Raw genomic sequence first — 47,856 nt, forward strand, 5'->3', positions numbered from 1 at the left:
GAAAATTCAACAATCTATTCATTCTAAACATAATCAGATCGCTGAACAGATCATACAATTTATTGAGAATCATTATAATGATATAACTCTGAACTTAAATACAATCAGTAACCATATTAATATGAGCCCATCCTATGTTGGATCTATTTTTAAGAAAGTTAAAAATACCAGTATATCTAAATATATTACATTTCTAAGAATAAATAAGGCAAAAGAATTCTTATCTTTTACAAGCATACCAATTATGGAGATCAGTGAAAAAGTAGGTTATTCCAATCAATATTATTTTAGTGCATCCTTTAAAAAAGTAACCGGACTAACACCAACTGAATATCGTACTCATTCCACTATTGTTTAAATATTTTTATTCTACTATCAATTTTCTCGATGACACCTATCTGAATATTCATCTTTATTATTCATCCCATCCAATATAAGATTAATATAAATGAATAGGAAAGGGTGTAAATCCATGAAAAAAATTGCTGTTATTGATGGAGGAACTCGTTCAAATGGGAATACAGCACTCCTGACAGAAAAAGTAATCGACGGTGTGCCGGTAGATAATATTCTGCTTAGAGAGTATACTATCCTTCCTATAATGGACATGCGCCACACTTTAGAAGGATTTCAAAAAAGAGAGGATGACTACAATTCAATAGTGGATCGCATACTTCCTCATGATATATTAATCTTCTCTACTCCTATATATTGGTACAGCATGTCTGGTTTAATGAAGAATTTTATTGATCGGTGGTCTCACTCACTTAGAGATTTAAGCTATCCTGATTTCAAAGCGAAGATGGCGACAAAAAAAGCTTATGTCCTGGCTGTTGGTGGAGATAATCCCACTATAAAAGGCATACCTATGATCCAGCAATTTCAACATATTTTTGATTTTATGGGGATTGAGTTTGGAGGATATATTTTAGGTAATGGTAATAAACCTGGGGATATTTTGGAGGATAAAAATGCCATTTTTGCGGCTACTCAGTTAAATAAGGAATTTTTAAAAGGGTTTGGGAAATAAATATCTCAATCAAATATAACCCCAAACAATTATACGTAAAAACATTCATATAATTGTTTGGGTAACCACCAATAAATGTGATGCTGCTCTACTTTTTTGCTTTTATCTTCGCTACCCCTAAAGCATAATGGCTGAATAAAACATTCTCTATCATCTCTCCTTGCGACTCTTCGCAATCAACAATAACAATTATTTCCGATTGGAATCCCTTCAGTAATCTTCTCTTCTTTTTTACTATAAGTTCTGTAAAAAGACGAATTACAAATCCAAGTAAAAAGCCAGCTGCCGCACCAATTAGGCCCCAGTATATCGGTCCCCATGCAAGCTTAAATCCTATACTTGCAAAAACAACTGATAATGCCGTTGCTAATGCAATACCTATATCAATAAGAGAAGTTCCGTCTGACCGATGCAAGTCATCAAAAATCTTTCGTTGCTCCGTTCTATTATCAAGTGGAACAACAAATATATTTTCTTTTTTTATTCCCTTTTTTTCTAACGTGCTGAGAGCCATTTCTATAAAAATGGAGTGTTCAAATGTCGAAAATAATTGCATATTAATTCACCTTTTGTCCTTTTAATACTTGAAAAGACGAAGATTGATATTTTTCCCTAAAATAGGAACGTTGTTCTTTATCATATAACTTATTGTTTTCTACTGTATTTATATAAGAATCAAATATTGCAAACCCATAAATAGATGGAAAAAACAAAAGCCACTCTGGATTAATTACATCTGTCGCTTGTTTGATTTCTCCCAAAAATAAAAGAGACAAAGCTTCCAGACCATGCGATAAATAAAAAAACACAACTCCCCAAATGATAACAAAAAATGCAGTTATTACTCTATGAATGTATAATTGACCCAAACCAGGCATAAATAGGGACCAAATAATGGCCATAATAGGATTTCTTTTATCAAGATAATTGATTTCCATTATACCAATACTAAAAGAATTAAAGCGATGCTCCTCTCTTTCTACCAGCACAAAGATTTTGTTTAAATCTACCGTCGTTCGATAGCTATCCCAAATAGCGAAAATATAAACTGGGATATAAATGAGTAACCACCTTGTATCCAAGATTTCTTTAGCCTTTTCAATCTCTCCCTGAAAGGAATAAATCATCGACAAATTTAAATTGCAGTTAACATTTACTACTACTTCCCAAATAAATAAAACGAATCCCCTCAGGTATTTAGATAAGAGAAGATGACCAAATCCAGGGAAAGCAGCACTCCACCATGCAATGATATAAGGATTTCGCAGGTGAATTTGTGTTGTCCCAAGAGTACTTACATGCGCTCTATATCTTCTTGCTGTATTGTCATTGGTAAAGTTATCCATAACTACATTCACCTTTTCCATATATATAACTGAGGATAAATAATCACTCCAAGTTATTTTTAACAAAATCATGTAATTCTATCCATCTGCCGATTTTTAAGTACAATAAAACTAGGAGGAAATAAAAAAGATAAGAATCTTTGGGCTATTACGTTTATGTTAAAATGTACATAAATACAAAAATTTTTCAAAAGGGGGAAATGGATTGTCTCAAGCACTAATATTTGATATGGATGGTACACTCTTTCAAACAGACAAAATTTTAGAACTATCTTTAAATGATACTTTTCATTACTTGCGCTCGATTCATCAATGGGATGGAGACACGCCAATAGATAAATACCGCGAAATTATGGGTGTTCCATTGCCGATTGTGTGGGAAACATTATTGCCTCATCATTCCCTTCGTTTAAGAGAAGAAATAGATGCTATTTTTCTCGAACGATTAGTGACAAATATAAAAAAAGGCAAAGGGGCCTTATATCCAAATGTAAAAGAAGTTTTCTCCTATTTAAAAGAAAATGATTTCTCTATTTATATCGCTAGTAATGGTTTAACAGCATACTTACAAGCGATTGCTGAATATTATCAATTGGATAAATGGGTGACAGAGACATGCAGTATTCAGGATATTGAATCACTGAATAAGTCTGACCTTGTTTGTAGGATTATTAAGAAACATGGAATTACTCGAGCAGCTGTTGTGGGAGACCGCCTATCTGATATAAAAGCTGCAAAGGAAAATAACCTTCTATCTATCGGTTGTAATTTTGATTTTGCTAAAGATGACGAATTGAAGCAAGCAGATATAATTATTGATGACCTTATCGAATTAACTTCTATTCTAGCAGCATCATCTTCATTTCAAATAAAAAATAGTACGATTAAATAATAACTTTCCTATACGGAAGGGAAAAAGTGAATATGCAGGGATAATTTCAGCGCTTCTTGCCATATATTTTCATGGTCATTAACATTAATGCGAACCAAGTTTTGTTTGCTATTTTTAGATTGCCGAAAACTGAAAATGTTGTGATGTAAAACTTAAATCAGCTAAAATGGTTGAAATGTATAAGTCCTTTAGAAATAGACGAGCTCACTTTCTGTCTATTTCTTGGACTGCTTATTTTTATCAACTTCATCCTCATTATTAATATGACCTGTTATAACGTCTATTGAATTATCAAAAAATTTGCTGACTTTCCCTAGTTTCCCATTATCCGTATCTGTATTTTTTGAATTTGGTTTATAATACTTAATAACTACTCCAAATATTGCACTTACAAACACAATCCAACTCCAATATGGCATTAATTCTAACCCTTTTGGCAGCAAATAAAACCAATTTATTCCCAGTACTATATAACTTATAAGTATAAATGCTGATCCAATTATATTTCTGATCATGCTTTAATATCTACCTCCATTTTTTAATCCTTATGCCTACCCGAATAAGAGTTCACTAAGTGCCTAAAGGTCTAAGACCCCTCATTTAAGGGGTCAGTCTAAAAATATCTCTTCTAAAGTCGGTTCCTCAACATTGACTCGGTAAACGTTAGTATTACATGCCGTTAGGGCCCTTGTTATTTCAGAAATTCTATTTTCTTCATCAACTGTAATAGTCAGCGAATCCTCTTTACAGTGAATTTCCGTACCTTTATCTTTAATCCATTGTTGAAACTTTGATAATTCTGAAACAGGGATTGGACTATGTTTAATGTTCACGATAATATTGGAACGGTAAAATGCTCTGAGTTCATCCATTGTTCCGATTTTTACAATCTTGCCTTCTTTCATGATAGCAATTCTTGTACATAATTTCTCGACCTCATCCAAATTATGAGAAGTTAAAAAAATAGTCTTGCCTTCTCCATGCAGTCTTTTAATCAGCTTTTGAATTTGGATTGCTGATTCTGGATCCATTCCCGATGTTGGTTCATCCAAAAATAACAGGTCAGGATCATGGATTATAGCCTGAGCGACACCAAGTTTCTTTTTCATTCCAAAAGAGAACTTTCCTAATTTTTTATTAGCATGATCAGCTAATCCGACTGCATCCAATACCTCTAGACACACACTTTTTTGCGCAGGATTACCAGATAGTGCAGAGAAGAACCGCAAATGCTCCAGTGCTGTAGTGGATTCGTAGAAACTTGAATAATCAGGCAGGACACCAACTTTTCTTTTAAGCACTATGTCATCTATCTTTCCTCCCAACAAAGAAAATGAACCTGAAGTAGGTTTCGCAATCCCTGTCAGCATATTGATAAAGGTTGATTTCCCGGCGCCATTTCTACCAAGAAATCCAAATAATTCCCCTTTCTCAATTGTTAAATCAATTCCGTTAACTACCGTTATTCCGTTATACTTCTTTGATACCTTTACTGCTTTAATAGCTGACATCAGCATTCCCTCCTCTTGAAAAATAAATTAGTAAGATAAATTAAGATGCCTGCAAATACAAGAAGAACTAAGAAACTATAATCATTTAAGTCTAGATAATAAAAAGGTGATATATATTTTAGCCAGCTAATAGCTGGATTAGCACTGAGCGCAAACCAACCTCCTAGTATTGGTAACAATATCCCTCCAAGAATCCCAAGGAACATAGTTACTCCTGGCTTAATGATGAGTACAGACATTAAGAGAACAAATGATATCTGCAATGTAAGTAAGCTCATCGTCTGAGCAAAAACTAAAAGATCTATTTTTTCTGTTGTTAAAGCAATTATTAAGAATGATAAAAACAGGCAGACAAACCAAAACATCCAAATACCCAAAAACTTACCAATTATAATGGAAAACCTAGTTGTTTTAGTAACTAAAAATCGCATGGTTCTCTCATGGATTTCTCTATTTATACTGTCATGAGATAAACTCGCCACAAATAAATGTCCAAAAAACATCACTAAAAACAATAATCCAACTAAATGAACTTCACTAGCCTCTTTCGGTGTCAGTTCCATTGCTGTAGCTAAAATATCAGCAAACTTAGCCGTATAATAGGATGTGACTAAAAATACCAAGATTAACAGAATAGATTTAACCCCTTTGAATAATTGGAGAAATTCTCTTTTCCCTATAGTAAGCATAATATTAAACTCTCTCTTTCCTCAAAATTTATATACAAATTCTCTTAACTACCGCTTAATCTCTAACTCTTTGCTCCCGAAAATGGAGGAGAATTTGACCAATTATTCCAATCATCAGGATGATCGCTAAGCTAGAGTAATTCTGAGCTGCAAATTCATTTCCAATATGTCTTGAAAGCATAATTACGGCAGCTACGGTTGCTATAGCACTAAATACTTTTTTCATTTTACACCTCATTTCTTTAATCTATAAGGATTATATCTATCGTACCTTAACCCTTTAAAATCGGAACCTTAATTCTTCCTTAATTTCTAATAATGAGGAAAAAAAATGATATGATATCTTTATATTTGGACATTAGGGAGACAAGTTATATGGAAAAGATAAGATTATTAATAGTGGATGATGAAAAGGCTATCCATCAGATGTTGAAGATTATTTTACAGAAGGAAGGATTTGAGCGAATTGATACTGCAGAAACAGCAGAGGAAGCATTACAACTATGCGCAGTTAATGATTACGGCTTAATTTTTCTAGATGTCATGCTTCCAGATCGAAGTGGTTTTGATATTTGCCCTTTCATTCGAGAAAAGACAAATGCCACCATCTTTTTCTTAACAGCGCGGTCCACTGACCTTGATAAACTTTCGGGGTTTGCATTAGGTGCTGATGATTATATCACCAAACCATTTAATCCATTGGAAGTAGTAGCGAGAGTGAAAGCTCATCTAAGAAGATATACAGCCAATACAGTAAAGGAATCAACTACATATCAATATGGTGACTTATTTGTAAATAGTTCATCTGGAGAAGTCGTGGTAAGAGGAGTTAAAGTTTCCTTGCCTGCACAGGTATATCAGTTACTACTATATTTCTGCAAGCATCCTAATCAACTTTTCAGTAAAGCTCAACTTTATGAAAATGTGTGGGGGGAGAATTTTCTTGGAGAAGATAACACGATTATGGTTCATATACGCAAACTTAGAGAAAAAATTGAAGTAAATCCCAGCCAGCCGCAGTATATCGTGACAGTGAGAGGGCTCGGCTATAAATTATCCGTAGAAGGTTTCAAATAAAATGAATATGACCAAACGATTCATCCTGCAATTCTTTTTTCAGCTTTTGTTTGTTTTCTTTCTCTTATCCATTATTTTTTTATTATTTTGGGCAATAATTGGATTCACTGCCATGAAAAACGAACTAAATACTGACTTGACTCAAGCTGACTCATCTAATATAGAAGATTGGATAACAGTTAAAGATGAGAAGATTTCTATATCTAATGATTTAAAGGATTTAGTCAGGAAACAGAATGGTTGGCTTGCCATCTTATCGGAGAACGGTAATCCCTTAGAAACATATAATCTGCCAGAGGGTAACTCATTCTCCAAAGCCGACTTTTCCCTGCTACTTTCAGAAAGTGAAGATTATCCATACCAATACTCTATGTGGCCAATTCAACAGGATACCGCAATGCCCCTCATAGTCCTTTATGGAAAAGAAGTTGGCAGCAAGTCCATTCTAAATACTATTAAAGTCGGAGTAAACTGGCAGAAAAATCAACTAAATATTCCAGATACTATTAGAAAAACTATTACAGATAAACACGGTTGGGTTCAGCTTGTTAGCAAAGATGGTGTAGTTCAGGACAATTATAAAGCTGTCAATCAAAAGGATAGGTACTCTTTTCAAGAACTATTTCAGCTTACTAATAACGAACAAAAGGATGTATCTGCCTACTTTAATAGAGAGACAGGACAGGTTCTTCTAACAGGTACAGACCAAACAAACAGCTTGCACTCCGATACAGAAATAATGCAAGATACTGGGAACAAAATTCTTTTCCTGTTTTTGCTTGCACTTTTATTGTTAATTACACTTAATATTTGGTTTGGCTATAAATTCGGTGCTCCACTTGTTACCATCATGAAATGGATTGGAGATTTGGGTAAAGAAAATTATGAAGAAGGGCATAATAAGCACTCTATGATGCTTACTAAAAAAGGAAAGCTACAACGGAAATATAAAATATACAAGGAATTGATTACCACTCTTACCCAATTGACAACATCGCTGGAGCAAAATAAACAATTAAGAATAAAGGCCAACAAAGCTCGCGATGAATGGATTAGCGGACTATCCCATGATTTAAAAACTCCGCTTGCCTCTATAGGAGGGTATGCTGAGATGCTACAGTCAGATCAATATTCATGGACCGAAGAAGAAGTTCGGACTTTTTCTAGCACAATCAAGGAAAAGGCGCACTACATGAAACAGCTCCTGGAAGATTTGACTTTAACGTATCAGCTTAGAAGTGAGGGCTTCCCTATCGCCAAGGAAAGAGTAGAAATAAATGAACAAATCAGACGAACTGTCATCCACTATGTGAATGGACCTGCAGGACAGCAATATGAATTTGTATTTCACCCTTACCCCAAGGAGCTGATTGCAGCAGTAGATCCGAAATGGTTCCAACGCATTATGGAAAATTTAATTGAAAATGCAATAAAGTATAATCCACCAAAAACGACTGTCACAATAACGATCGGAAAGCTCGACCATCATTTGCTGATAATTACGATAAGCGATAATGGTGTGGGCATGGATAATGAAACACTAAATAGATTATTCGAACGCTATTACAGAGGAACAAACACAAGCAGCTCAAAGAACGGAACAGGACTCGGTATGACGATAACCAAAAAGCTAATTGAACTCCATGGCGGTTCCATTAAAGTAAGAACAGAGCTCGAGAATGGAACAACGATCAGAATACTCCTCCCGTTACTTGATGACTAAATTTATCTTTATTGAAAAAACGAGAAAGTCCCTTTTTATAAAAAAAATTTTCAAACAAGTATACTGCGTTATCCACTGGTGAGTCTAATCGATTCTGTCCCAAAATCTGATTGGTTTTGGGAGTAGAACTTGAAGTTTAACCAAGCTATAAAACAGTAATAGCAAAAAGGTAGCTACTATAACATTGGCAATTCTCTTATATTTTTTTTACGGTATTTGATGGATAAAAAAATTGCGCCCGATTTGTTGAATATGATTATGTTTTTACTAGCTAGTTTTATTTATTAAAAACAAAGGCTCTGTTAAATTTTAATGTAGAAATATGGATAGTAAGTAGGGGGAACCTTTTTTGGCTCCCCTCTCATTTTCATTCAGGGCTTAATAATTGAATGTTTCTGTACTTTTAACATAACCATAAATACAAATTATGCTATCTTCTTTAACAAACGGAATATTTAGCTTTTGTAATAATTCTATGAATTCATCAGTAATATCAAATCTTTCAGGTTCAATAAGTCTACCTCTACTTTTTACATACCTTGGTCTGATTCGCAACCATTCTATGGAATAGAACGGACGTAGCCCCTGTTCCCAATCCCCCCAATACCATACATCTTCTATAAAAGTTTCTGGGTAAGGAGCATCTTCTAATACATACTTAACTTGATAAGGTGGGGTGAACGGCAATGTATCAATTACACATTTCTGCAACTGCTCCCATTTCGTGTTGTTCATAACCGAAGCTAATTGTTTTTTATTTACAACTGTAACAACCTTTTGCTTTTCGTCCATATTCCCCTCCTAAAATCTAAACACTAAACTTTGATAGGCGTAAACTATCATAAGTGTCGGTCATCTCAAATACAAATGATATTAACAGAATTTCTTTAATTTTGTGTTTTGTGCTTTCGTTACTATGGTTATCTACAAACAAAAACCACGCAAGGTAGTGGTCGAGATACTTTGTAGCTACACCTTTAAAACGGTCTATCCATCGTTTGATTTAATTCGATAATGTTCTAATCCTTTTTCTTTTACATAGGTTTTCTAGGTTTTCCAAGCATCAGTAACGAGTACATTATCAGTTGTCAGTTTAGAGCCAATCATAATCTCCACTATGATTTTAACGACATGTCCCATACAAGCTACTTTTGAGACAGTTACTTTGGTACGGTCTCTTGCAACAAGAACACAAACTTGTTCGTGGCTAATGCCTCTAAGTTTGGATTTCCAACACGTTTACGAGGTTTGCGTGCCGAAATCCTCCGTTGACCTTTTTGAGAGTATAGGAAATGGTTCTCGTCAACTTCAACAATCCCCTCAATGTTAAACTCCAACTCCTCCGCTTATTTTTCAACATAATTATCTAAAGTGAAATTTAAAGCTTTATCCAAGAATACAGCATGTTTGCGAATAAGAAATATCTTAACTATCTACACAGGAATTTAATCAAACTTTTTTTATAAATGATCGTACCTGATTAAAAGACGACATTTATGTATCTTATCCAGCTATTTGCTTCAGTTTTTTACTATCTCAGCAATATTCATATATTTACTTGTATGAAATCCCCATAAATCAACATTTCCAATAAATTTGTAGTTCTGCTCTATTAATAAGGTTTCCAAGCTCTCTTTTCGCTCATTAAAAGGAAGTTTATATTCATCTATCAATTGTGCTTCTTCTCCTACTATTTCATAATAACTAAATAAAATGGTGTAACCCATTAAAACGATCTCCTCTCTACTACCTATACAAATGTCTACTTAATGATTTTCCGGTTTCTTCTTTATGTTTCTTAGTATACCGTGGTAAAGTAAACTGAATATAAACTTCTCTAAATTAATTTTCAGTTTACATTTTCATAATAAAATAGGGATAACTTAAATTAATGGAGGTATTAGATGTTTAAAATACTCGTGGTAGAAGATGATACAAATACTAGGAAATTAATGTGTGCTGTTTTAAAGCAGCATGGATTTCAGACTTATGCTGCTAAAGATGGGATCGAAGCCCTTCAGATAATGGAAAAAGAGCATGTTGATTTAGCTGTACTCGATTTAATGATGCCCAAAATGAACGGTTATGAATTAACACAGCATTTAAGACAGACATGGGAGAATCTCCCTATTTTAATGGTTACCGCCAAGCAGGAGGCAGCAGATAAACGAAAAGGATTTCTTGTTGGTACGGATGATTATATGACCAAACCTGTAGATGAAGAAGAAATGATTTTACGTATTAAGGCTCTGCTGCGGAGAGCGAAGATTGTAAACGAGCATCGCTTAACGATCGGTAAGACTGTACTAGACTATGATGCCCTTACCGTTTCTCGTGAGAATCATGTTATTACCTTACCACCTAAAGAGTTTTTCTTATTGTTTAAACTATTATCATATCCAAATATGATTTTCACTCGAATTCAGCTTATGGATGAAATCTGGGGAATGGAATCTGAAACGGATGATCGTACACTCAATGTCCACATTAACCGATTAAGAGACAAGCTTCGTGATTTTCCAGAGTTTGAAATTTTGACAGTCAGAGGACTTGGTTATAAGGCAGTGAAAAAAGGATGAGGGAATTTTTCACAAAACGTTTAAGCCTTGCCATTACACTAGTCATGTTTGTTTTTGGCGTCATGATGGCAACAGTCCTAGTTGTTGCTGTTATAACTTTTGCTTTACAGCATTTAGGGATTATTTCAGACAATAGTCAGCTTCCCGTATTCCCGCTCATTGCCTTTTTAGGTTTTTGCATTTTACTTGGGACTTCCCTAACAGCCTTTCTCAGTAAGAAAGCATTAAATCCTATTCGGACGGTAATTGATGCAACCCATAAAGTAGCCAGCGGGGATTTCTCTGTACAAGTTAACATAAAGGGAATAGGCGAATTAGAAGAATTATCTCATAGCTTTAATAAAATGACCCAAGAGCTTTCTGGAATTGAAACATTACGAAGTGATTTTGTTAATAATTTTTCTCATGAATTCAAAACACCTATTGTTTCATTACGCGGTTTCGCAAAATTACTAAAAGAAAATAACTTAACGGAAGAGGAAAGACAAGAATACCTTGATATAATCATTACCGAGTCTGAGCGCTTAGCTGCACTCTCTACAAATGTACTTATCCTATCAAAGTATGAAAATCTCGAGATTATTACCGAAAAAACTCCATTTCGATTAGATGAGCAAATTCGAAAAACGATTGTATTGATGGAACCAAAATGGTCCGCAAAAGATATAGTCATAGATGTCGAGCTTGATGAAGTTACTTTTCACGGAAATGAAGATTTAACTCAGCAAATTTGGCTAAATCTTTTAGATAACGCTATTAAGTTTTCCGAAATAGGCGGAAACATAACAATACATCTCACTAAGTTCAAAGAAGAAATTTGTTTTTCGATTCAAGATAATGGTCCTGGAATGGATGACCATACAAAAAAACGTCTTTTTGATAAATTTTATCAAGGCGATACCTCTCATTCCCAATCGGGAAATGGTTTAGGATTAGCACTGGTAAAGAGAATCGTCGAACTATGTAACGGGAAAATTTATGTGGAGAGTGAAAAAGGAAAAGGGAGTATTTTTATGGTGAGGCTCTAAGCTTGTTTGAAGATGGCAAAAAGATAACCAATTAGACAGTAGCTAATCCGTTATCTTTTTGCCATTTTTTCTACCTGACATCGTATTTGATAAAATTTACTAATTAATGGATGATTCAGTGTCTTTCTATCTATATTACTTAATCTCCTTTTTCCAATCCTCCTATCAAACATAGCAAAAGCTCTAATAAATTCATTCTCAGAATGTAAAGCATGATCTATAGAAAGAGCGCAATAATCAAGAAAGGATTGATAGACATATCCACTATCCATTATATTTGCAGTAAAGAGGCTTTGTTCCACCTCTTCAGACCATTCTGGCTTTTAACTTACTCCATTGCATCTGCTATTCCTCTCTTTTAAAAACTATCTTCATAACCTTATTATAGTTGCAGCTAAAAATAAAAGAGGCACATTTAATATGAGTATGTGCCTCTTATATCCGACTATAAAACTATTTTATCCCCAAATCTCTTTCGCTACATCTACAATATATTTTAATTTATTCCATTGTTCTTCTTCTGTTAAGATGTTTCCATGATGGGTTGAAGCAAATCCACATTGCGGGCTGATACAAAGCTGTTCAAGAGCAACGTATTTAGAAGCCTCTTCTACACGTGCTTTGATTGCTGCTTTATCTTCTAATTCACCCGTTTTGGAAGTGAATACACCTAAAACTACTTGTGGTCCTCCATTTGGCACAAATTCAAGTGGGTTGAAACCACCAGAACGCTCATCATCGTACTCCAAGAAGAAGCCATCTACTTTTTCCTTCGCAAAGAAGCTAGGGGCGATTTTATCATATGGACCTTCAAACGCCCAAGTAGATTGATAGTTTCCACGGCAAAGATGTGTTGTTACGATTAAATCTTCTGGCTTTCCTTCTAGAACACCATTCACAACGTGTAATGCTAAGTCGATTAATTCTTGTCTTTCTAACTCACTTTTTGCAAATGGCAGCTTTGGAGCACAAAGTCCTGCAATATATACATCGTCAAATTGTAGATAACGGCAGCCTGCCTCATAGAATGCTTGAACAGCATCACGATAAGCTTGGATAATATCATTGGCATAATCTTCAATATCCGGATAGATTTCTTCATTACGGATACCGGCATTGAAAAATTGGTTTGGACTTGGAATGGTCATTTTTGCAACGGCACGATCGCCCACAATCTCATAGAATTCCTTAAAATCTTTTAAATGAGGATGATCAGGATTAAATGATACTTTTCCTGTTACTCGCACATCGTAAGCTTCCGTTTCAACCCCATTAAATTTATAACCATGGTCAGGTACATAGCCTTCTACTCCTGTTAAATGCTCCATGAAATCAGTATGCCAGAATCTGCGGCGGAACTCTCCATCCGTAACTGCTTGAAGACCCACCTCAATCTGCTTGTCCACAATACGTTTAATTTCTTCTGTTTCTACTGCACGTAGCTCTTCTGCTGAAATAACTCCATCTGCAAAATTCTTTCTAGCATCATGAATAGATTGAGGACGCAGTAAACTTCCTACGTGATCTGCTCTAAATGGTGCTTTAATAATTGTTTTTGTCATGTGAATCCCTACCTCCGTAAATTTCTTCTCTCTTTTTAATATTAGACTTTTCAGAAAAATATATATATTATTATGTATAGAAAAATCTCGGTTGCGACTTTCGTCATGCTAGAATCTATAACTTGTTTAAATGTAACATGAAAACAAGTTGATGGAAATACGAAAAATTTAAACTCTTGTGATTATTTAAACTTTTTTAAGTTATTCTACACTATTTCCCACAAGATTACTAGCCAATAAAAAGGAAAAAAATAGACACAAACTATTATCGGACTTAATAATTTGTGTCTATTTACTTTATATTTTTACTATTTAATATTCAAATCATGATGCAATGACTCAGATGGAATTGGATTAAGAGGAACCTGCCCCTTTGGTACTGGCTCTTTTACATACACAAAGTCTCCTGTTCCATCTTGAGCGCTGCCTGTTGCCCATAGACCTTCTGAAGAAGCATCTCCTTCTGATAGATTCCAGAATTCATACGCTTCTGGCTGAGATTCTTTTTCTGCTTCCGGAGGGAAGCTAGCTGGAACAACTACACCATTTTTAGCTTCTAATTCCTCGATTGCTGCTAGCCATTGATATTGATGGTAACGGTCACGCGCTAACATTTTTCTAAATGTGGCTCTAACTCCTTCATCAGTTGTCATATGATACAATCTTGCTACCTGTAAGCGTCCTTGGCTTTCTGCATGTAAATTTGAACGCATATCGGCTAAAAGATTTCCACTTGCGACAATATACGATCCATTCCATGGTACCCCATTAGAATTAGTTGGCATGCCGCCCAATCCACTTACAAGCAGATGTTGTGGATTAATTCCCCCCATAATGGCTGCAACTGCTGGATCTTTCGCTGCTTCAGCCTGATCCTCAGGTGATGCACCATCTAGTAGCTGACTGATTAAAGAGCAAAGCATTTCAACGTGACCAATCTCTTCTGTTCCTATATCCATGAGCATATCCTTATATTTTTCTTCTCCGCGACAATTAAAACCTTGGAAAAGATATTGCATCATTACGGTCATTTCACCGAATTGTCCTCCAAGCACCTCTTGAATTTGACGTGCTAACATTGGATCTGGTCTGTCCACTTTCACTTCAAACTGTAATTCTTTTTGATGACGAAACATGACGCTATCTCCTCCTTGACTTTTCATATTGCTGTTCGCTTAAGATGTACCCCGTCTCAAAACTTAATAAACAAAAGAAAAAATTTTAATATAGTAAATACTCCTTTACAACACTATCAAATAATTCCATTTTCTATTATTCTTCTATTCGCATAAAGTTTAGTTATTTTCAACAAAAATAAGCCATTTCGCTCAAATAAAACGCTTACATTTAAGAAAAAAGAACCATTGCGATTCTTCTTTGAAGTTTTTACACTATTGTTATATTGGAAAATATTATTTACAAGGGGGAAAGTGAATGAGTAATTTGGCCAAAGATGCAAAAAAGCAATCTCCGCCTTACGATTTCGTACAAATTGCCAATAGTTCTAAGTTCAAGCAATTAATGTCCCAAAAGAAAAAATTTCTAATTCCTCTCACCGTCTTCTTTTTACTCTTTTATTTTATGTTACCAATTTTGACTTCTTACACAACTATTTTAAACAAGCCTGCTATCGGATCGATTACATGGACGTGGGTGTATGCATTTGCACAGTTTATCATGACTTGGGTGTTATCCATGATTTATGTTCGAAAAGCAATGAAATTTGATGAATTAGCTGCTGACATTGTGGAAGAAAACCAGATGGAAGGGGCTAAAAATAAATGAGTCCAATCGCATTAATGTTGTTTGTCATTATCGTCCTCATCACTCTTATCATTACATATTGGGCAGCTAAAAGAACCAATACAACAAGTGAATTTTATACAGCTGGCGGGGGATTAACAGGCTGGCAAAATGGCTTAGCCATTGCAGGGGACTATTTATCAGCCGCCTCCTTCCTCGGAATAGCAGGTGCTATCGCGTTAACTGGGTTTGATGGATTTTTCTATTCGATTGGATACTTAGTTGCTTATTTAGTCGTTCTTTATATTGTTGCAGAACCACTAAGAAATTTAGGAAAGTATACGATTGCTGATATGATAAATGCCCGCTTTGATCAGAAAAAAGTGCGAGGTGCAGCCGCATTAAGTACGATTACCATTGTAATTTTTTATATGATTGCTCAATTAGTTGGAGCTGGCGCCCTTATCCAGCTATTATTGGGAATCGATTATTGGCTTGCAGTTTTAATTGTTGGCATCATGATGACTATTTATGTATTATTTGGCGGTATGACTGCTACAAGCTGGGTTCAAATTATTAAAGCTGTCCTTTTAATGCTTGGAACAGTTGTTATCTCCTTTCTTGTTCTTGCAAAATTCAACTTTAATATCCTTACAATGTTCGACGAAATCAAAACACTTACACCATTAGGAGAAAGTTATATTAATCCTGGCGTGAAGTATACCAACTCTCTCGATACTATTTCTATGATGGCAGCACTCGTTCTAGGAACGGCAGGTCTGCCGCATATACTAATGCGCTTCTTCACAGTAAAAGATGCGAAAACAGCTAGAAGCTCTGTTGTAACAGCAACTTGGGTTATAGGCATTTTCTATATCTTAACCATCTTTTTAGGCTTTGGAGCTGCTGCTTTTGTAGGGGCTGCCGACATTGTGGAAGCAAATGCCGCGGGCAATATGGCAGCACCATTGCTTGCTCACGCTCTTGGCGGTGACTTTTTAATGAGTTTTGTTTCTGCGGTAGCATTTGCGACCATTCTAGCAGTTGTAGCAGGACTTGTATTATCAGGTGCCTCAGCCTTTGCCCATGATATATATGGTCAAATAATAAAAAAAGGAAAGGTTACCGAAAAACAGCAAATGAATGCAGCTCGTTATGCCTCGGTTGCAGTAGCCTTTCTATCCATTATCCTTGCCCTATTTGCTCAAAAAATGAATGTAGCCTTTCTCGTATCCCTTGCATTCTGTGTAGCAGCCAGTGCTAATTTACCAGTTATCATTTTTACAATCTACTGGAAAAGATTTAATACAGCCGGCGCTATATCCGGCGTAGTAACAGGACTACTTACGGCGTTAGTGTTGGTTGCCATCAGCCCGAGTGTACTTAACCCTGAACCTGGTGCTGCTATTTTAACTGGAACTGCTATATTCCCACTAACAAATCCTGCTATCATTTCAATTCCTGCAGGTTTTCTCGGTGCATTTATTGGGACCATCCTCTCCAATAAACGAGATGAAAAGAAATACGCCGAGGTTATTGTGAAAGCAAATACGGGTATGAAGTGATGAAAAAGACACTGACTTTCTGTAACTTAAAAGTTAGAGTAGAGTCAGTTCTTTTCATTTTCCGGGAAATAAAATGACAAAAAGCGCCAAAAGTCGATTACTTCTCCAAGCAATCAACCTTCAGCACTCTCGACTATATCGGCAAACTCCTCTAATGTGGTAGAGTACTTAATATATTTACGCGGTAACAGATAGAGTTCATCCTTTATTCCCTTTTCACTATAGAATTCTGGTGTTGTGGTTAGCCCGAAAGAATAATACTTCTTGACTTCCTCCATTGCCTTAGAATCAATATTTCCATAAGGATAAGACAGTGCAATAACTTCCTTTCCTGTAATTGCTTCGATTTTGTTTTTCGATTCTTTTAGCTCATGTTTATAGTCTGTTGTTTTCACCAAATCAGGATGTGTTGCTGTATGGGATTGAATTGATATAAAACCAGAACTAGCTAATTCTTTCAACTCTTGATTAGATAACCTATTGGCATTTCCGATAAAATCTGCTATAACAAACATCGTTGCTGTTGGGGTAAAATCATCGGTTTTTATCTTTTGAAAAATTTCAAACACTCTTAAATTATTTTTATAACCATCGTCTAACGTAATAAAAATTGGCTTTTTAACTTTATTTATATCCTGCCATCTTTCAAAAGTTAACGGAGTAAAACCATGATCTAGTAAATAAATCATTTGCTTTTCAAAATTTGCTGGAGTCACATATAATTCTTTTGAACCTTGTCCATGAAACTCTTCAATGGAATGGTACACCAAAATCGGAATCTTTGTTTGCGCAATGCCCATAGAAGGTAAAAAAGGAAATAAAAAAAATAACAGCATTACAGTTTTTTTCATCATTCATTCCTCATTTTGACAAAGATTTATAGGGAGGTTACCTCAAAGATAGAGATAACTCCCCTATAAATTAATGCATATTATTATTTATATTCATTTGCTGCTGCATCATTGGAGCTCCTTGTGCAGGTGCAAATCCGTTTAAGATATTTTGCATATCTTGAGCAGCCAGCTGAGGAACTTGATAATAATGATGCTTGTTTTGGTATAAAGATACTTCATAAGCCATTTCCAAACAGTTCGGAATAGAAGCTGCAATAACTCGACGTACAACCGGATTAGTTGTTTCAGCTGCTGCCACTGTTTTCATAGAAGCAGAAGCTTTTAATGCACTAAGCATTGCAACTGCAGCTTGCTGATCACTCATTTCCGTCACATTTTGAATTGGCTTTGCAGGAGGCATCTGGGTCATTCCAAAGATGAAATCATTATTTTCTTTCATCATATATGGTTCAGTTCTCTTTGCAGGAGGTTGTCCAGTTTGAAAACACTCTAATGTTAAATTGTACTCTTCTTGAATAAATTGATATTGTCTGTTTTGAATATCTCGTAATTCTGGATCCTGAATATGGTTTCCTAACAATTTATACAAATTCATGGTATTTATTGCTCCAACTAGTACTTCATGAACATCAAACATTTCATGTCCGCCATGATTCATCGCTTGTGGAACTTGACCTGTTTGTAGATTTTGGTGTACTTGCTGTCCGTTTTGCAACAATATAATCTCCTCCTGTAAATGGATTTTAAACAACAGGATTAGTATGGTGAACGTTCTGGAAACTATACGCTTAAAAATTGTTAATAATCGACAATGATAGAACTATTGTTTTGTTAATTTTTACTAGAGACTAAAGGTTTTAAAAACACTAAACCATGGATTTTTTTCTTTCTTTTTATCCATCCTATCACTAGGAGGTGTCAAGATGCCTAGAAATCAAGTTCAAGTAAATGTTGATCCAAATATGGATGGTCCACGTGAAGGGGTAATTGCGGACGCTGATGGAGATCAGTTAGGAATAAGTAGAGATACAGAAGTTGAAACCACTGCATTTCATGTCAAGCAATAAAAAAAAGATCCTGAATTAACAAAATTTAATCAGACTTTTAAAGATAAATGAAAGTAGCACGAAAATTAGCAATTGTATGGAGGAAAAAATGAATAATTATTTGGATACGATGGTCACTAAAGTGAAAGATTCCATTATTCAGGCAGCTGATTCGGTTCGAAAAGGTCTTTTCACCTTAACGGGTGAAACTTCTCTGTCCGTAAATGAACTGGCAAAATATATAAAAGAAAATAAGGAAACAAAAACAGAAAGCAAATATTTATTAGGCAATTATTATTACTTCAGTCATTTACAAGAGAATGGCATTCGTTATTATTTAGAAACAAATGGAGATTTCATCCTACAGTTGGATGCGAGTTCAAAAGACCAAGTATTGATCGCCTATCGTTCATACAAGGACAAGCTTTCTATAAATACTCCCGTGAAATTTCCAAAGATTTGATAAAAAAGGGTAAAAACAGGAAGGAGTTAACTTTCCTGTTTTTACCAATCTTTTCATTCGACTTTTCCTTCCCAGTTTTGCATACCACCAATGACATTTACTACCCTATATCCATATTTATTTAATATTTGAGCAGCCTGATTACTTCTTCCTCCCGATTGACATATAATAAAATATTCTTTTTGTTTATCTAATTCATGCAATCTAAATTCAATAAGACGCAAAGAAATATTTATTGCTTCAGGAATTTTCCCTGTCGCTACTTCCGCTGGTTCCCGAACATCAATAATCGAGACTTTCTCTCCACTCCGTAATTTGCTATTTAATTCCGTTGTTGTTATTTCTTTCATTTCATTTACCCCTTCCCTCGAAAAACTAATTTTAGATAAATAAATTCACATGGCCATCCTCTGCTTCAGCCAAATAGGCAGCAACACTAGCATAATCAATCCCTTTTAACAGCTCTTCTTCTTTTAATCCAAGTAAATCCATTGTCATCGTACATGCGACAAGATTTACCTTCTGTTCCTGCGCCATTGCTATTAATTGGGGAAGTGTCATTGCCTGATGCTGTTTGATAACATGTTTAATCATCTTAGGACCAAATCCTAAAAAGTTCATTTTGGATAAACCCATTCTATCTGCTCCCTTCGGCATCATTTTTCCAAAGAGCTTTTCTAACAATCCCTTATTTACTTTTATATTCTCTTTTTTTCTTAAAGCATTTAATCCCCAAAAAGTATGAAAGATAGTGACTTCATGATCATAAGCAGCTGCACCATTAGCAATTATATAGGCAGCCATCGCTTTATCATATTCACCACTGAATAACACAATCGTCGTTTTCGTTGTCATTTTATCTCCCTCTCCTAATTACCTTTACCCCTATAGGTATATAATCATCTAAAATTATAAGCTCTATAGGTTCTAGAGCTTTTTATCTTTGTTCATTATCTGCTTTTGACTAACAGATTTACTGCTTCCTTAATTACATCATCCATTCTTTCTCCGTTTTCCTGGGCTTCTACCACACAGTCAACTAAGTTAGTGCTCACAATAACACCCATTGTTCGGTCTACTGCTGAACGAACAGCTGATAACTGTGTAATCACTTCCTTACAATCTTTATTCTCCTCCATCATTTTCAGAATTCCTCTTAATTGTCCTTCCATCCGCTTAACTCTATTTTTTAATTGATCATTATATTCCAAAGAAAATACCCCTTCCATTTGCCATATTTTCAGTTAGTCACTATTATCCTACATTATACATGATTTATTGATCATTATTATAGCCTGTCAAACTAGCTGAAGCGAATATATAGCATGCCTAACTAAAGAGCATTCTTTTTTTCTTTTATTTTTTCTTAATCCAAAATTTAATGGTAGAGCCTACTTGTTCCGTTTTTAAAATTTGATGTCCTACTTTTTTTGTCCATGCTGGCAAATCACTTAATACCCCTCTATCTGTCGCTTGCAACTCTAACACTTGCTTGCTCTCTAATTGATCCATCCCTTGTTTTAATTTCACAATTGGCATTGGACAAGTTAATCCGGAAACATCCAGTACTGTATCAATTTGAAAGCTTTCGTCTTCTCTTATTTCTTCATTTGTTTGGCTGCTTCCTTCCGTTCTTTCTGCCATTTCTGTATCCGCAAAAGCTGAAGAATAGGTTTTCCATCCACCATCAACGTTTTTTACATTAAAACCGTTATTTTTTAATATTCTACTAGCTAAATATCCTCTTAAACCAACTTGACAGCTCACATAAATCGGTTGATTTTTTGGTAATTCAGCCATTCTCTCTCTTATTTCACCTAACGACATATTAAGTGACCCTTCTATATATCCAAACTCTCGCTCAACACTTTCTCTTACATCCAGTAAATAGCCACCGTTTTGCACTATCTGATCTACCTCATGCCATTGGATTTGCTCTAATTCTCCTTCTACAATATTTACTGCCACATATCCTGCCATATTTACAGGATCCTTGGCAGATGAATATGGCGGTGCATACGATAGTTCTAAATTAGTTAGATCTTCTACGGTTAGATTACCTTTAATTGCAGTTGCAATGACATCAATTCGTTTATCGACACCTCCCCTTCCAATTGCTTGTGCCCCATATATTTGTCCTGATTCTTTATCAAATATCAATTTGAAAGCAATAGAAGAACTTTCAGGATAGTAACCAGCATGTGAATTTGGGTGAATATGAACCACCTCATAAGGAATCCCCCATTTTTGGAGTGTTTTTTCATTATTTCCAGTAGTAGCTACTGTTAAGTCAAACACTTTAACAATTGAAGTACCTAATGTTCCTTCGTACTTCTCTTTTTTTCCCATCATATTATTAGCAGCAATTCTACCTTGGCGATTTGCTGGCCCTGCAAGTGGTATCATTGTTTTCTTTCTATTGATATAGTCACGAACTTCAATAGCATCCCCAACAGCATAAATATCTTGATTAGAAGTTTGTAACAAGTGATTTACAACAATACCACCTTGTTCTCCAATTTCTAGTCCCGCTTGTTTGGCTAACTCATTTTCTGGCCTTACTCCAATAGATAGAATGGTCATATCTGTTTGAACTTCCGTCCCATCTTCCAGTACTATGATATCTCCATTGCCTTTAAATTCTTTTACTCCATTTCCTAAAATAAGCGTTATTCCATTTTGCTTAAGATGTGTTTGAACAGGACCTGCCATTTCCACATCCAGTGGACCTAAAACTTGATGCCCCTTCTCCACAATCATTACCTTTATTCCACGGGCAGCTAGGTTTTCTGCCATTTCTACACCAATAAATCCGCCACCTATAATTACAGAACTTTCTGGTGCGTTTTGATCAACAAAGGCTTTTATGCGATCTGTATCTGGTATATTTCTTAGTGTAAATAGTGATTGATGGTTTTCTATACCTAATATAGGGGGAATAATTGGTCTTGCTCCTGGTGAAAGCAACAGCTTATCATAAGTTTCTTCGTATATCTCTTCTGTTTGTAAATTTTTAATCGTGACTTTTTTATTATTCGAATCAATCGATATTGCTTCACTCTGTACTCTAATATCCAATAAAAACTTTTTTGACATTCCTTCCACTGTCTGTACAAGCAACTTACTTCTGTCTTTAATCGTTTCTCCAATATAATAAGGCAGCCCACAATTAGCAAAAGAAATGTGCTCTCCTTTTTCAATCAAGATAATTTCTACTTCTTCACTTATCCTTCTTAATCGTGCAGCAGCTGTTGCTCCACCTGCCACACCACCAATAATAATTACTTTCTTACTCATAAAAAGCTCCTCCTTTATACCATACGGGGTATTATTTTCGATAAAAAATATACCCCGTGGGGTTTATATGAATATTATAGAGAGCAAACAAAAATAAGTAAAGAAAAAAATGCTAGGTATTATAAAAGACTATTGTTTTTTCGTATAATAGTTCATTAGTAAATATAGCGGTCTAGCTATAACGCTTTACTGTAACAATACTTAAAATTCTTTTCTACGGAACCTTTCCTATGGAATAACGAATAATGGCATACCTAATTATTTCTGGTATGCCATTGATAATTTTATCTATTCTTATTTTAAATCGTTAATAAATTGCTCCACTTCCTCTTCTCTTGTTGCCCAAGAGGTAACAAGCCGAATCGCAGAATGTTCCTTATCAATTTTTTCCCATATGTTGAATTGATAATTCTTCTGTAATTCTATAATCTTATCGTTCGAAACAATCGGAAAAACCTGATTAGTCGAAGATTGGGTTAAAAAACGATAACCTTTCTCGGCTAATGCTGTCGTTAGTCTTTCTGCCAGCTTATTAGCGTGTTCAGCCAATTCGAAGAAAAGAGTATCCTTAAATAACTCATAAAATTGGATTCCTAGCACTCTGCCTTTTGCCAGCATAGCCCCTTTTTGCTTCATATGATAACGGAAATCCTCCTTTAAGGAATCTTTCTTTATCACAAGCGCTTCCCCCATCAATGCTCCATTTTTGGTACCGCCAATATAAAAAGCATCCAGAAGTTGAGGTAAATCACTTAACGTAAGATCATTGTCTTTGGCACAAAGTGCTGACCCTAAACGTGCTCCATCCATATAGAAAAGCAATTGATTCTTCTGACAAAACTCACTTAACTGTTTAAGCTCGCTTTTGGAATAAATCGTTCCAATTTCAGTTGAATTGGATATGTATACGAGTTTTGGCTTTACCATATGTTCATCTGTATGCTCATCAAGTACATGTTGAATTAGACTTGGTGTTAACTTGCCATTTTCCGTATCAACAGTAAGAACTTTATGACCAGTTGCTTCGATAGCTCCTGTTTCATGAACAAAAATATGTCCAGACGCTGCGGCAATTGCTGCTTCATGTGGTCTTAAAAAGGCAGAGATGGCAATTAAATTAGTTTGCGTTCCGCCAACTAAAAGATGAACATCTACCTCCTCACAATTCAGTTTTTCTTTCAATATTTCAACTGCTTTGTGTGTAAAGGAATCTTGCCCATATCCTATTTCTTGCTGCAGATTGGATTCTAGCAATGCTTGTAAAATTCGCGGATGTGCTCCTTCACTATAATCATTATTAAAACTATACATGGACATAGCCTCCCTTTTTTAAAAATATTTTCTCACAAAAAGATTCGTCTTGTCACTAAATGTTTTGGCAATTGTCCTCTCTATCGCAGTTGTCGAATAACTATACGAGGAAATCATAGTTGAAAATGGTTTGGCAAGCCTTCAATGAGAGCTAGGCGGAATATTCAAGAGGAAACGTCAATAGCCAGAAGGGGGTTACAAATGAAACCATTAATCTCATCACCATAAATAAAGGGATTATCACTCAATTTTAAGTAGTAATCCCTTACTAGAATATTATTTTGATATAAACATTTGCGTCCAATAGTTACCATTTTGGTAATATCCTACACCGATTTGTGTAAAGTTTTTACTTAGTATATTGGCTCTATGACCGCTAGAATTCATCCACGCTTGAACTACTGCTTGTGCGCTTGTTTGGCCTTGGGCAATATTTTCCCCGGCTGCTTTATAACCAATTCCGTAGGCTTTCATCATATCAAATGGCGATCCGTATGTTGGACTTGTAGGACTAAAGTATTTTTTTGAGCCATATCCATCGATTTATCTCTAGCAACTCTTGATAATTCCCAGTTTTCCGTTATAGCAGGAAGTCCCTTTTTTTGACGTTCTATATTGCAAAGTCGGATTACTTCCCGATCTACAGTTTTAATGGAATCAATATTGAGGATAGTCAATTTTTGATTTGGATAAATTAAACTAGGATTTGAAATCTGTGTGTTCGCAGCAATAATCTCTTTTAAGCCAATTTGATATTTCATCGCAATTTTCCACATTGAATCTCCATTTTTAACGGTATATGTATCAGCAAATACCATCGTAGGGAGTGCTATTAAACATAAAAACAAACTAACCATTGCTATTATTTTCTTCATTTTACCACTCCTTCTGAATAATAAGGTGCACACAAAATTTCGTTTTATCCTTCGTCCATTATTTTTTGCTTTCTTTCCCTTTTTTAAATACAAAAAGCAGAAGTTAGCTATACTCCTAACTTCTGCTATCTATTTATTTATTCTGCATCTGCTTTTTTTCTGCGAATGATGATAGAAAGACAAACACCTGCTGCTAAAATAACTATCCCAATCAGTAGATATGTGCCATTATTAGTTGCTGTATTTGGCAAGGAATTTTTTGATTTTCCGTTATTGTCAGCCTTCTCACCGTTATCACCCATGTCTCCCTTATTATCATTGGGATTCTTATCTGCATTAACTGGGTCTTCTTTATCTGGTTTTTCTGGAGCTTTAGGATCTGTTGAATCCACTGGATTTTCTGGATCATTTGGCTCTTTGGCGCCATCATCCTGATTTCCGCCTGTCTCTTTTTCATTTTTTATGACAATAGTAGTAAGTGGCTCAAGTGTTATTTTTTCTGCTGTTAAAGTGAAACCACTTTTCTCTTCAACAGAATCTTTACCTGCTTCATCATTATCCACTACTACTTTAAATTCGGTTAAATCTTCACTTAATGTCAGCTCCCTAGCTTTTGTATCACCATTTATAAATACATAATAGCTGCCTGTATCGTCTGTTGACTCATTTTTATAGGCAATAACAACATCCTCTTCCTGAATCTCTTGTGCAGCAATCATGGTTACATTAGAATCGACTAAACTCTTTTCTCCTAGTCGAAAAGCATTGCTTGATTTTCTTAATTCAATTAATCCTTTTGTATATTCCACCGTTTCATTATTTACTGGATATACTTCCTTATTGGTGGCTTTGGACCAATCAAACATATTAATGGCATCAGATGAATCATAGGAATCATGAACAAAGTAACCAAACACATTGCCATTTTCATCTGTAAAAGCATCATATTTTTGTTCTGGAATTCCCTCTCCTAGCCATTGCTTGGTTCTTCCATATTCTTGTCCTGCATGTAAAAATGCCGTGCCTTGTGAAGTCAGAATCAATGAGTTTCCAAGGCGAATACGTTTATGAATTTCTAGATCATTTTCTGGAATGGCTGGATCTTTTTTCAAAGCTTTCGCAATAATATCGTAGAGCGGCAGATTATCATGTGCTTCAATATATTGCACCATGTCTCCTGGATTATCTGCTGGCGTATTGGATGGCTGTGCTTTTATATTGTTAAATATCGTCTGAATATTACGAGCTCCGCCAGTGATAAAGCGCGGCTCTCCTTCTGAACCATAACCCGATTTTACCTCATTTCTTATTTCATCAGAGAAAACACCGACATCATCGGTTTTATCCATCCAGTCTTGGTCTGCACCTTTTCCTGCCAAAGATGGGTCTGCTAAATGCCCCGAGAACGTCCTCCACCCTTCTCCAATAAATAATGCATTTGGATTGATGGCTGCCGCTTCATCATAAGCTTTTTGAACAGCTTCATAGGTTGCATCCCCCATCATATCCCATCTCATGCCATCGATTTTAAATTCACGAAACCAATATTTCACTGAATCTATCATTAGCTTTTCCGCCATTTTATGATTTGTAGCTAAGTTATTTCCAAATCCCCCCACAAATTTACCATTACTGTCTTGGAAAAAATAATAATCTGGAACAATATCATTTAATAGACTAGCATTGGACATATGTGTATATACAACATCTAGAACCACTCCCATGCCAGCAGCATGAATCGCATTAATTAGCTCCTTTAATTCTTTAATGCGCAGCTCTGGATCTTTTGGATTTTCCGAATAGGCACCATCTGGTGAGAAATAGTTATGAGGATCATACCCCCAATTATATTCATTTCCTGCTGCCGAATACTCTAATTCCCTTTCTCCCATTCTCGTTTCATCTCCCCAATACCAAGCATTAACTGGCAGGAGTTGGACATGTGTAACACCCAAGGATTTTATATAATCCAGTTTATCAATAAATGCTTTATAAGTTCCAAAGCGACCATTTAAATCTGTCTGAATGGTTGGATCAGAAGTAAAGTCACGAATATGAGCTTCCCATATAATTGCATCCTCTCGTTTTTCATAGCCATCAATCTTCACACTAGTTAAGTTAGCGGGATTGGTTTGACTTAAATCAACAATGGCTGCTTTTCCTACTGTATCGCCATCACTGCCAACCTGTCCCTTTGTGTTAACAGTAAAAGCTGCCATCGATTTAGCATAAGGATCTAAAACTTTAGATACTTTTCCATCATTGGTTACTTCATATTGATAATAATATCCTCTTGTATCTTTGATGCCGAGATCATCTGCTTTCGCTTCGACACTCCATACCCCTTGATCCCCTTGTACTAAATCTAAACTGCCAATTTTCCTTGCTGCATCATTTTTATCATAAAAAACGGCGGTTACCTTTGATGCTTTCGGTGCCCATAATTTTAATGTTGCATCCTTATTATGATATGTGGCCCCTAAATCATTGCCCTCATAAAAGTAATTTTCATCTAACATTTTCCATCCAGATTTGGCTGTAACAGATCTTCCTTGATAAGAGATTGTAAAAGGCCCCTTTTCCGCATCATAAACACCTGTTATTTCCACTGTGGTTTCATTAATAATTTTCACTGCACTAAAATCTATTACTTCTTGGTCCTTATCCACAATAGATAATGCTTGCGCTATATCCTCTTTCACAAGTCCTTTTGTACTGGAAAAAGTTAATTGGATGGTTGTGTCAGACAATAGTTCTCCTGAAACTAAATCAGTTGGTGATTCCCAGTATGGTGAAATATAAACTTGATCATCTTCATTTTTAATCCATAAATGATTATACTCTTCCAATAAAGCGAACCCTTTGTCACCACCAATCTTTTCACCATTTTCACGGTTTACAATAAGAAAGCCAATTTTTTTAGCATTCTCTTTCACTTTTATATCAACATAAGCACCATAGCGATCATTTTTTTCTAATGCTACAGCATCAGTCGGCCAATTAACAGTAGGTGATTCTACATCTTCCCATAACCACAACCCTAACTTATCATAGTTTTGGTCATCTCTTTGATAATGAATTCTAACAGTATTTTCAGCCAGTTCTACTGGCTCAAATAGATGAACACTATCTGAACCTTCTTTAATCCATACTTCATTTAATGATGGATTGTTTATCGTAACGGACTTATCTCCGCTCTCTTTCTCTCCATTCGTTCTGTTTACAACAAGAAAGCTAACCTTTCTAGCATCTGCTTTCAAAGGAATATCAATATATGTACCATACTCATCTTGCTTCTTTTCTTCAAACGCTGCAGCACCTTGTGGCCAATTAGCAGTAGGTGATTCTACATCGTCCCACAGCCATAACCCTAGATCCTGATACTTATTTCCCTCATTTTGATAATGAATTCTTAATGTGTTTTCAGGTATATCTTTTCCATCTGTGTTCTCTGCTTTTACGTTCATTTGATTGAACGAGAAGCCTCGTGTCGTGAACACAAGAACAAATATCGTTAGTATAATGAGTGATTTCCTTAACCAGTGATTCATTCCTGTTCCTCCTGTTCTAAATGTTTTAAGCAACTTGAGCCTTTTACTAAACCTAACTAGTTATAAAAAAATAAGCGTTTACTTCTTCTAGTGATGCAAAAGTAAACGCTTTCTTTCTATGTGAGATTATAAATATACTAGATTATGAGTGTCAATATTTCTTTTGATTGTTCACGGTAACAGAATTCCAAACTAGATAGTTACAGGCATTCCGCCCTATAAAATAGACAAAAAAAGGGATTAGAAAGGTGGAGTAGAAAAAATCCATTAATAAAGCGTTTTAGTTTTCATCTTTATGAGGAGTGGATGCGTTTGGCTGATTTTTTTTATTTTGGCTGATTTCCTTGCTGCTTTGGCTGATTTTTTCTTATTTTGACTGATTTCCTTGCTGCTTTGGCTGATTTTTTCTTATTTTGGCTGATTTCCTCGCTGCTTTGGCTGATTTTTTCTTATTTTGGCTGATTCCTCCCCTTTTTACAGCTATCTATCAATCTAATTAATTAGTTTTCTCCATTATAAGCAAAAAATAAAGATTCTTTTGTTGCTGTTTACCATATAAATAGGTAACTCGGCCAGTAATAAATACTGCCGGTTACCCAAACAAAGATCTACCACATATTAATATCTATTCAACTGCCACATAGCCAGTTTCCGAAACAATCCGTTGGCCTTGCTCTGATATCATCCATTTTAAAAATCCATCAACTTGGGGAGATTTATTATCCTCCAGCGTAATGGCATAAAATTCATTAATGAAGGGGTAGCTTCCATCTTTAATTGTTTCTACTGTAGGAGTTATTCCATCAACAGCAATATTTCTTATTTTTCCATTACGCACCATATCTTCTGAAAAATGCCGGAAAGAGAACCCAATCGCATTTCTTTTATTCTGATAGTCTGCAGTTTCACTTATTATGCCTTCCATTGCATTGACAATATCCTTTGTGGGAGGATCCATTAACGGTTTTCCATCCATAACCCTCAACAATGCAGATTGACTGCCGCTTTCTTCTGGTCTTTGAAATGCTCTAATTTTTTCATGTTTTCCACCGACTTCCTTCCAGTTTCTTATTTTCCCAGAATAAATATCCTGTATTTGTTCCACGCTTAGTGTTTCCACTGGATTTTTCGCATGAACAAAAAAGATAAATCCCTCTCTCCCAATTGGTGTAAGCTTTAATTTTACCCCAAGGCTTTCAGCCAATTTAAATTGTTTCTCTGAAGGCTTTGGCACAAATATGATGTCTGCCTCACGATTTAATAAGCGATTAAACGCCTCACTTGTTTGACTTGAAACTACCTCACTTTCCTCTAATGAATACATTTTTTGTGGATAGACTGCTTGAACAAACCCTGCGTATACAGGATAAAGAGCGGTAGAGCCGTCTAATCTTGGAAGATCCCCTTCTATTTTAAATGTTGATTCTTCTTTCAAAAACACAGCTTTTGTTCCCTCTAAAAATGGCATATATTCTGTTAAATCCGTATCTTGACTACTAACAACCTCTAAATTTTTATCAAAATGTTCATAAATTATGTAACCCGCTATCCCGCAGATACTCATGACTAAAATTACTATCCTTGCCCTTTTGACTGCTTTTTTCTTCCCCCATTCAAAGATTAATAGATAAACAGTTACCATATAAAATACAGTAATAATCGGTAAAAACCATAGATAAAATGTACTAGCTGTGAATAAAGTGGTTACCATTGTTGCAATAAATCCAATAAATACGATAAACACCGTCATTATAATTGCTTGTAATACTTTCATTTTTTTCTCCTTTATAATTACAATCTCTCATATATTCGCCTTAATAAATGATTTATTTCAATTTTAGTGTATATTTTCACTTTGATCAATAATTATTTTATTTGCTACAATTCCTTGATTGCTTTGAAATCCTTTAAATAAAAAAAGATGAATCCTGTAAAGAACTCATCTTTAAAATATATCTATTGTTTATGACTCGGATGAAGCTGAAAATATTGGAATAATAAATAGGATAACCAAATGCAGTCACGATGATGTCGAATGTTTTCAAGCAATCCTTTTAGTAAAACCGAGTTCAATGTTTTCTCTTCCAACTGCTCTATAAGTAAAGAAAGCGATTCTTTCACATAATGATCATCTACTTCTTCCATTTTCCCTTTTATATGTTGCAGCAAATCCTCTTTTGTCGCACTTTCTTCAATAACGGACTGGTGCAGCAACTGATAGATACTTTCTGTAAAATATGGTGATTCTGTATATGAAGCTATAATGTCTGTTTTCTCTACAAGCGATTTTGCAAGCCTGTGTAAATCAAAATCAATATATTTATTATGGTTTAATACAATATGCGTATAAGTATTAAGAAACCCTTTAATACTATATACTAAATCATACTTGATTGCTTGTTTGGATGAATCATATACTTTTCCAATCATATGCTCGATTGTTTTTTCCAGTAAATGATCATAATAAGTAAACTTTCGAATAAATTCATCATTAAACGAAAGCGCTTGCTCTTTAATAAACAATGTCGCAAAACTAGAATTTTCCTTAAATGTATATAATATTTCGTAATAAAAATGATAAAGAATATCATCCACATGATTGACTGCGTAGTCAAGTTTCGCGATGAACTGTTCCATAAAATAATCAACTAAAGCCATAATTAATTCATCCTTTGACTTAAAGGATAAATAGAAGGCCCCTTTAGAAATCCCACAATGTTCCGTTATTTGTTGAACGGAAGTAGCCGCAAATCCTTGTTTTGCAAATAACTCTATCGATTTTTCCATAATCAGCTGTTTTTTTGTCATCTCATTCTCTCCTATGTACTATTGATTGACATATGACTACTTAGTCATTTATTATAAGTAAATGAGTTAGATTAGTCAATAAAGGGAAGGTGTATTATGAAAGGTTTAGTAAATTTTGTGTTAGGTAACAAGCTTGCGGTTTGGTTACTAACCATTATTATTACTGTATCAGGTATCTATTCTGGTACAAGGATGAATATGGAAACCATACCAAATATCTCTATTCCATACTTAACCGTAATGGATGTTTACCCGGGAGCTACTCCGGAGAAGGTGATGGAAGAAGTATCCATGCCGATAGAAAAAGTAGTAGAAAATCTGGAAGATGTTAAAGCTGTCTATTCAAATTCTTATTCGAACATGGCAAATGTTCAACTAGAATATGAATATGGTACAGATATGGATGAAGCAAAACGAGCTTTACAATCCGCTCTGGATAATGTCACCTTACCTGAAGATGCAGAGGAACCTACAATTACAGCAATCAGTATGAATATGATGCCAGTTGTAGCGTTAAGTGTCAGCAGTACAGAAGAAGACATTACCGAATTAACATCAACTGTGGAAGATATCATTCTTCCAAAAATCGAAAAGATTGATGGTGTCGCTTCTGCAACTATCACAGGTCAGCATATTGAAGAAGTCGATTTAACATATGACAAAGAAAAAATGGCGCAATTAGATTTAACGGAAGATACTGTTAAAGATATGATTCAAGCGAGTAACTTAGCAGTTTCTTTAGGACTTTACGAGTTTGAAGAAGGCGAACAAGCAGTTGCAATTGACGGGAAATTTATGACAGAAAAAGAACTAAAGAATATGCTTATTCCTGTCACTCCATCTGAACAAAATCCTGCCCCATTCTTAAAACTTAGCGATATTGCAAAAATTGAAGTAGTTGGGAAAGTGGAATCAGTTTCTCGTACAAATGGTAAAGATGCAATCGCCATCCAAATTGTCAAAGGTCAACAAGCAAACACTGTTGATGTTGTTAACAGTGTAAAAGATTTAATTAAAGATGAGCAAAAAAACATTGATGGCTTAGTAATTGATGTTTCTCTCGACCAAGGAGATCCGATTGAAAAATCTGTGTTTACCATGGTTGAAAAAGCAGTATTTGGCTGTTTAATCGCCGTATTAATTATTTTACTATTCTTACGTGATTTTAAATCAACGATTATCTCGATTATTTCCATTCCAGTATCTATTTTCATGGCATTACTGCTATTAAACTGGATGGATATCACGTTAAATATTATGACGCTAGGTGCTATTACGGTGGCAATCGGGCGGGTAATTGATGACTCCATTGTTGTCGTGGAAAATATTTATCGACGCTTGCACCTGAAAGAAGAAAAATTAACTGGCCGCGCGCTTATTAGAGAAGCAACGATTGAAATGTTCAAACCAATCCTGTCTTCTACTTTAGTAACAGTTGCGGTATTTGCTCCATTAATGTTTGTTGGAGGCATGGTTGGAGAATTATTCCGTCCTTTCGCCTTAACAATGGCGTTCTCTCTTGGCGCATCATTACTTGTTGCCATTACAATCGTTCCAGCACTTTCTCATTTCTTATTTAAGAAAAAATTATATAGTGAGAAAACAGAAAGTAATCATAAAGAAGCTGGTAAATTGGCAACTTGGTATAAAGGTATTCTCGAAAAAGCACTTAATCATAAAATCATCACTTCCCTTATCGCTGTTATTTTATTAGCTGGAAGTGTTGCCCTCACTCCTTTAATCGGCTTTAGCTTCCTAGGAAGTGAAGAAGAAAAAACGATGTATATCACCTACACTCCAGAAACTGGTGAACTAAAGGATGAGACATTAAAGAACGTTACAGAAGTAGAAGAAAAAATGCTTGACCGCAAAGATATCGATATCGTTCAATTATCGATTAATGATACAGCTGATGCACAAAGCGCAATGATGGGCATGGGAGCTGGCGGTGCACTTATGTACCTAATCTTTGATGAAGATATGAAAAACTTCCCTGAAGTTCGTGATGAAATTGAGGAATATATTACAAATCTCGATCAATCTGGCGAATGGAAATCCCAAGACTTCTCATCAACCGGGATGTCAACGAATGAAGTCAGCTATACATTCTATAGTGAAGATTTAGATAAGCTGAATGAATCAGTGAAAAAAGTAGAATCTGTGTTAAAAAAGAATGATGGTTTAGAAGATGTTACTACAACAGCTGAAGATGCTTATGTAGAATATACATTTAAAGTAAATCAGGAAGAATTATTACAATATGGGTTAACAGCTGGTCAGCTCCTTGCGACACTAAGCCCTAACAATTCAAAAGATGTATTAACAACGATTGAAAAAGACGGTGAGGAGCTTGATGTTATTGTCCAACAAGAAAAATCAGCACAGCCGAAATCAATCGACGATATGCTAGACACTGAAATTCCAACTGCTACAGGGCAAACAATGCCACTTTCAGAGCTTGTGGATGTAGAAGAAGGAACTACTCTAAATACGCTTTCTCGTAGTAAAGGTGAATACTATGCAACTGTATCAGGAAAAATCCTTGGTGATGATGTTTCGAAAGTAACAAATGAAGTAGATAAAGAAATCGATAAAATCGACTTACCAAAAGGCGTTACAATGGGAGTTGCGGGTGTAACTGCAGATATGAATGAAACATTCACACAGTTAGGTATTGCTATGATTGCTGCTGTTGCGATCGTGTACTTTATCCTTGTTGTTACATTCCGTGAAGGGGTTGCCCCATTCTCGATTCTATTCAGTTTACCATTCGCTGTTATCGGTTCGTTTGTCGGATTGTACCTATCAGGTCAAACCATTTCTGTTTCGGTAATGATGGGGCTCTTAATGTTAATTGGGATTGTTGTAACGAATGCCATTGTATTAGTAGACCGAATCATTCATATGGAACGAGATGGAATGAATATGCGGGAAGCGATTCTTGAAGCAGGATCAACGCGTCTTCGTCCGATTCTAATGACAGCTATTGCAACAATTGGTGCATTAATTCCATTAGCAGTTGGTTCTGGTGGTAGTGGATTAATCTCTAAAGACCTTGGTATTACTGTTATTGGTGGTTTAATCAGTTCTACGTTGTTAACACTTGTTATCGTCCCTATTGTTTATGAAGTTCTTTCCAAACTATTTAAGAAAAATCGTAAAGATATTGACGAAAGCTAATACTAAATGACAAAAGCCAGTGAAGGGTTCTTCACTGGCTTTTGTCTGTCTTCTTTTCCTCTGATTTAGCTATTATAGTGGGATGAATGCTGCTTCTACTGGCTTTTTTTTGTAGTTATGGCTTGTATTTCCTTCATGAACGCTACTTCCACTGCTTTTCCTTGCAATTGTGGTTTTCATCCCCTCTATGAACGCCACTTCCACTGCTTTTCCTTGCAATTATGACTTTCATTTCCCTGATGAACACCACTTCCTTCAGGGTTTCTTGCCAATATGGTTTTCATCCCCTCTATGAATGCCATTTCTACCGCTTTTCCTTACAATTGTAGTTTTCATTTCCTTCATGAACATCATCATCCCCAAAAAATGATTGCACAAGTTCTTTCATAAAATAAGCCATTCAGGAAAAACTATTTTCTATACTATAATGGAAAGGGTTTTATCATGAAAATAAATTGTTCCAATGAATATGATCCATTAAAAACAGTAGTCTTAGTTTCTCCTGAATATATGGCTATTAAAGTCCCTATAAATGATATTCAAAAAAAACATGCAAAGAAAAATATTGATAAAAAACTTGCTGTAAAACAGCATGAAATGTTTATAGAAACTCTGCAAAAAAATGGAGTGGAAATAATCCTTCTTCCAGCAGAAGAAAAATACCATGAACAGGTTTTTACAAGAGATATCGGATTCACCTTAGGAAGTCAGATCTTTGTGGCAGAAATGGCACGAGATGCTAGACACGGAGAAGAAAGAGTTTTAATAGATTATTTAAAGAAAAAAGAAATCACTTATACAGATATTAAAGGCAATTTTATTGAAGGCGGCGATGTGATTATTGACGGGAAAACAATTTTTGCAGGCATCAGTCAGCGTACAAATGAAGCAGCTATCCGCCATTTGCAGACCTTGATGCCTTCTTATGATGTCATAGCTGTCCCGTTTACGGATACATATCTCCATCTAGATTGTGTCTTTAATATTCTTTCTCCTACAGAGGGATTAATTTTTCCAGGAGAATTTCATAAAGAAAAAGAAAAATTACTGCGAGAACGATATGATTTTATTCACGTAAGCGCTAAAGAGCAAGAAACATTAGGTACAAATGTATTATCCATTGGCAACAAAAAGGTAATTAGTTTACCTATGAATGAAGGGGTTAATAAAGAATTGCAAAAAAGAGGGTATGAAGTACTCGAGGTTGATTTTTCCGAAATCATTAAATCTGGTGGGTCCTTTCGTTGTTGTTCCATGCCCTTACTTAGAGAATAGGTAAAGGTAAATTTCATCAGTGGGGAAAAATCCCCGCTGATTTATTCTAGTTAAGTTTATATCTTCCGGTCCGTTAACATTTCCTTTAGATTTCGCAAACTAATTTCAATGCTTTCCAATGGAGTTCTTCTAGTTGCATCCTGTTCAATAATCCACCATTGGATATCTGCGTCCTCTCCTTTTTCAAGAATTGCTTGAAAATCAATACTTCCTGTACCTACCTCAGCAAAGTATTGTTCTTCATCGGTTGTCATATCCTTTAAATGAATAAGCTTCATTCTATCTTTATATGTATCAATCCATTTTGCTGGGTCATAATTTCGCTTCGAAAGCCAGTATACATCTGGTTCTGCAAAAACTAATGTAGGATCTGTATCTTCCATTATCGTGGCTAATGCCGTTCTTCCATCACGCAATGTATCTAATTCAAAATCATGATTATGATAACAAAGAGATATCCCTGCTTTTCGACATTCTGCTCCTGCCATATTCAAGAAAGCAATTAGTGATTGATAATCCGCTTCTGTTCTTTTGTCTGGTAAAAGATAGGGACATACTAAAAATTTACTCCCTAATACTAATTGATCTTGAATAACCTGGGAAAGATCGCTCTCCAAATCAACTAATGGTACATGGCATGCTGCTACTCGTAAATTTAGTTCATCCAATAATTCCTTTAATTCTGCTACAGGAATTCCCCCATATCCAGCAAGCTCTACTCCTTGAAATCCAAGATCCGCCACTTTACGGAGGGTTCCGCGAAAATCCTTCTCACACTCATTTCTTAACGTATACATTTGGATGGCAATCGGTATATTCTTCACTTGTACTTCCTCCTCCTTGTTATTCCTTTCCCCCAACTACTCCCTAAAGGGATAGTCAGACAAAATAAGCACTCCCTATCATTGTACATGAGAACGTTATCATTTTGCAGATTAATATGGTAAATCGCTGATTTTTTTGGTAAAATGAGCAAAAATCAATTGGAGGTATATGCCTTTGGAAAACCATATCAGAAAAGTGATTGACCAAACGGAAAAGGAATTTAACATAAAGGTGCTTTATGCATGTGAATCCGGAAGTCGGGCATGGGGCTTTCCATCCAAGGATAGTGATTATGATGTTCGGTTTATTTATATTCATCAGCCAAACTGGTACTTATCGATTGATCGCGGCCGAGATGTAATCGAGATTCCAAACCACGATTCATTATCAATCCCTGTTGATCCCTTATTAGATATGAGCGGCTGGGAACTAACTAAAACGCTTAAGCTTTTTCGCAAGTCCAATCCCCCGTTATTAGAATGGTTACGCTCTAATATGGTATATTATCAGCGTTTTTCAACCATCGATAAAATGAAAGAACTAGAAAAAGAAATATTCTCGCCTGCTTCCATTATCTATCATTATTTAAATATGGCAAAAGGAAATTTTCGAGAATACCTACAAGGAGATACAGTTAAAATCAAAAAATATTTTTATGTATTAAGGCCAATTTTAGCAGCAAAGTGGACTCAAATATACCAAACGGTTCCGCCAATGGAATTCGAAACATTAGTACAAGAACTTATCCCTGCTGGTGACCTTCTTACAAGTATTATAACTTTATTAGAAAGAAAAAAATCTGGCGAAGAATTATCACTCGAACCACGAATCAATCTTATTAATACATTCTTAGAAAGTGAGATTTACCAGCTAGAAGCGTACGCAAAAGGGTTGCAAAAAAATTCGGAAGATCCAACCGAACAATTAAATGAACTATTTCGATTTTCATTAAAAGAAGTCTGGAATTATTAAAAGAGGTCATTGAAAAAGCGTTTATGTGAGAACAACACTTTTTCATGACCTTGTTTAGTTATTACCTAGTTCTATTTAAAAAGTGATTACTTTTGCATACGAAAGTGGTTAACATGAATAAGCTAAATATAAGGAACAACAGAATGCTAATCCTTAAAATATGGATTCAAATGAATTAGCACTTCATTAATATTATCGTGCTTTGCCATTAATTTCTTTTTTATTTTTCTAGATAAATCATGACCTTCCTTAATGGTTTTATCGTAATCGATTGAGATACGTAAATCGACTAATATATAGTGACCATGTTCTCTAGCACGGAGTCGGTCAATTCGCTTTACTTCAGCAAAGGAAGAAATTATGTCATGATACTCTGCTAAAATTGCCAGATCTATATTCCGCTCCAGTAAAATATCAAAAGCTTCACTTACCATTTCCTTCGCAATTTTAAAAATCAAATAAGCTACAATGATCGTTGCAAGCTTATCTCCATAAAGAAATAGATGTATATTCAACTTTTCTCCAAGGATAGAGAACAGAACGCCTATTGCTGCTGCAATGGATGCCACAATATCAGCCTTATGATCATAAGCAATTGCTTCAATTGCTTTACTGCTTTGTTCCTTCGCAATCCTTTTACTATATCGATATAATAGCACTTTCGAAATATAAGAAATAACAGCAACCCACATTGCAATCATACTTGGTGTTGTGATGGGATGGAATAACCCAATTATTACTTCATATACCAAGTAGATAGAGACACATAAAAGAATCATACCAACAATACCAGATACAATTATTTCTGCCTTCCCATGTCCATATGGATGTTCCTGATCTGCCGGTTTATTCGCAATTTTAATAACGACTAAAACAAGGACAGAGGCAAACACATCTGCAGCTGAGTGAATTCCATCGGCAAAAACCGCATTACTATTCCCTATCCAACCCACTATTATTTTCCCAATTGTTAAGATAATATTACTAATTACACTAATCCAAGCTACTCGTTTAGCTAGCAATTCTCTCGATCCCAAATTTCATCAACCTCTTTTGTTTTCCAAAAATTTCAATACACTTAAAAAGTCAACTTAAACATATTAGCAGAAAAGAAAGCAGTGGGTCTAGAGAAAAAAAGTTGCCTTCTTACAAATTAATCATTTACTTTTCTTTAGGAATGTATTCGTTTGTGGGAAATGAAAGTAAGAAAATAAGTTATATTATTCATAAATGAAAATTTTGGGATAGTTATAGTTGCAGTGAATAAAGCTAACATTTAAATTCAAGTTGATTAAATACGGTAAGTAAACCAAAATATCATATAGTATCAATCAAACGGGGAATTTATCTGCCCCTTTGGATTTATTAGCTAATGTGAGATGGATTTCAGCCTCTGCAAACGGCTTTTCAGCCAAACTATGGATTTATTCAGCCAAACTTGGATAATATCAGCCAAAACTGCAGAGAAATCAGCCAAACTAAGATAATTTCAGCCAATACTGCAGGGGGAATCAGCCAAACTTGAAAAATATCAGCTAAAACTGCAGAGATATCAGCCAAACTTGAAAAATATCAGCCATAACTGCAGGGATATCAGCCAAACTTGAAAAATATCAGCCATAACTGCAGGGGGATCAGCCAAACTTGAAAAATATCAGCCATAACTGCAGGGGGATCAGCCAAACTTGAAAAATATCAGCCAATACTGCAGGGGAATCAGCCAAACTTGAAAAATATCAGCCAATACTGCAGAGGTATCAGCCAAACTTGAAAAATATCAGCCAATACTGCAGGGATATCAGCCAAACTTGAAAAATATCAGCCAATACTGCAGGGATATCAGCTAAACTTGAAAAATATCAGCCAATACTGCAGAGGTATCAGCCAAACTTGAAAAATATCAGCCAATACTGCAGGGGAATCAGCCAAACTTGAAAAATATCAGCCAATACTGCAGGGATATCAGCCAAACCTGAAAAATATCAGCCAATACTGCAGGGGAATCAGCCAAACTTGAAAAATATCAGCCATAACTGCAGGGGAATCAGCTAAACTTGAAAAATATCAGCCAAACTAAGATAATTTCAGCCAAACTCCCAATTTTTCAGCAATTACCATAAATAACTACTAGCCCCTGCTTATTTTAGCATGGGGCTTCTCTTTCCTTAGATTACAACTTACGGGCATTTTTTATTATATTTTTTTGGGTAAAACTATATTTATTGCTGATTTTTTTCCAATAGTAGAATAACCAAAGTTTTATTTTTTGCCATTTATATATATTTGCTTTTGTATTCTGTAATTCTTGCCAAGCAGAATCTAATTTATTTGCCTCTAGTAATCTTTTACTATAGTCTAATTTTAATTTTGACAAATACAAATCTATATATGGAATTTCCTCTTTATGAAGCAAATTCTCTAATGAATAAATGATCGGATAGCGATTTAATATGGTCAAATCCATGCATACACTGTTTTCTAACCCGCGGTAATAAATGGCATTGCTTTCATTTATATAAGCAATCGAATAGTTCATTCCAATTCGCAACCACATATCTTGATCTTCACCAAGAGGCTCTCCCTCTTTAAATAAACCTATTTTATCAAAAACTTGCTTTCGAACTGCGATTGCAGAAGAAATGATTGGTAAATCCTTTAATGTCTTTTCAACATAGTTTGTAAATACCCCTTCCCACTTTTCAGGTGTTTGATATATGGATGGGATTATTTTCTTTTTCGTCGGCAGAACGATTTCATAGCTTGTTGCATAAGCGCCACATTCAGGATATTTATCTTTTAAATATATAATTTTCTCAAGAAAACCTGGTTTCCACTCATCATCTGCATCAATAAATGTAATTAATTCAGCTGTAGCTGCAAGTATTCCCTTGTTTCTAGCTGCTGAGGCACCTTTGTGTTCCAACTTTAGGACCTTAATCCGCTCGTCTATCCATGTTTCCGCTTTTTCAACACTGCCATCTGTTGAACCATCATCTACAATAATAATCTCAAAATCTTGAAATGTTTGCGAAAGAATGGACATAATCGTTCGTTCAATATATTGTACTTTATTATATAGTGGAATAACTACTGAGACAGCGACCATCTTGCACCCTCCCAATTTTTCATCGCTAGTGATTGTGCATCCTTTATCGATAGTTTTGGATACCTATATTGTCCAGCTATAATTTGTTTAAGAGCATGCCATATGCTCTCCTCTTCAAAGGAATGGGACGGAATAATATACTCTTTATCTGCTTGAATTTGCTTGGCCCATCCATCACATTTAGGATGGTAAGAAAGAATGATTGTCGGTGTATTTGTAATATAGCCAAACACAGAGCTATGCAGTCTCATCCCAATCAATCCCTTTAATGAGGCAATAGTTCGGAGAGTGTCCATTGGATCTTTATCATAAGACAGATGCTTAATAGGAATCTTTGTGTGTAATTGGTCGATGACTTCACGATGTATGTCTTGATCTCCAAAAATAGGATGACCATTAAAATCAATAAAGACTAACTCTTCTATTTCCTCCTGGTGAAGTCCATTTAGAACATTGACTATTTTTTTCAGTCTCGTCTTTTCAATACTTGTATCTCCACCAATATATCTCTCGTAGTGACATAAGGAAATTCCCAAACCTTTTCTTGTGTGAATTCCATTAAAATTTTCACCAGCTACAAGTGGTAAAAGTACGGCTAAATCAAATGTTAATTCTACCTTTACATCGGAGGAGAAAGAACGAATTAGTTCATAGCTTTCCTCATCTCTACAGCCGATATAATTAAATTTTTCGATAAGCTTTTTACATGCACCTTCAGCAGCCGAATCTCTAAATGGTCCAAAGGATACCCCAATTGCCGCTGCTCCTTTTCCTCTATTTAAATCGATTAAATCGCTATCTCTTGTCATTTTATCTGTCGAATGAAAAACAGAGCCACCACCAAATAAAATTAAATCACTCTCATAACAATGCCTGTACAAACGAAGTAAGTTTTCATTACGTTCTTGTTCTTCTTGAACAAATAATGCTTCAATTTCCGCATTTAATGGCAGAACAGGCTTTTGTATACATGTCCCATAAATTTTATCTCCAGATAGAAATTTCCGGCTTCCCCAAGAGGATACTAGTAACAATGCATCATCTCCGCCATTCTGTTCTCCATAATAACCTGAAAGAATAATCTTACTCATCTAAGTACTCCTCCTACCTCTCATATCTCTTAATAGTATATGGACAATCCATAAAATGGTGACCAGCAGCTAACATTTGGACCATTTGCTATGGTCCGATTTATGGAGGACAAGAATAGAATATATAGTAAACATTAGGGAAAGGACATGATGCTGATGACATTAAAGAAGAAAAGAAAGATACTTTTTATTACAAAAAATTGGGAAAATGGGATAGAAAGAAATACGTATTATTTAACAAAAGAATTAAAAAAATACGTTGATATTAGAACCTGGGAGGAAGACGGTAATATAAGTGAGACGATACAAAAAATGAACTTTCAGCCTGACTTTATCCTAGTTAATGATTTACGTCCTACCAGATCACCAAAAGTAACTGGTCTAAAGGACTGCAATATTCCATTTGGGATTATCATGCATGATTTAAACTACCAAATGGATCAAAGAAGAGCATTCATTAAAGAAAATAATGTGAAATATATCTTCACCCATTATAGAGATACTTTTTTAGAATGGTATCCAGAATTTAAAGATAAAATGATATGGTTTCCTCATTATGTAAATATTGATGTATTTAAAGACTTCAAGCAACCGAAAACCATTGATTATTTAATGATGGGGGCTGTACATCCTACTGTTTATCCATTACGTCAAAAAATTCTTGATCAAATGAAGAATTTATCAAATTTCACCTATCATGCGCATCCTGGCTATTTCCACCAACAGTATGATGAGAGATCATTTAAAGTAGCGAGCAGCTTCGCACAAGAACTGAACAAAGCAAAAATGTTTTTTACTTGTGATTCCATTTATCATTATCCTGTAATGAAATACTACGAGACTTTAGCTTGTAATACTTTATTACTAGCTGCCTGCACAAAAGAAATTAAAGATTTAGGATTTATCCCTGGAGTTCATTTCATTGAAATCAATGAAGAAAATTTTATGCGTAAGGCTAAATATCATTTAAGAAATTATGAAACATTAGGGAAAAAAATTGCTTTAAATGGCTATAAAATGGTAAGAAAAAAACATTCTGTACAAGTTCGTGCGCAGCAGCTCCTTGCTCATATTGAAGAAATTCTTGCTAAAGAAGGGGGCAACGAGCAATGAGAATCTTATATCTTGGTTATTTGGGTGTTAATAATATCGGAGATGAAGTTTGTTATGAAGCATTTGCTCAAGCTTGCGAAAGATGGCTTCACGAGGACTATACTTTATTCTCCTACCCAATTAATTCTTCTAAAACCCTAAAAGAATTATATGGAGAAAAACCATTTGATATCGTTATCTTAGGAGGTGGCTCTTTATTTCAGGGCAATTTCTTTATCGATTTGGCATTAGAGGCAATCGAAATGAAACTTCCACTATATTGCTATGGAACAGGTATTGATTATATGACGGAAGAAACAATTGAATCCTTTAAAAGGGGTGAATTTCAGTTATCCTCCACCACCTTCAATAATAAAGAGATTAATAGAGATAAAATAAAAAAAGTGATTGAATACTCCACATTCGCAGGTCTTAGAGGACCACTTACACAGAAGTATATAAAGACTTTAAATCCTTCGCCAACGAGTAATTACCAGATAATTGGTGACTCTGGGATGCTATTTACACCCCAAGAAGACGACTATATAAAAAGTAAATACTTGCAGGATCAGGATAAAAAAATAATTGCGGTCAATTGGGGAACCACCCAAAACATCCTTTTTGGCTACGATGAATATAAACTTAAAAATCAAACTATTAAAGCATGTACCAATCTTTTAAAAAAAGGATATCAAATTGTTATTTTTCCAATGTGGGATTTAGATGTCCCTCACTGCAAGGAACTATATGAGAGCATAAAGAAGAAAGGAAAAGTCACATTCATTCCAGAAGTTTGCACAGCTTCACAAATTTATTCTTTCTTATCGCTTTGCCACTTTTCTCTTAACTTAAAGCTGCATGCAAATGTACTTTCTGCATCAAGCGGTACCCCGTTCTTCCAATTAGCTTATCGCTCAAAGGGTGTAGATTTCGCCGCCTCTGTCCACCAATTACCTTATACGTTACTAACCAATACGGAGAAACTAGCTGAAACGATTGAAAACAAAGAATTTTATTTAACAAGCAATAAAAACCGAAAAAAGCTTAGATTAGCAAAAGAAAGAATTGTCGCAAGACATAAAGACTTTATCTTGTCATTAAAAAAGTAATTTAAAAGGGATGTTCCTTTTCTGCGGAACATCCCTTTTATACATATAAAAAGTTGCGTATAACCGATGATTAACAAAAAAATAAAATAGAAGCTCTTTAAACCTTTCCCTTTTATGGAGCCATTCTCTAATAAAGGGAAGGAAAGCTTCTATTAATCGGCTGATTTTATTTTTCATAATCATTTATCTGTTTTAAGCATAGCTCGTAAACGTCCACTTTTTGATACAATCTATACCATTCCACTGTATAATAAACAGTCTGATCAATATTCCATTTGGGATGCCAATCTAAATAATACTTTGCTTTATTTATATCTAAACTAAGAAGCTTTGCTTCATGTTCTGCGGAATAAGAAGGTTCTGCTTCCCATGTGCCACCATTCCAGTGTTCCACAATTTTTTCGGCTAGCTGTTGTACGGTTATCACACTATCTGATTCTGGTCCAAAATTCCAGCTTTCCGCGTATTGTGTTTTTCCCTCGTATAGATAGGCACCAATTTTTAAATAACCTGAAAGCGGCTCTAATACATGCTGCCACGGACGAACAGAATGAGGAGAGCGTAATTTAATCGCTTGATCAGACATTAAGGAACGAACGCTATCAGGAATAATGCGATTTTCCGACCAATCCCCTCCTCCTATTACATTTCCTGCTCGTACAGAAGCAATTAACTTACCATGCTTAGAATATGACTCAATTGGAAAGAAGGAATGCTGATAAGAAGAGATTAATAGTTCACAGCATCCTTTACTGGAACTATACGGATCATATCCTCCCATCGGGTCTGTTTCACGATAGCCCCATACCCATTCTTTATTATCATAACACTTATCACTCGTTACCATTACACCTGCTTTTACAGAAGGTGACTTTCTGATTGCTTCTAACACTTGCATTGTCCCCATTACATTCACTTCATACGTATAGACAGGGTCTTGATAAGATTGCTTCACTAATGGCTGTGCTGCCAAATGAAAGACGATTTCAGGTTGATATTCTTCAAAAACTGCTTGTAGTTTAGCAGCATCACGAATATCTCCCCTAATATCCTTCACTTTATTGTTCAGTTTTGCTAATTTAAATAAACTCTCTTCTCCAATTGGATCTAAAGAATAACCAATTACATTCGCGCCAAGCTTCATTAACCAAATAGCTAGCCAGGAACCTTTAAAACCAGTATGACCAGTTATTAGAACCGTTTTATTTTTATAAATTTTTCGCCAATCAGTTGTCATAACTAACACCTCCATTCCCACTAATGAAAATGATAATAACTTTTATACCAGGCAATGGTTTTCTTTATCCCCTCTTCTATGGAAACAGCTGGAGTCCATCCAAGCACTTTTTGAATCTTTGTAATATCAGGGATAGGCGCATTTCTTTCATTCTCCCTTTTGGGAATGGCGCCATATAATGGTACTTGCTTTGTACCTAAATGGTGATAAATCAAATCAACAAAATATCGTAAAGGATAGGCATTTCCAGAAGCTATATTTAATATCGTATTATTACTTCCTTCATATGTGGCTGCAAGGATTAAGCCATCGACGATATTGCCGACATAACTATAATCACGGTATTGATCACATGACGTTAATTTCACCTCGTCACCACGCAGTACTTTTCCAATTATATGAGAGAATAATTTATGATTATCTTCTGCTTCCCCAAAAATATTAAATGCCCGTAAGGTGATAATGGGAAGCTTATATTCCTGTGCTAACTGATGGGAAATAATAGTAGATGATGCTTTTGTACTTCCATAGATATCAACTGGTTCTAATAACATATCTTCATGAATCTTTTCCTTTTTATCTCCATATTCAGAACTACTGCCAAGACAAATAATTTTTTTACAATTGGTATCTTTGGCTGCAAATAAAATATTCATCGTTCCAACAATATTAGTTTCATATGCAAGTAAGTCATTTCTATTACTTGGGTTTGTTCCATAAGCTGCTAAATGAAAAATATAATCTGGTTTAAATTCATGGATAATTCGACATATGTCTGAGCGATTTTGAATATCTGCCTCATATTTTTTTAAATGAGGCAAATATTCCTGTACTCTCCAAGGATTGGAATGTTCCCGAACAATGACAGCGATGGACGCATTTTCTTTCACAAGCTGTTTAATAAGATGGGATCCAATAAAACCATAAGCACCTGTGACTAACACTTTTTTATTTTTTAACTTCATATCACCCACCTCTTATAATGAGGCAATGGAATAAGGATTTTTGGCTATATATCCGCTAGGAAGATTAGCAAAGAATTGGGCGTCATTAGATAAGCTGCTCAATATCTCCCTTACTTTCGTTAAATACGGATGATAAATATACGTTAAAGTGGAGGAAGAAATATCTACTTTTTCTAGCTTCCACAAATCAAATTCATTCTCATTTAAGATCAGCAGACTTCCGAAATGATAAAATATCAATGGGTTATTGTCAATATATACATTATTCTCCCTCATGGTTACTTCTTGTTCTGTATTATTCAAAATAAGATTCCATGGAGCAGCGTTAATTCCTGGGTTTTGATTCACTTTAATATTTTCAAATAATTCAGGGATGCGGTCTAAATACAATTGATCTCCCCATGATTTACGTTTATCGTTATAAACCTCTGAACATTCTTCTAAACACTTCTTCTTCCACCAATTTAGAATTTTTCGGCTATTACGTTCGTTTTTGAAGCCGATAAATCCTGCTTGATATTGTCCATGGAAATGTTCCAGTATATCCGTTCCGCGTTGACGACATAAATAAACAGAAAATCTACCAAAGTCATCAATTACAGAAAGTGGGTTGGAGAAGAAATATAAATCACTGTCACAATAGAAGAGATGGTCAATCTCTGCGTGTGTGGATAGTAAGTGTTCCAGTAACGTCGCTTTTATTGTCCAACAATATTCTTGCAGCGTTCGTTGTTGTTTTATCTCTTTTAATTGTGAAGTTTCAAAGGACTCTACTGGTATTAGCGTGACATTTTTTAAGTTTAGATTGGATAAGACATCATAGGTTTCTGAATCCATTGTACAAATCCACATGTGAAAATTATCTATTTGTCTGCTAAGCGAGTGATACATTGCAAGTCCTTTAACTAAATATTCTTTACTAAATATGGAGGTTAATAATAAATAATTATCGTATTTAATCATTCTTTTTTTCAATTTTGTTGATTGGTATTTTGTCTTCGCTTGAAGAAAGTCTTTTGTTGATAATGTTGCCTTAATAATACCAGGATAACTATTTTGATAGTTTTTGATTAGCTTTTCTAAAAGATCAAGGTATGGAACATAAATATAATTCATAATTTCCTTTTGAATATTTATTTGATGCATACTCCATAAATCATATTTATCACTATCATATATGGTTATACAGGAAAAATGATAAGCAACAAGTGGATCATTATTGATAAAAACTTTATCTCCTTGTAAAGAAACGTTGAAATCATTATTGTAGATAATATTCCAAGGTGCAGCATTTACTCCTAAATTAGAAGATATGCGCACGTTATCATACATTTTCGGCAATTGATCTAAATACTTTTGATCTCCAAAACGTCCATTGCTCTCAACTACTCCGCACCATTCAATGCAGCGATCCTTCCACCATTGAACAGCTGACAATCCAATTGCATCTTTTCTAAATCCAATAATACCTGCTTGGTACTTTCCATATTTTTGTTCTACCCACTCTAGATCTCTTTGTGGAGTCAAAAAGATGGAAGCAGAACCCCACTCATTAAAAATACTTGCTGGATTAGAGAAGAAATAAATATCTCCGTCGCAGTATAATACTTGCTCAATATCATTATTTTTTAAGATATATTCAATTAAGAAAGATTTTAATGTCCAGCAATATTCATTAATCATTCGTTCTTGTTTAACTGCTCTTAATTGATCATTCTCTATTTCTTCTACTCTAATAAGATGCATATTTTTAAGATTTTTTTCATTTAAAAATTTGTGCGTAATAGCATCCATACAACACACCCATAAGTTGAAGTTATCACTATTTTTAGCAAGAGACTCATAAACCGCCATAATCTTAATGCAATATTCTTTGCCGGCAATGACACAGAAATTTTGGTTTGTTGCTGCAATTGGTTCAGAGAGGGATGATTTTTTCTCCTCTGTTCGTGTAATTGCTGTACGTTCTTCCTTCGCTAACGCTTCTTGTTTTGCTTTTTCTTGAGCTAGCTCTTCTTGTTTTGCCTTTTCCTTCGCTAACGCTTCTTGCTTTG

General features: G+C 35.1%; 42 protein-coding genes and 4 pseudogenes (1 of these 46 cut by a window edge). 16 read left to right on the forward strand and 30 right to left on the reverse strand.

Annotated elements, in window-relative coordinates; translation table 11 throughout:
• Both BCI01S_RS17030 and BCI01S_RS17035 read left to right on the forward strand, forming a co-directional pair.
• Positions 1 to 358 carry the final stretch of a response regulator gene (locus BCI01S_RS17030; RefSeq protein ID WP_061800267.1) on the forward strand. It extends 1,232 nt beyond the left edge of the window, so only the last 358 of its 1,590 coding nucleotides appear in the window; the start codon falls outside the window, past its left edge; the stop codon is at positions 356 to 358.
• A gap of 114 nt (positions 359 to 472) precedes the next feature.
• Positions 473 to 1,030: a flavodoxin family protein gene (locus tag BCI01S_RS17035; protein ID WP_061800268.1), complete on the forward strand. Its 558-nt coding sequence runs from the start codon at positions 473 to 475 to the stop codon at positions 1,028 to 1,030.
• An 88-nt stretch (positions 1,031 to 1,118) separates the two neighbouring features.
• Here BCI01S_RS17035 and BCI01S_RS17040 read toward each other — a convergent pair whose 3' ends face one another.
• Positions 1,119 to 1,586, reverse strand: a complete 468-nt coding sequence (locus BCI01S_RS17040) for a hypothetical protein (protein WP_047941416.1) — start codon at positions 1,584 to 1,586, stop codon at positions 1,119 to 1,121.
• Between the two features lies 1 nt (position 1,587).
• Entirely contained in the window at positions 1,588 to 2,376 is a 789-nt protein-coding gene (locus tag BCI01S_RS17045) for a hypothetical protein (protein WP_047941614.1), read from the reverse strand.
• Between the two features lie 187 nt (positions 2,377 to 2,563).
• Between BCI01S_RS17045 and BCI01S_RS17050 the strand changes: the two are divergent.
• Positions 2,564 to 3,268 (forward strand): annotated as a pseudogene (locus BCI01S_RS17050) (HAD family hydrolase); the annotation flags it as partial.
• Between the two features lie 215 nt (positions 3,269 to 3,483).
• Here BCI01S_RS17050 and BCI01S_RS17055 read toward each other — a convergent pair.
• From BCI01S_RS17055 to BCI01S_RS25345, 4 genes are all read right to left on the reverse strand, one after another.
• Positions 3,484 to 3,783 (reverse strand): hypothetical protein, encoded by a 300-nt coding sequence (locus BCI01S_RS17055; protein ID WP_047941414.1) that lies wholly within the window; start codon positions 3,781 to 3,783, stop codon positions 3,484 to 3,486.
• 93 nt (positions 3,784 to 3,876) lie between these two features.
• Positions 3,877 to 4,779, reverse strand: coding sequence for an ABC transporter ATP-binding protein (locus BCI01S_RS17060; protein WP_047941413.1), 903 nt, complete (start codon positions 4,777 to 4,779; stop codon positions 3,877 to 3,879).
• Positions 4,779 to 5,468: an ABC transporter permease gene (locus tag BCI01S_RS17065; RefSeq protein WP_047941412.1), complete on the reverse strand. Its 690-nt coding sequence runs from the start codon at positions 5,466 to 5,468 to the stop codon at positions 4,779 to 4,781. The genes BCI01S_RS17060 and BCI01S_RS17065 overlap by 1 nt, the downstream gene beginning before the upstream one ends.
• A 55-nt stretch (positions 5,469 to 5,523) precedes the next feature.
• Positions 5,524 to 5,694 carry a hypothetical protein gene (locus BCI01S_RS25345; protein WP_156485452.1) on the reverse strand — a complete coding sequence of 57 codons (171 nt, stop codon included), beginning with the start codon at positions 5,692 to 5,694 and terminating at the stop codon, positions 5,524 to 5,526.
• A 149-nt stretch (positions 5,695 to 5,843) separates the two neighbouring features.
• On the opposite strand from BCI01S_RS25345, the gene BCI01S_RS17070 reads away from it, so the two are divergent.
• Together BCI01S_RS17070 and BCI01S_RS17075 are read left to right on the forward strand one after the other, a co-directional pair.
• A complete protein-coding gene (locus BCI01S_RS17070) occupies positions 5,844 to 6,545 on the forward strand; it encodes a response regulator transcription factor (RefSeq protein ID WP_061800271.1) in 702 nt (233 codons plus the stop codon).
• 1 nt (position 6,546) lies between these two features.
• Entirely contained in the window at positions 6,547 to 8,268 is a 1,722-nt protein-coding gene (locus tag BCI01S_RS17075) for a sensor histidine kinase (RefSeq protein WP_061800273.1), read from the forward strand.
• Positions 8,269 to 8,646: 378 nt separating this feature from the next.
• Here BCI01S_RS17075 and BCI01S_RS17080 read toward each other — a convergent pair whose 3' ends face one another.
• The 3 genes and pseudogenes from BCI01S_RS17080 to BCI01S_RS17085 form a co-directional block, all read right to left on the reverse strand.
• Entirely contained in the window at positions 8,647 to 9,060 is a 414-nt protein-coding gene (locus BCI01S_RS17080) for a DUF6678 family protein (RefSeq protein ID WP_061800274.1), read from the reverse strand.
• A gap of 16 nt (positions 9,061 to 9,076) precedes the next feature.
• Positions 9,077 to 9,599: pseudogene (locus tag BCI01S_RS24860) on the reverse strand (IS1595 family transposase); the annotation flags it as partial.
• 189 nt (positions 9,600 to 9,788) lie between these two features.
• Positions 9,789 to 9,995, reverse strand: a complete 207-nt coding sequence (locus tag BCI01S_RS17085) for a hypothetical protein (protein ID WP_047941409.1) — start codon at positions 9,993 to 9,995, stop codon at positions 9,789 to 9,791.
• A gap of 177 nt (positions 9,996 to 10,172) precedes the next feature.
• Between BCI01S_RS17085 and BCI01S_RS17090 the strand changes: the two genes are divergently transcribed.
• Positions 10,173 to 10,847, forward strand: a complete 675-nt coding sequence (locus BCI01S_RS17090; protein WP_047941408.1) for a response regulator transcription factor — start codon at positions 10,173 to 10,175, stop codon at positions 10,845 to 10,847.
• A complete protein-coding gene (locus tag BCI01S_RS17095) occupies positions 10,844 to 11,875 on the forward strand; it encodes a HAMP domain-containing sensor histidine kinase (protein WP_047941407.1) in 1,032 nt (343 codons plus the stop codon). Before BCI01S_RS17090 ends, BCI01S_RS17095 begins: the two co-directional genes overlap by 4 nt.
• Positions 11,876 to 11,925: 50 nt before the next feature.
• On the opposite strand, the pseudogene BCI01S_RS26455 reads toward BCI01S_RS17095, so the two are convergent.
• The 3 genes and pseudogenes from BCI01S_RS26455 to BCI01S_RS17110 form a co-directional block, all read right to left on the reverse strand.
• Positions 11,926 to 12,180, reverse strand: a pseudogene (locus BCI01S_RS26455) (SF0329 family protein); the annotation flags it as partial.
• A 153-nt stretch (positions 12,181 to 12,333) separates the two neighbouring features.
• On the reverse strand, positions 12,334 to 13,437 hold the full coding sequence (locus tag BCI01S_RS17105; protein WP_061800280.1) for a 5-methyltetrahydropteroyltriglutamate--homocysteine S-methyltransferase: 1,104 nt from the start codon (positions 13,435 to 13,437) through the stop codon (positions 12,334 to 12,336).
• 308 nt (positions 13,438 to 13,745) lie between these two features.
• The gene (locus BCI01S_RS17110) at positions 13,746 to 14,573 is read right to left on the reverse strand and encodes a manganese catalase (RefSeq protein WP_061800283.1); all 828 of its coding nucleotides are present in this window, start codon (positions 14,571 to 14,573) and stop codon (positions 13,746 to 13,748) included.
• A 298-nt stretch (positions 14,574 to 14,871) separates the two neighbouring features.
• Between BCI01S_RS17110 and BCI01S_RS17115 the strand changes: the two genes are divergently transcribed.
• Complete coding sequence (locus BCI01S_RS17115) at positions 14,872 to 15,222, forward strand: DUF485 domain-containing protein (protein ID WP_047941404.1); 351 nt, start codon at positions 14,872 to 14,874, stop codon at positions 15,220 to 15,222.
• Positions 15,219 to 16,745, forward strand: a complete 1,527-nt coding sequence (locus BCI01S_RS17120) for a solute symporter family protein (protein WP_047941403.1) — start codon at positions 15,219 to 15,221, stop codon at positions 16,743 to 16,745. Before BCI01S_RS17115 ends, BCI01S_RS17120 begins: the two co-directional genes overlap by 4 nt.
• 113 nt (positions 16,746 to 16,858) lie before the next feature.
• Here BCI01S_RS17120 and BCI01S_RS17125 read toward each other — a convergent pair whose 3' ends face one another.
• Both BCI01S_RS17125 and BCI01S_RS17130 read right to left on the reverse strand, forming a co-directional pair.
• Positions 16,859 to 17,599, reverse strand: coding sequence for a polysaccharide deacetylase family protein (locus BCI01S_RS17125; protein WP_369989565.1), 741 nt, complete (start codon positions 17,597 to 17,599; stop codon positions 16,859 to 16,861).
• A 67-nt stretch (positions 17,600 to 17,666) separates the two neighbouring features.
• Positions 17,667 to 18,257: a spore coat protein gene (locus tag BCI01S_RS17130; RefSeq protein WP_047941610.1), complete on the reverse strand. Its 591-nt coding sequence runs from the start codon at positions 18,255 to 18,257 to the stop codon at positions 17,667 to 17,669.
• 265 nt (positions 18,258 to 18,522) lie between these two features.
• Between BCI01S_RS17130 and BCI01S_RS25350 the strand changes: the two genes are divergently transcribed.
• Complete coding sequence (locus tag BCI01S_RS25350) at positions 18,523 to 18,666, forward strand: hypothetical protein (RefSeq protein ID WP_156485453.1); 144 nt, start codon at positions 18,523 to 18,525, stop codon at positions 18,664 to 18,666.
• Between the two features lie 88 nt (positions 18,667 to 18,754).
• Positions 18,755 to 19,108: a hypothetical protein gene (locus tag BCI01S_RS17135; RefSeq protein ID WP_047941402.1), complete on the forward strand. Its 354-nt coding sequence runs from the start codon at positions 18,755 to 18,757 to the stop codon at positions 19,106 to 19,108.
• Positions 19,109 to 19,161: 53 nt separating this feature from the next.
• Here BCI01S_RS17135 and BCI01S_RS17140 read toward each other — a convergent pair whose 3' ends face one another.
• From BCI01S_RS17140 to BCI01S_RS17180, 9 genes and pseudogenes are all read right to left on the reverse strand, one after another.
• Positions 19,162 to 19,458: a rhodanese-like domain-containing protein gene (locus tag BCI01S_RS17140; RefSeq protein WP_047941401.1), complete on the reverse strand. Its 297-nt coding sequence runs from the start codon at positions 19,456 to 19,458 to the stop codon at positions 19,162 to 19,164.
• Between the two features lie 31 nt (positions 19,459 to 19,489).
• Entirely contained in the window at positions 19,490 to 19,963 is a 474-nt protein-coding gene (locus BCI01S_RS17145) for a DsrE/DsrF/DrsH-like family protein (RefSeq protein WP_061800294.1), read from the reverse strand.
• 95 nt (positions 19,964 to 20,058) lie between these two features.
• Entirely contained in the window at positions 20,059 to 20,319 is a 261-nt protein-coding gene (locus BCI01S_RS17150; RefSeq protein ID WP_047941399.1) for a metal-sensitive transcriptional regulator, read from the reverse strand.
• Between the two features lie 145 nt (positions 20,320 to 20,464).
• A complete protein-coding gene (locus BCI01S_RS17155; protein WP_061800298.1) occupies positions 20,465 to 22,405 on the reverse strand; it encodes an FAD-dependent oxidoreductase in 1,941 nt (646 codons plus the stop codon).
• Positions 22,406 to 22,699: 294 nt separating this feature from the next.
• A complete protein-coding gene (locus BCI01S_RS17160) occupies positions 22,700 to 23,716 on the reverse strand; it encodes a threonine aldolase family protein (RefSeq protein ID WP_061800301.1) in 1,017 nt (338 codons plus the stop codon).
• 276 nt (positions 23,717 to 23,992) lie between these two features.
• A pseudogene (gene safA, locus BCI01S_RS17165) lies at positions 23,993 to 24,591 on the reverse strand (SafA/ExsA family spore coat assembly protein).
• A 137-nt stretch (positions 24,592 to 24,728) separates the two neighbouring features.
• Entirely contained in the window at positions 24,729 to 28,142 is a 3,414-nt protein-coding gene (locus tag BCI01S_RS17170; RefSeq protein WP_061800303.1) for a pullulanase, read from the reverse strand.
• Between the two features lie 625 nt (positions 28,143 to 28,767).
• Complete coding sequence (locus BCI01S_RS17175) at positions 28,768 to 29,916, reverse strand: PstS family phosphate ABC transporter substrate-binding protein (RefSeq protein ID WP_053215621.1); 1,149 nt, start codon at positions 29,914 to 29,916, stop codon at positions 28,768 to 28,770.
• A 182-nt stretch (positions 29,917 to 30,098) separates the two neighbouring features.
• Complete coding sequence (locus tag BCI01S_RS17180) at positions 30,099 to 30,950, reverse strand: TetR/AcrR family transcriptional regulator (RefSeq protein ID WP_061800305.1); 852 nt, start codon at positions 30,948 to 30,950, stop codon at positions 30,099 to 30,101.
• Between the two features lie 96 nt (positions 30,951 to 31,046).
• On the opposite strand from BCI01S_RS17180, the gene BCI01S_RS17185 reads away from it, so the two are divergent.
• The gene (locus BCI01S_RS17185; RefSeq protein ID WP_047941394.1) at positions 31,047 to 34,130 is read left to right on the forward strand and encodes an efflux RND transporter permease subunit; all 3,084 of its coding nucleotides are present in this window, start codon (positions 31,047 to 31,049) and stop codon (positions 34,128 to 34,130) included.
• A 444-nt stretch (positions 34,131 to 34,574) separates the two neighbouring features.
• Positions 34,575 to 35,405 (forward strand): dimethylarginine dimethylaminohydrolase family protein, encoded by an 831-nt coding sequence (locus tag BCI01S_RS17190; protein WP_047941393.1) that lies wholly within the window; start codon positions 34,575 to 34,577, stop codon positions 35,403 to 35,405.
• Between the two features lie 56 nt (positions 35,406 to 35,461).
• Here BCI01S_RS17190 and BCI01S_RS17195 read toward each other — a convergent pair whose 3' ends face one another.
• Positions 35,462 to 36,229 carry a sugar phosphate isomerase/epimerase family protein gene (locus BCI01S_RS17195; RefSeq protein ID WP_061800306.1) on the reverse strand — a complete coding sequence of 256 codons (768 nt, stop codon included), beginning with the start codon at positions 36,227 to 36,229 and terminating at the stop codon, positions 35,462 to 35,464.
• A gap of 175 nt (positions 36,230 to 36,404) precedes the next feature.
• Between BCI01S_RS17195 and BCI01S_RS17200 the strand changes: the two genes are divergently transcribed.
• Positions 36,405 to 37,202, forward strand: a complete 798-nt coding sequence (locus BCI01S_RS17200; protein ID WP_047941391.1) for a nucleotidyltransferase domain-containing protein — start codon at positions 36,405 to 36,407, stop codon at positions 37,200 to 37,202.
• Between the two features lie 146 nt (positions 37,203 to 37,348).
• On the opposite strand, the gene BCI01S_RS17205 is transcribed toward BCI01S_RS17200, so the two are convergent.
• The 3 genes from BCI01S_RS17205 to BCI01S_RS17215 all read right to left on the reverse strand — a co-directional run bounded on the left by BCI01S_RS17205 (position 37,349) and on the right by BCI01S_RS17215 (position 41,399).
• Positions 37,349 to 38,239: a cation diffusion facilitator family transporter gene (locus BCI01S_RS17205; RefSeq protein ID WP_061800308.1), complete on the reverse strand. Its 891-nt coding sequence runs from the start codon at positions 38,237 to 38,239 to the stop codon at positions 37,349 to 37,351.
• Between the two features lie 1,133 nt (positions 38,240 to 39,372).
• Positions 39,373 to 40,308 (reverse strand): glycosyltransferase family 2 protein, encoded by a 936-nt coding sequence (locus BCI01S_RS17210; RefSeq protein ID WP_061800310.1) that lies wholly within the window; start codon positions 40,306 to 40,308, stop codon positions 39,373 to 39,375.
• Complete coding sequence (locus tag BCI01S_RS17215) at positions 40,290 to 41,399, reverse strand: polysaccharide pyruvyl transferase family protein (RefSeq protein WP_061800313.1); 1,110 nt, start codon at positions 41,397 to 41,399, stop codon at positions 40,290 to 40,292. Before BCI01S_RS17215 ends, BCI01S_RS17210 begins: the two co-directional genes overlap by 19 nt.
• Positions 41,400 to 41,549: 150 nt before the next feature.
• Here BCI01S_RS17215 and BCI01S_RS17220 point away from each other — a divergent pair, with 150 nt between their 5' ends.
• Positions 41,550 to 42,512 (forward strand): glycosyltransferase family protein, encoded by a 963-nt coding sequence (locus BCI01S_RS17220; protein WP_061800315.1) that lies wholly within the window; start codon positions 41,550 to 41,552, stop codon positions 42,510 to 42,512.
• On the forward strand, positions 42,509 to 43,600 hold the full coding sequence (locus BCI01S_RS17225; RefSeq protein ID WP_061800318.1) for a polysaccharide pyruvyl transferase family protein: 1,092 nt from the start codon (positions 42,509 to 42,511) through the stop codon (positions 43,598 to 43,600). The genes BCI01S_RS17220 and BCI01S_RS17225 overlap by 4 nt, the downstream gene beginning before the upstream one ends.
• A 166-nt stretch (positions 43,601 to 43,766) precedes the next feature.
• On the opposite strand, the gene rfbG is transcribed toward BCI01S_RS17225, so the two are convergent.
• The 3 genes from rfbG to BCI01S_RS25645 form a co-directional block, all read right to left on the reverse strand.
• A complete protein-coding gene (gene rfbG, locus BCI01S_RS17235) occupies positions 43,767 to 44,837 on the reverse strand; it encodes a CDP-glucose 4,6-dehydratase (protein ID WP_047945047.1) in 1,071 nt (356 codons plus the stop codon).
• 20 nt (positions 44,838 to 44,857) lie between these two features.
• Entirely contained in the window at positions 44,858 to 45,802 is a 945-nt protein-coding gene (locus tag BCI01S_RS17240; protein ID WP_047945048.1) for an NAD-dependent epimerase/dehydratase family protein, read from the reverse strand.
• 12 nt (positions 45,803 to 45,814) lie between these two features.
• Positions 45,815 to 47,856, reverse strand: a 2,042-nt coding sequence (locus BCI01S_RS25645) for a putative nucleotide-diphospho-sugar transferase (RefSeq protein ID WP_061800322.1), incomplete at its 5' end; no start/stop codon positions are given.

It is taken from the genome of Niallia circulans NBRC 13626 (assembly GCF_001591585.1).
GTDB classification, from domain to species: Bacteria; Bacillota; Bacilli; order Bacillales; family Cytobacillaceae; genus Niallia; species Niallia circulans.

What these genes read in the sequence shown, in the direction of transcription:
- BCI01S_RS17035 (WP_061800268.1), top strand. Translation starts at nt 473, where the DNA reads ATGAAAAAAATTGCTGTTATTGATGGAGGAACTCGTTCAAATGGGAAT.
- BCI01S_RS17040 (WP_047941416.1), bottom strand. Translation starts at nt 1,586, where the DNA reads ATGCAATTATTTTCGACATTTGAACACTCCATTTTTATAGAAATGGCT.
- BCI01S_RS17045 (WP_047941614.1), bottom strand. Translation starts at nt 2,376, where the DNA reads ATGGATAACTTTACCAATGACAATACAGCAAGAAGATATAGAGCGCAT.
- BCI01S_RS17055 (WP_047941414.1), bottom strand. Translation starts at nt 3,783, where the DNA reads ATGATCAGAAATATAATTGGATCAGCATTTATACTTATAAGTTATATA.
- BCI01S_RS17060 (WP_047941413.1), bottom strand. Translation starts at nt 4,779, where the DNA reads ATGTCAGCTATTAAAGCAGTAAAGGTATCAAAGAAGTATAACGGAATA.
- BCI01S_RS17065 (WP_047941412.1), bottom strand. Translation starts at nt 5,468, where the DNA reads ATGCTTACTATAGGGAAAAGAGAATTTCTCCAATTATTCAAAGGGGTT.
- BCI01S_RS25345 (WP_156485452.1), bottom strand. Translation starts at nt 5,694, where the DNA reads ATGAAAAAAGTATTTAGTGCTATAGCAACCGTAGCTGCCGTAATTATG.
- BCI01S_RS17070 (WP_061800271.1), top strand. Translation starts at nt 5,844, where the DNA reads ATGGAAAAGATAAGATTATTAATAGTGGATGATGAAAAGGCTATCCAT.
- BCI01S_RS17075 (WP_061800273.1), top strand. Translation starts at nt 6,547, where the DNA reads ATGAATATGACCAAACGATTCATCCTGCAATTCTTTTTTCAGCTTTTG.
- BCI01S_RS17080 (WP_061800274.1), bottom strand. Translation starts at nt 9,060, where the DNA reads ATGGACGAAAAGCAAAAGGTTGTTACAGTTGTAAATAAAAAACAATTA.
- BCI01S_RS17085 (WP_047941409.1), bottom strand. Translation starts at nt 9,995, where the DNA reads ATGGGTTACACCATTTTATTTAGTTATTATGAAATAGTAGGAGAAGAA.
- BCI01S_RS17090 (WP_047941408.1), top strand. Translation starts at nt 10,173, where the DNA reads ATGTTTAAAATACTCGTGGTAGAAGATGATACAAATACTAGGAAATTA.
- BCI01S_RS17095 (WP_047941407.1), top strand. Translation starts at nt 10,844, where the DNA reads ATGAGGGAATTTTTCACAAAACGTTTAAGCCTTGCCATTACACTAGTC.
- BCI01S_RS17105 (WP_061800280.1), bottom strand. Translation starts at nt 13,437, where the DNA reads ATGACAAAAACAATTATTAAAGCACCATTTAGAGCAGATCACGTAGGA.
- BCI01S_RS17110 (WP_061800283.1), bottom strand. Translation starts at nt 14,573, where the DNA reads ATGTTTCGTCATCAAAAAGAATTACAGTTTGAAGTGAAAGTGGACAGA.
- BCI01S_RS17115 (WP_047941404.1), top strand. Translation starts at nt 14,872, where the DNA reads ATGAGTAATTTGGCCAAAGATGCAAAAAAGCAATCTCCGCCTTACGAT.
- BCI01S_RS17120 (WP_047941403.1), top strand. Translation starts at nt 15,219, where the DNA reads ATGAGTCCAATCGCATTAATGTTGTTTGTCATTATCGTCCTCATCACT.
- BCI01S_RS17125 (WP_369989565.1), bottom strand. Translation starts at nt 17,599, where the DNA reads ATGATGAAAAAAACTGTAATGCTGTTATTTTTTTTATTTCCTTTTTTA.
- BCI01S_RS17130 (WP_047941610.1), bottom strand. Translation starts at nt 18,257, where the DNA reads ATGAATCATGGCGGACATGAAATGTTTGATGTTCATGAAGTACTAGTT.
- BCI01S_RS25350 (WP_156485453.1), top strand. Translation starts at nt 18,523, where the DNA reads ATGCCTAGAAATCAAGTTCAAGTAAATGTTGATCCAAATATGGATGGT.
- BCI01S_RS17135 (WP_047941402.1), top strand. Translation starts at nt 18,755, where the DNA reads ATGAATAATTATTTGGATACGATGGTCACTAAAGTGAAAGATTCCATT.
- BCI01S_RS17140 (WP_047941401.1), bottom strand. Translation starts at nt 19,458, where the DNA reads ATGAAAGAAATAACAACAACGGAATTAAATAGCAAATTACGGAGTGGA.
- BCI01S_RS17145 (WP_061800294.1), bottom strand. Translation starts at nt 19,963, where the DNA reads ATGACAACGAAAACGACGATTGTGTTATTCAGTGGTGAATATGATAAA.
- BCI01S_RS17155 (WP_061800298.1), bottom strand. Translation starts at nt 22,405, where the DNA reads ATGAGTAAGAAAGTAATTATTATTGGTGGTGTGGCAGGTGGAGCAACA.
- BCI01S_RS17160 (WP_061800301.1), bottom strand. Translation starts at nt 23,716, where the DNA reads ATGTATAGTTTTAATAATGATTATAGTGAAGGAGCACATCCGCGAATT.
- BCI01S_RS17170 (WP_061800303.1), bottom strand. Translation starts at nt 28,142, where the DNA reads ATGAATCACTGGTTAAGGAAATCACTCATTATACTAACGATATTTGTT.
- BCI01S_RS17175 (WP_053215621.1), bottom strand. Translation starts at nt 29,916, where the DNA reads ATGAAAGTATTACAAGCAATTATAATGACGGTGTTTATCGTATTTATT.
- BCI01S_RS17180 (WP_061800305.1), bottom strand. Translation starts at nt 30,950, where the DNA reads ATGACAAAAAAACAGCTGATTATGGAAAAATCGATAGAGTTATTTGCA.
- BCI01S_RS17185 (WP_047941394.1), top strand. Translation starts at nt 31,047, where the DNA reads ATGAAAGGTTTAGTAAATTTTGTGTTAGGTAACAAGCTTGCGGTTTGG.
- BCI01S_RS17190 (WP_047941393.1), top strand. Translation starts at nt 34,575, where the DNA reads ATGAAAATAAATTGTTCCAATGAATATGATCCATTAAAAACAGTAGTC.
- BCI01S_RS17210 (WP_061800310.1), bottom strand. Translation starts at nt 40,308, where the DNA reads ATGGTCGCTGTCTCAGTAGTTATTCCACTATATAATAAAGTACAATAT.
- BCI01S_RS17215 (WP_061800313.1), bottom strand. Translation starts at nt 41,399, where the DNA reads ATGAGTAAGATTATTCTTTCAGGTTATTATGGAGAACAGAATGGCGGA.
- BCI01S_RS17220 (WP_061800315.1), top strand. Translation starts at nt 41,550, where the DNA reads ATGCTGATGACATTAAAGAAGAAAAGAAAGATACTTTTTATTACAAAA.
- BCI01S_RS17225 (WP_061800318.1), top strand. Translation starts at nt 42,509, where the DNA reads ATGAGAATCTTATATCTTGGTTATTTGGGTGTTAATAATATCGGAGAT.
- rfbG (WP_047945047.1), bottom strand. Translation starts at nt 44,837, where the DNA reads ATGACAACTGATTGGCGAAAAATTTATAAAAATAAAACGGTTCTAATA.
- BCI01S_RS17240 (WP_047945048.1), bottom strand. Translation starts at nt 45,802, where the DNA reads ATGAAGTTAAAAAATAAAAAAGTGTTAGTCACAGGTGCTTATGGTTTT.